Raw genomic sequence first — 57,671 nt, 5'->3', positions numbered from 1 at the left:
TGCTGGCGAATTGTGAGACTGGCAGAAAGTTGGTCTTTTTTCTGGTAAAGTCCTTCAATATCCCGTTCTAATGCTTGAATTTGGGGGGTAGAATTGCCTTGGTGAATGCTAGTAAGTTCTTGTTGAACTCGATTCGCCGCTTGACGGGCATTGTCTTCTAGAACTAGCATTTCAGCATGGTTAGCCCGTAAATCTTCAACTAATCGCAAGGCGTCTTGTAAGGCGGATTGGGCTTTTCCCAGTTCAGTTTGGGCATTTGCGATCGCGCTTTCTATTTCCTGGCTTTCTAATTGTACGAGTTTATCGCCTTTGCGGACAGGTTGATTGGGTTTTACATAGATTTGTTTAATCACACCAGCTACTTTTAATGTAACATCTTGGCGGGCGTTGGAGGTAGAGGTGATATCGGCTTCTCCGCGTACTGAGTGAGGAAATTCGGGGATAAAGGTAACGTATCCGACACCTGCCATAATTGCGGTAATTAGGAGCCATTTTTTCAGGTTAACAGAGGTTCGCTTTTCCGGTTTGGGTAAAGCGGAGGAATCTGAGGCTGGTTGTACTGGGGGTTTAGGTTGTGGTGGCACAACTTTGAGTTGATTTTGGCGGGAATTAATGGAAGTGTTCATGATGAGATAATCCTCAATTGAATTTTTTGGTCGGGGCGGGTGTCATTATTATCATTTTTCACCTCACCCAGAATTAACAATAATTTAGAGGTTCTGTAGGGGCGGGTTTCACGATTATCCTTTCGTCTCTTACCCAGATGTGACTAAACCCGCCCTGACTCAACACCGCAGGAATACCAATCATTGATCGCGGGGAAAATAGAAATAAATCGCCCAGAGAACCAACAAACTCATCGCCAGAGTTGGAATATTAGCAAAACTCCAGCCTACTACTCGATAGAGAATAAATCCGAAAATAAATTGCAGATAGAGAAAACTAAACGGGGCATAAGCTGCCAGAATCCAGGCGTCGCGGGGACGTTCTTGAATCGGTTTCCGTCGCAGCAGATTGCCGTAAAACTTAAAGGAACGACTGCGTAAATTATTAATTCCCGTTAGGGCTACGGCGAGATAATAGCCATCAAATTTAGCCAGGGGATTGAGGTTAAGGGCAACGGTGAATAATGCCGCCCCCATTAATAGATAAGTGGTAGTAAATAGCCAACTCCCGGATACAGAACCATTCCATAACCAAAGCGCGATCGCGGCAATAATTAGTTGACAGAGAACCCCGGCGGCGACAACCAGAACTCGTTGATATTGTTTCACCAAACAATAGGCATCACTGGTGTTTGTATACGCCGCAGGCATAAGAAACATGAAAAATACTCCCATTTCTGAGACTTGCAGGTTCAGGTGAGGAACTTGATTGGCATAATGTTTTAGGGTGAAGGCATGACCGAGTTCGTGGAGGGATACCACAAGTAAGGCGAGGAGAATAAAGGGGAGAAGTAAGTTACTACCTTGTGTAGTGATTAGTTTTTGTCCAATCGCTACAATTTCCTGGTGTTGGTGGAGTCCAATAATTAGGGAAACGGTTAAAAATAGACCTAATGTGAGAGCAAAATGCTTTGTCCAAATCCAGGACAGGTTATTAACATGACGGCTTAACCAAGGATCAGGATTAAACAGGGGAATGCGGAAGTATAAGAGTTGTAAGGGGGTGAATTTGCCTCGGCGGGGTTTCGGGGGTTTGGTTCCTTCTAGCATGGCGGTGGCGGCGAGTTGTTGCAGGAGAGTTCGCAGTTGGTTGGGAGGAATGTTATAGGTTTGGCAGATAGCATTGGGGGATAGGTGTTCGAGGGCGTTAATTATAGTTTTTGTCTGATTGTTGAGTTGGAGAAAGGTTCTATCTTCGGGGTTACGAAGTATCCAATAGTTGTCGGTGTGTTGAATCCATTGCAGGCTGGATTTGAGATGGGGGTGATTGGGATTTTGGTGTGAGGATGGGGTATATTTGGGCTGGTTTAGGTGGGAGGGTTCTAGGGCGAGAATGTTGAGGGTGATTAATTTTTGCAGGAGTTGTTTGACGAAATTGGGTGGGAGGGTTTCGCCGAGTTTCTGTTGAATTTGGTTGACGGTATAATGTCCGGTGAAATAACGCAGCGCTTGGGCTTCAGTGGGGGAGAATTGATGGTGATGGTGGTTATCTGGGGTGTGAAGGATGAATTGGCTGGAGTTCCGTTGTTGGCTGAGTTTCCAGTAAGTTGTTATATCGGGACAAATCCAGTTGTTATAGTCTGGTTGATTGGGGGGTGGGTGAATGGTGTTATTCATGGCTAGATCTGTAACTGTTTGTTTTTTATGCCGATTTTGGGTAGGGGCGCACTGACGTGCGCCCTTTTTCCAACGTGCGCTAAGTAGTCAGACAAAAGAAAACGGCACTATCCTAAGGTTTGACTCTATATTTATTAAAAAGGGATTTCTGGTTTTAGAACCCCCCGTTAGGTATCAAGTTCAATCGACTGATTGCTATCAAAAGGTATCAGAAGGTATCACAACCTGACACTGATAGGGTTCATTGGCGGAAATTGACCCTAACTTTCACGGGAAGTCCAGAAACCTGAGTCGGGCGAGTTTAGTTACTTAGGGGTAAGCTGTCATGCATTTGAATTTGGAATGGGTAGCGAGCAAGATGCTCGCACTACAGGGATTTCGCTATTACTAATATTAAGGTTTAAATGTCGAACAGCTTACAATCGAAAAGGTAGTAGTAAAGCAATTCTTCAATTCAGTCTGCGCGTGAAAATGTTTTTTAAGTTACGATAACCACTAATAACCCGCAAAATTTCAATTTTATCTTCATTTTCAACAATTTGATAAAAAATGATGTAGCCCATCAATGGTACACCCCGTAAACCAGAGGCAAGCTGGGAATAGGATCGCCCCAAGTATGGAAACTGTGCCAGATGCTGACATTTTTTACCAAACGCTTCCACAAAGCGATCGCCCGCATCGACACTTTGCTCTAAAAAATAATCAGAAATTGCTGATAAGTCTCTACTAGCTTCAACCGTAATGACCAAGGATTTCATACAGTGCGTTCTCTTGCTTGTTGCACTTTATTTCTAAGTTGAGCGAGTACATCTTCTGCATTTAGCACTTCGCCGCGTTGTGCCTGTTCTCGTGCTCGGTTAATTTTCTGCCGAGTTGCGTCAACCCATGCTAAATAGTCTGGGCTATCATTCCCATTGGAAAGGGCAACATCATCGATTAATAACAGCAAGGCTGTGTTGAGAGCTTCCTCTAAGGAGGGATATTGTCCATGCTTGACCAAAGCTTCAAGGACTTGGGTTTGTTCTTGACTCAAAGTAATTTGCATTTTTACCTTTGATCGGGGCAAGAGTTGAAGTATACCTCTACTGTATCGTAGTCACCCAGTTAGCGATCGCACTTCCACACCCTCAAGCTTCCATTCCTGATGACATGGGGGATCTGGGGAATGGGAAAACGCGATCGCACCCTGGGGATAGAGAAAGTGCGATCGCGTGGGAGTCCAGGTATTTGTAGGGGCGGGTTTAGCCGCTTAATTTTGATGTTTGTGATAACGTTTCAACAAAACCCGCCCTGACTCAAAATGGAGGTGTGTTTTAGGCGATCGCGCTTTTGATCAGGGATTGGCGTTAACCGGGAGGGAGAGGGCGATCGCGTGGGAGTCCAGGTATTTGTAGGGGCGGGTTTAGCCGCTTAATTTTGATGTTATTGATAACTTTTCAACAAAACCCGCCCTGACTCAAAATGGAGGTGTGTTTTAGGCGATCGCTCTTTTGATAAGGGATTGGCGCTAACCGGGAGGGAGAGGGCGATCGCTTAACTAGCTGGCTTGCAAGACTCTGATTACACAATCAGAATTGGATGTAATCACGAGGGTTCTTACTGTTATCTTTATATCCGTAGGGAGCAACACGTACCTCAAAGTGAAGATGCTCTCCAAATGATAATCCTGTCTTGCCAACATTACCGATGTGATCACCTCCCTTAACGTATTGATTAGGAGACACAGAAATACGAGAGAGGTGAGCATAGTAGGTTTTAAATCCATCTTCATGATCAATAATGACTAAATTGCCATATCCTTGATCATTCCAGCCAGCAAAAGAGACTTTTCCGCTTTTTGCCGCTTTAACAGGAGGAGTGGTTCCAGAAGTACCCAAATCAATGCCTTTATGGTAATTTGTTATCTGTTGACCATTGTGGTAATAGGTTCGCCAACCAAATTCACTTGTTACTGGATAACCTGGCAGAGGATGTTGCCAAGATGTAGGTTGTGGTTCGGGGTTAGGAGGAGGTGTAACAGGTGTTCCAGGACCCGTTGTATAACCAACAGGTAAATAGACTGACATCCCAACTTGCAGTCGCGTCGCTTCCGCCTCAGTAAATGTACTACCATCGGCTTTGGTAATTTCCCGCCAGCGACTACCATCGTTTAAGTATCGCTGGGCAATCCCCCAAAGGGTATCTCCAGACTTAATAATATACTGTTGCTGTTCACCCGGACTGGCGGGAGGTTCATTGAGCGAATTGTCGGGGCTACCATTAACAATCGCGGCTGAAATCCACTCATTGCTTCCCTGTATTTTGTACCATTTGTCTGTTGCAGTTCCTAAGCTAGGAAATGAAATAAACTCACCCGTCGCGACTTGATCAAAGGTAACTCTTTCACCATAGTTTCGGGTTCCCACAAGAGAATTACCCGTACTCGGTCCAGAGCGAACATTTGCGCCAATGGTGGCAATGATTCGACCTGTAAAGGAAGTGGGAGTATTATTATCTCCAGGGTTCTCGCTAGGTGGTGGAGCAGGTGCAGAAACTTCCTGGGGAATCTGAATGGTACTACCTGTAGAGATAAAATTGGGGTTAGCAATACCATTGTGTTGTGCAATGAAATTGTAATAAGTGGCAGAACCATTCCCCATTGTCCGGAGAGCAATTTCCGAGAGCGTATCACCGGATTGAATGGTATAAGGAACCCAGTCATAGTATTTACCCATAAAGGGAGTCGATGCTGCCCGTTCCCCTGGTGTAAATTGTCCTTCTCCACTCCAACTTTCAGGAATGAGACTGGAGGGAGCATAATGAGTTTCTGGCTGCGTAGCCTTCGCCAGATTGACAGCCGCCGCCATGTTCAACAACCCTGTACCCGTTTCTGAGTTCCAGTTGGGTGTGCCTAAATCTGTTGCTGTATCCTTGAGAATATCAATCACTTGACGATAACTCAGTTCAGGATTCGCCGCCCAAATTTGCGATGCGGCTCCCGTCACATTGGCAGTTGCTACCGAGGTTCCCGCCATTGTTCCTACACCTTCATCCGTCAATGATAGGGTGGGATTGTCAATTGTCCCCCCGTTAGCCATAATGTCTAAACCATTACCGTAGCTCGAATAATTACTCCGCTCAAATCCTTGCCAAACTGATGTATTCGGGTCAAACTGTTCGGCTGCACCAACCGTAATAATATTGTCAAACTCCTGAGAAGCCTGTCCTAATACCGACATCACGCCGCCATCATTCCCCGCCGCCACCACCAGCATGACATTATTTTGACGGGCATACTCAATCGCCGCCCGTTCCATTGGGGTAAACTCATAACGAGTGGTAACATTTCCATCCGCATCAATTTGGGTTAAATCCATACTCAAGTTAACCACAGCATTGGGTTGTCCCGATTCTTGAGCCGCATCAACAAATTCCACTAATGATTCTGCCCACTTGCCAGAACCAACAGCACGTCCAACCCAAATTGGCGCATCATCATTAATCCCTTCAACGCCAATATCATTATCTTGAGTCGCCCCAATAGTACCTAATACATGGGTGCCATGTTCATTCCCCTCATCTGTGGTTAATAGAGGGTTATCATCGCCATCAATCCGGTCTTGCCCTAAACTGATTCGGCTATAGTCAATATCAGGATTATTGTCACTGAAACCTGTATCAATAATGCCGACTAACGGCTGATTTTCCTGGGGAAACTCATACTCAATCGGTTCAGAATCTGTTGTCGGTTCGGTGATAATTTCACTGGTGTTAACGGGTTCATCGATAACAACATCCGTTGATTCATCCGTCGTGGGTTCGGTAACGATTTCACCCTCATCGATTGAACTATCATCAGTTAATAGTCCACCATCATCAGGGGTATCTGGAGTAATATAAGGTCTGGCATATTCAATCAACGCCTCACCCATATCTGTACCGCGCCAATCGTGATTGGGGTCAACCACATCATCCATCAATGCCGCGTTACCTGTCGCCCCCCGCACTTGGAAAACAACATCGTTATAATCCTGGTCATTCCAATCAGCATCTACCCGCAAGTCTTCCATAACAAACGTGCTACCATCGCCCGTGACATCGGCTATTTGTCCCGTATGAAACGCATCTTCTGGATTCGCCGTTGCCATGGAAAATAGAGGACGGATTGTACCCCCCGCATCCGGGTTATCAAATACTTGCTGCACTGTACCATTGGGTACTAGCATTACGCCAAATTCATCTCCTGGACGCATTTGGACTGTTTTTACACCCAAATAGTCGCCAGCATTGTTATCCGCTTCTCCAAGTTCACCGGAAAAGCGTGCGCCTTCTGTTTGATCCGCAATGGCAATATGACCTAATTCTGAATCACTCAATGCACGAGAGGCGGCTTCTTGGATGAATTCCTCTGAACCGGGTTCAAATTCATTCATGCCATCTAAACTAAAGATAGCTAATTCTCCCTGATAGCTACCCCCATCAAAGAGGAAATCAATACTCACCTCCCCAGTTTCGCCGACGGTGAATGTGCCAGACTCAAAGGTAGGATTGATAAAGGGAATGTTTTCGAGTTGATCCGTTAACAGTGGTGTCTCTGGCGTCGTTTCGGCACTGCTATCAGCGGTATCTTCCGGGGTTACATCGACATCCCCATCCGCATTGCTAGAAGTTTGACTTTCCCCGTCTGAGATATCCCACTCCTCACCCAATTCTGGGAGTTCGGGGGTATCAATATCCATTGTCGCTAAGTCGGGTGTCTCATCAATGCCATCCACCAAACCACTGGGGGTGTACATGGGTTCGAGGATAAACGCCTGTAGCAATACTGGGGACTTGTCATCGAGGGATTGGTGATGGGGTGGTGATTTTGAGCCGAATAAACCATTCCAAAAACTCGTCAGCCATCGGAAAACACCATTGTGCGATCGCGCCTTGGTGCTGGATGCTGGAGACGGTACCGTGGCTGTCTGTTTGCTTGTCGCTACATCTAAACGCTTCATAGAATTATTGTCCTTTGCGGTGAAATCCTTCTGTTTACCTGTCATTTACTGGGTCTATCTTTTTTGTCTATAGGCAGTTTTTTTTACAAAACTTCACACTAAGACCCAAAAAATTTGAGGATTCGACAAAAAATTTCCAATTCTCAGGGATAACTAAGAGTAGGGACAGGTTTGCATCGAAAAAGAGTTCAGTTTATTTCTAGTTCCCAACTTCGGGGACGGAGTGTAACCTATTATGGCTAACCTACAAATGCTCAATGAAACAGTCTTACCTATGCCAATTACCCGCAAAGCCATTCAGACGGCTGAACAATTTGCGGCGGCAATTCCCAATCCGCAAAAATCTGAACAGGTTTATTTGAATACCCTGGCAGTACAGGCGGTGCATGACTATTTACAATTAATGGGAATTGACACCAATTTGCAGCAAAGCGATAGCTGGAATCCCGTGGTGCGGATGTGTGAGGATGTGGCTGATTTGATGGTGACGGGATTGGGAAAATTGGAATGTCGCCCGGTTCTCTCAGAAATAATTAAAGACTTGGAGACACCGATTCAATCCTCCACTGTGCCACTCTGCCCGATTCCCCTAGAAGTGCAGGATGAACGCATTGGTTATGTTGTCGTAGACATTAATCAACAGACCAAAAAAGCCACGCTGCTGGGATTTACTAAAACGGCGGGAACGGGTGAATTATTCTGGCATCAACTGGAATCCGTGGATGCTTTATTAGACCATCTGGACAGTCTGACACAACCCCAAGTTCGCCTGAGTCAGTGGTTAGAAAATGTCTTTGAAACCAATTGGCAAGATGCAACATCCCTACTCGAAACAACCACCAATCCTGCATCCCCCCAGCGCCAGGATTCTCGGTTGAATTTGGGTCAATGGTTTGGGCAGATTTTTGATCAGGGATGGCAGGCGATTGAACAGGTATTTGGGGCTAAACCTAATCTCCAACCTCAATTTCGCGGCGGGTTAGCCTCGACAACTCCTAGAGGAGAACGGGGACTGCAATTGCTGCCAGAAGCCGATGTGATGCGGGCAAAGTTGCTGGATTTGGGGCTACAGTTGGGAACTAAAATGATTGCCCTGCTGGTGGCATTAACCCAAGAAACGGATGGCAGAATTAGTTTGGTTGTGCAAGTTTATCCGGCAATGGGGGAGGCGTATTTATCTCCTCACCTGAAACTCATTTTACAGTCTGATCCGGGAGAGGTTCTCCAGGAAGTGGAATCGAGAGGTCAAGATATCTGTATTCAATTGCGACCGTTTAAAGTTGAACCTGGAACCCATTTTAGTTTACAACTAATTCTGGGTGACGTGAGTATTACTGAATCCTTTGTTGTCTGATTGTTGCCCCCATTACCGCTATGAGTGAGTTAGTCGTCTTAAATTTAGGACAAGGGGATTTTAATCAGGGATTTCCTTCAGTTACGGCACGGTTGGGACAACCGGGAAATCTGGGGATGCAAATGAGTGGTTCGTTGCCGCCAGCACCGGAAATTCCGCAACTGTACACCAATTGGCGGCTCCTTTATCAGTTACTTTATCGCCAGAATAAACGTTCCCCTATCGAAGTTGCTCCCTCTGGGATTACCAATATTTCTGATGGGGCGTTTGGTGAGATTACTCAGCGGTTAGAAACCAGTATTAATGGGTGGTTGGCGGCGGCGGGATTTCAGGGGATTGAGTCGCAACTGAGAACTCAATTAAGTCCGAGTCAACAGATTCAGATTATTGTTGAAAGTGATAATGATCAGGTATGGCGACTCCCTTGGCATCTCTGGAGTTTGGCAAAACAGGATTTCCCTTATGCTGAAGTTTGTTTGAGTAGTTCTAACTATCCAGCCCCAATTCGGCAACGGTTTAAGCCTGCGGGTGCGGCGGTAAAATTGCTAGTGATTCTGGGGAATAGTCGCGGAATTAATGTTAAGAAAGATTGGCGTCTGCTGCGACAGTTACCGGGGGTAGAGGCGAAGTTGTTGGTGGAACCGGAACGAGAAGAATTGAATGATCAACTGTGGCAAGCAGGGTGGGATATTTTAGTCTTTGCTGGACATAGTGTGAGTGATGAGAATGCTCAAAATGGACGGATTTTTATTAATCAAAATACACAGCATAATAGTTTAACCATTTATGAGTTACAAGAAGCCCTGAGTCGGGCAATTGAGCGGGGATTACAGTTGGTTATTTTTAACTCCTGTGATGGGTTGGGATTGGTGCGAGATTTAGCCGCCGCCCGAATTCCTTTACCGCCAACCATTGCCATGCGGGAACCTGTTGTTGATGCTGTGGCTCAAGCGTTTTTACAGTATTTTTTGCGCGAATTTGCTTGGGGAGAACCCTTGCATTTAGCAGTAAGACAGGCGCGGCAACGATTGAAAGGGTTAGAGGATCGATTTCCGGGGGCGAGTTGGTTGCCTGTGATTTGCCAGCATCCGGCGGTAATACCCCTAACGTTGCCGGAATTGCGGGGTTCTGGGCAGTTGCCGAGTCAGGTTTCTGGTGCTGCTATTACTCCTAGATTCCGATTATTCCGTCCGGCTTTAAACGGGTTAATTAAGTTTAGCCCAATCCTGGTATTTGGCTGTATCAGTAGCTATGTTTTAGCCGGGGATTGGATAGCAAAGTCTCTAGATCAATTCGGCGTGGAAAAGCACAAAAACGGGCAGCTTTGGCAAGCTCAAATTTACTACCGCACCGCTACTTGGTTTAATCCTAGTTATGCCATTCCTCACTATAATTTAGCCTATCTCTGTGATAAAGACCTAAATGATGTGAATTGTGCCTTTCAAGGATACCAACAGGCAGCGCTACGGGGACTGCCGGAAGGCTATGCTCAAGTGGCTCGTTTGCAGATTATTGATGATAACCATAGAGAAGCGTTATCGGCGATTCATCAATGTTTACAATTGACGGACTATGATGCCGTCAAAGCCGCCTGCTTAAAAAATTTAGGTTGGATATTATTAAAGGAAGAGAATTTAATCGCGGCGGAAAAAAATCTGCGCCAAGCGATTGAATTAGAAGTCGATAGCCCGCATTCCCACTGTCTCTTGGCTCAAGTTTTAGACGCTAAGGGGAGAGAACAAGAGGCGCTGACAGCCTGGAAGAATACGCTGAAGTATTCACAACATCGGGTTCCGGAACAACATGACTGTATTAGTTGGGCAAACCAACGTGTAGAAACCGGGGGAAATTGATGAAATCTCAACAGTTTATGGCAATGAGTCTGAGTTTACTGGCGATGATTGGGTTAACAGCGCCACGTTGGAAAATGGGCATCGCTTTAGCCACATCCCGGAGACTTGCCAATGGACAAATTATTCAAATTCAAGGTGAGGTACAGATAGAGCGATCGCATGGTAGTATCTTATCCCCAAGTCCGGGAACCTATCTGTATCCTGGAGATCAACTGTTGACAACCAACGGGGCGCAAGTTTTGGTGTACTGTGCGGATTCAACTCCATGGTTGGTATCGGCGGGGGAACAGCAGTTGAATCGCTGCGCCAGGGAAACTGAAGAGGATAAATGTAACAGTAATTTGGTGGATTGTCCCGATCGCGGTGATAAAATTGCTTGGAGTAATGCGCCTATCCCTTACCTGATCAGTCCCCGTCGCACGGCGTTACTGACTCAGCAACCGACGCTACGCTGGAATCCGGTACCGGGGGCGACGAGTTACACCGTCACGGTAGAAGGGGTGACGCCGAAGGGTGAGGTGGTGGCAAATTGGACAACTGAGGTAAGTGAGACGCAAGTGGCTTATCCGGGGGAGTCACCGCTGAATCCTGGTGTTGAATATTTAGCCATCATCCAAGCTAACCCAGGGGCGTCATCCTTAGACGAACCGTCTCGACCGGGAGGACTTCATTTTACTGTACTCGATCCCGCTCAAGCTGAGATTGTTCGCGACAAAGCCGCCGAAATTAGCCAACAAGACTGGGAAGACTCAGCCAAAGCCCTAGCACAGGTTCAGCTATATGCAGAGAACCACCTGATTGCCGCTGCGATCGCGCTTTTGGAAGAGTTAGTGGCTAGTGGGGTGGAATCAGCCCCGATTTATCGCCGTTTAGGGGAACTCTATTTAGATGAGTTGGCGCTAGTTCCCCAAGCTAATACTTACTATACCAAAGCGGTGGCGTTAGTCAATCCAAATGATTTAGAAGAACAAGCCGCCGGATTAGAGGGGTTGGCACAAACCCAGTTGGCATTAGATCAAAACGATGCCGCGATTCGTTCGTTTAATTTGGCTTTGGATGTCTATCAACGGTTAGGAGATGGGGAACGGGTGAAACAGTTAGAAACCATGTTGGAGGACTTAATCAATGAATGATAATTTTCACATCATAAACTTGTAGAGACGTTGCATGCAACGTCTCTACATAAAGAGGAGAAAACTATGTTTATAAATCAGGTATCGCATTTACTCAGAAACAACCACTCAGCCATCAAAACAATTAGCCGATGGATAGCAGCAATTGCTCTGTTCACACCATTTAGCAGTGAATGGGTGCAAGCCCAATCGATTAAAGCAGAAACCGATGGAACTGCGACAACGATTACTATTGATGGCAATCAGTTTAATATTGAAGGCAACACCCTTTCGGAAGATGGGGCGAATTTATTCCATAGTTTCCAGGAATTTGGATTAGAGTCGGGTCAAATTGCTAACTTTTTATCGAATCCTGACATTCGCAATATTTTCGGGCGGGTGGTTGGCGGTGATGCTTCAATTATTAACGGATTGATTCAGGTAACTGGCGGCAATTCTAATTTATTTCTCATGAATCCGGCGGGGATTGTGTTTGGCGCAAATGCTCAATTGAATGTCCCGGCAGATTTTACTGCGACAACAGCCACAGGAATTGGTTTTGGTGAGGGGAATTGGTTTAATGCCTTTGGTGGAAATGAGTATCAGACTTTAGTCGGAAATCCCAGTGGTTTTGCCTTTGATTTGGCGCAACCGGGAAGTGTGATTAATGCGGGGAATTTAGCGGTAACAGAGGGGCATAATTTAACCTTACTGGGGGGTACTGTTATCAGCACTGGGGAATTAGCTGCACCAGGAGGAAATATTACAGTTGCGGCGGTTCCGGGGGAAAGTTTGGTGAGGATTAGTCAACCGGGACAATTATTGAGTTTAGAAATAGCACCGCCCAGAAATCAGGATGGGGTGGTGTTGCCGATTGCGCCGTTAGATTTAGCGACGTTGTTAACAGGGAGTGCTGAGACGGTGGAAACTCAGCTAAAAGAATCGGAAATAACTATTCCAAATGAAGCGGGGACAGTGATTCTCCTAGCAGACATTCAAACAGAAGACGGTTCGGTTGATTTTTATGCTCATCAGAACCTTACAGTATCAGGAATCAATACAGGCAGTGGTGATATTACATTGACGGGAAATGAAATTGACTTGATAGGAGATTCTTACTCGGTCAGAGGTACTGGCAACATTGTATTTCAGCCCTCAGATCCTAGTCAAAATATTACCCTCGGAGGTTTAACCGATAGCGGCGCAGATACGCTAGCTATTATAACCAAGGAGTTCTATACCTTCTTCTTAAGTGACTTTAACTCTATCACGATTGGACGTCCTGATGGAAGTGGTATTGTTAATATCAAAGAACGGCAATTTGTTGAATTCGGAGGCTTCACTGTGCCCATACGATTCCCTTACCCAGTGACGATTTATGGAGGTTCGATTACGGGAACTGGTAAGATTGAATCAGTTTACAATGCCTCAATTACCTTAATAGCAAATCAAAATATCTCCACTCCAGATATTCAGTTAGACGATAGCCAGGGAAAAGGCGACATGGGAGATATTGACATTACTGCTGGAGGTAATATTACTGTAGGCAATCTCAGCACAAGTTCAAATTACAACAGTGGTGGGGATATTAATATTACTGCTGGAGATAATATGACTGTAGGCAGTCTCAGCACAAGGTCAGAGAAAAACAGTGGTGGGGATATTAGCCTTACTAGCGGAGGAAGCATCATCGCTGATTCCTTAGATACTTCTGGTGGCAATGACTACCATAGTGGAAATGCTAATGGCGGCCATATTAATCTTGAAGCTCAGGGCGACATAACCATCAATCAGGGTGTTAGCTCATTTTCTGGAGGAACCGTTGAATTAGAAGGTTTCACTTTCATCGATGATAATTTTCCTCCCCCTTTACCTTTAGCTGCTGATGGCAACTCGAATAGTGGAAATGTTAGGATTATTAGTTACAACGGCTCTATATCTATTCCCAACGAAGGAATTCGCAGCTACGCTTATCCTCAAGGTGAAGAAGGCACTACAGCTCTTGATGCACAAGGCGGTACAGTTTACCTTGAAGCTGCTAGAGATATTACCCTCGATTCTGTCGCGTCATTTGTCGGTCAAGGTACGGGTACGGCTTTTGAATTTAGCCGGAGTCTAAACCCTATTTCTGTTACTGGCGCATCCAGTGCAGGTGAAGTAGAAATCATCAGTCATAATGGTTCAATTACTGTCAATTCAGGCATTGATAGCTCCTCTATTGATACTGAAAGTGGTGGCAACATTACCCTGAGCGCTGGCGGTGATATTATCACCAGTGACATCAGTTCAAATGCCAAATTGGATGGGGGTTCGATTCAACTCATTAGCGGCGCTACCATCAATACCACGGCTGGAATTATCAACGCGGCTGGCGGTGATAATGGCGGTGATATCACTCTGTTTGCACCGAGTAATATTTCTACTGGTGAAATTACTACCTTTATCAGTGGCTTTAGTGGCAATAGTGGAAACATCACCATTACTAGCGAAAACGCTAACATCGACACCAGCCAAGGCGCACTCATTACCGCATCCGCATTTGGCACAGGTGGCAATATCAGCCTTGATGCAGCGAATAACATTACCGCCGCTCAAGTTGATGCCTTTTCATTTTCCAGCACAGGTGGAGAAATTCAGCTCACTGCCGAGAATACCATTACTACCAAAGGCGATATCGAAACCAATGAAAATTTTATTACCTTTGATGGTGCAGTCAACCTAGCCGATGATATTGCTGTCACTATCTCCGGTACAGGTGATATTAGCTTTCAAGATACCGTTAACGGGACTCAAAATCTTACCCTAAAAACCGAAAACGGCATTATTCAATTTAGTGATATCGTTGGCAACTCAACCCCCCTCAACAGTTTAACTGTCCAAGGCAACATCACTGATAATCCTCAAGGTATAGACATCACAACCGTCAATAACATCATCACGGATAACCTCACCTCTCCAGAAAGCATTGCTCTCACTAGCACCAACGGACACATCAAAACCGAAACGATTACTTCACCCGCAGGTATTTCCCTTACCAGCAATAGCGGACAAATCGAAACAGATATTCTTGATTCCTCTAACCTTAATGATGGCGGTGATATTACTCTCAACGCCCGTGGCAATATTCAAGTCAGCCAGATTAACGCCCAAAGTCTGGGGAATGGCAATGGCGGAGATGTCGATATTACCACTCCCAGTTATTTCCAAGCCACCGACTCTTTCACCGATCAAAATAACATCAACGCCAGTATTTCTACGGCTGGTGGTGGGGATGGTGGTACTATTATTATCCGTCACGGTGGAAATGGTGAGATACCCTTTATTGTCGGTAATCCTGATATCAACGGCACAGAATCAGCAATTACCAGAGGCGATGACGCTTCCATCCAGACAATTGCCCCTACCGAAGAGTATTTCTTTACCCACAAACAGGATAAAGACCGCATTCAAATTATATCGATTCTGGGCGCTGTACCTCTACCGCCAACGCCCATCCCTGTACCAGAACCAACACCCAAGCTAAACTTAGATCAAAATCCCATCGAGTCGTTAGCCCTTCGGGTTGGGGATACGTTAGACGCAGCCACCAGCATTATCCCAGACCCGGAAACTGGCAATTACAATATTAGCTGGAGATTTCCTGGCGAACAATCTATCAATCTAAACGTTAACAACCCTCTCCCGCCACTACCAGTCAACCAACCCGATGATATTGTCGCTGAAATCGACCAACTCTTTGAAGACCAATATGAAGAATACTTTGGTGAAAACCTCACCGATAAAAACATCACCGCCGCCAACTTACGCGAAACCCTAAAAACCATCGAAAGTCAAACCGGACAACGAGCCGTGGTTATCTATGTTCGCGCCTTTCCCGACCAACTGCAACTCGTCTTAGTCACCCCCGACACCCCACCCATCCCCAAAACCATCCCCAATATCAACCGCAAAAAACTAGAGCAAGAATTAAAGAAATTCAACCACGCGATTAACAATAACACCAGCCATGCCTACTTACCCACTGCTCAAACCCTCTACAAATGGCTACTTGCTCCCCTAGAAAATGAAATCGAACACCTAGAAATCGATACCCTCATCTTCTCCATGGATGCCGGATTACGCCTAATTCCCCTCGCCGCCCTCCACGACGGACAACAATTTCTAGTTGAAAACTACAGTATCGGGTTTGTTCCCAACTTCAGCCTCACCGATACCAGTTATCAAACCCTAAAAGACGCTCAAGTTTTAGCCATGGGAAGGGACGACTTTTCCAATTCCACCCAAGACAATTTACCCTCTGTTCCCCTAGAATTATCCACCATTGTCGGCAACTTATGGACAGGGGAATCCTTCCAAAACCAAGACTTTACCCTGGATAACCTCCGCACTCAGCGCCGCCAAAAACCCTACAGTATCGTTCACCTCGCCACCCACGCCGACTTTCCCTCAGACGGCGGTAAAGGCGCTTACATCCAACTGTGGGACGAGAAACTAGGATTAGAGGAACTCAGACTCGTCGAATGGTACGCCCCTCCCACCGTGGAACTCCTAACCCTCAGCGCCTGTAAAACCGCTGTCGGCGATGAAAATGCCGAGATGGGATTTGCGGGTTTAGCCGTACAAGCCGGGGTCAAATCCGCCCTCGCCAGTCTTTGGAAAGTCAACGATGCTGGCACATTAGCCCTGATGACGGGATTTTATTCCCAACTACGCAAAGACGAAATTACCATCAAAGCCAAAGCCCTGCAACAAGCCCAAATTGCCATGCTGCGGGGAGAAGTGCGGATTGAATCGGGTCAACTGGTGGGAACAGATATAACCGTAAGCCTACCGCAACAGTTGAAAAACGTGAATGATTCCGAACTATCCCATCCCTATTATTGGGCAGGATTCACCATGGTTGGTATTCCTTGGTAATTTCCACGATTTTTTAGCTTCTTCGCCGGAAGCCCCGCGTTCCGTAGGGTCAGCGTCGGGATGGATAGGCGGACGGACGGAGGTAAGGAGTCCGTCAATCAGGTGTATCCTGTTGTTCGACATATTTTCTTAAAGCAGAAATAGTAACACCGCCACAAGAAGCAATGAAATAAGATTTATTCCAAAACAAGTCTTTCCAGTAAACAGCATTTACCTCATCTGGAAATTCTTGACGAATTCTGCGACTAGAAACAGATTTAAGGCTGTTTACGAATTTGGGCAAAGACATCTGTGGATAGTACTGAAACAGTAAATGGATGTGGTCAGCCTCTCCATTGAACTCAATCATTTTGCAATTCCATTTCTGGCATAAATCCCCAAATATCTCATGAAGTCTGGAAATCATTGCTCCTGTCATAACATGTAAGCCTGTACTTGGTTGTCAGAACCAGGTGAGCTTTCATGTCAGAGATAGCTCTGCCACTAGAAATGTAATCGTCATCCATAAACAGTTTTATTTTGATCTGCTATAATCAGTGTATATTAAAGTAAATACCCTAATGAAGACGACGTATCAGTACCGCATGTATCCGCAAACCGCTCAGGCTGCCAACCTGACGACGGGTTTGCGGATATGTCGTTATTGGTACAACAGAATGTTGGGTGAGCGAATAGATTGGTGGGAAAGATATCGTTGTCCGATTAACTCTTGTCCTTTAATCTGTCACTTACCAGAATTAAAAGATCGTCCCAACTACTACAACCAAAAGCTTCAACTGCCAGACATCAAGCAAGACTTGGTGTTGGTTAAGTGGTCGGGAGAGTTGTTGGACTTCAACAGCGTCTACTCTACTGTTCTGCAAGATGTTTGCAAGCGAGTAGAGAAGGCATTTGAAAGATACATTCAAGGAGACAAAAACGGGAAACGTTCAGGTAAGCCCAGGATTAAGAATGAAGCTCGCTACCGAACAATGGTGTTCGATGGAGCGAAAAATGAGTGGTTAAAGTTCTGTACCGTTAATGGCAAGTGGCTTTACCTCAAACTTCCCAAGATTTGGCTTGTTAAGGTAAGAACTCATCGCCCTCTACCAGCCGGATTTAACCTCAAGCAGGTCAGCATCACGAAGAAATCGGATGGATGGTACGTCAACTTTGTACTCGACGACCCCTTTGTCCCCGAATTTAAACCTGAAGAGATTATCCCTACCTGGGATAACTCAATGGGGATTGATGCTGTCCTCAACAAAGATGTTTACCTGGCAACATCAGAAGGGGAAACTCTTCCTTCTCTCAAACCGTTAAGAAAAAGTCTGGACAAGCTCGGGTTACTTCAAACCAAGAAGAATGCCTTAAAGAAAGGCTCTCGCCGTCGTCGAAAGCTAGCTAAAAGAGAAGGCAGACTTCATCAGCAAATTGCTCGCAGTCGCCAAGATTTCCACTACAAAACGGCTCACAAGCTGGTGAGTAGTGGAAAGAAAGTATTCTTTCACGAAAACCTTAATCTTGCCGGGTTAACCAAGCGCAACAAAGCCAAGCAGGACGAGGAGGGGAAATATCTCCCCAATGGGCAAAGCGCCAAGTCGGGACTCAATAAATCCTGGCTTGACGCTGCTTTTGGACAATTCTTTTCAATTCTCGGTTACATAGCTGAAAAAGCTGGGGCGGTAGTAATTGAAAAGAATCCGGCATATACATCCCAACTACTGAGCTACAGGGATGAGTTTGTCTTCACCGACTGCTCAATCCGCGAGTATTGGGATGAAGAGTTGAAAATCTGGGTTGATAGAGACATTAATGCCGCTATCAACCTTAAACGTGTGGGGCTGGACGTGTTCCCCACCATAAAACGCCGTAAGGGGAATCCAGTAGTGGTCTCTTCCACTACTAATAGTACCTTGAAGGAAGTTCTGACCGCCTTATTCAAGGCATCAGAAGCCCACGCTGTCCCGTAAGGGCAGCGCTGGGTACGTCACGCATAGTTGCACTTTTGGGTCAATGCCTAAGTCCTAATCTGTCTGCCCATTAACCTGAAGATTTAGGCACGATTGTTAACCTGAAGCCCCCCGTGCGGATGTACTACACCCAGGCTAAAGCCTTATTCCGTAGTCGTTTGAGGACTAAACCCCCTCAAAACCTGTACCCATGTAGGGCGGCTAAAAAAGCGCGGAAAGCCGCACGGTGAGGCAGTTTTGATTTTTTGGCTGGGGGAACTTCCGTTAGCAGGGGGGTGTATTCGTTGCACGATTCGAGTGAAGAGAAATAGTATTACAGCACAAAAGTGAAATTTACCGATTATTGACCCTGAGTGTTGATATAATCGCTACTCGAACCACTACCAGGTTGAGGTAAAAAAATCATGTCAGACTGGCAGGAAATTACAGGTGGCGTCACAGCACCTAGAGGATATCGTGCATCTGGAATAGTAGCTGGACTTAAGCCTTCAGGACTGCCAGATTTAGCATTGATTGTATCGGATATTGAGGCGATCGCAGCCGGAGTCTTTACCCAGAATCAGGTTTGTGCTGCACCTGTTACCTATTGTCGTCAGCGTTTGCAAAAAAAAGCCAGTGCCCGTGCTATTTTAGTGAACGCTGGTCAAGCGAATGCGGCAACCGGGGAAGCCGGGTGGCAAGATGCTTTGGACTCGGCGAAGGCATTGGCACAAGCCTTGAATATTGCTCCAGAGTCTATCTTATTAGGCTCCACAGGTGTGATTGGACAGCGTATTCGCATGGATGCCCTCCTCGCCGGAATTCCTCAATTGGTGGAAGGCTTATCAGAACTGGGTTCCAATGCTGCTTCCCAAGCGATTATTACTACAGATTTGGTGACAAAATCCATTGCCTTGGAAACCACGATTGACGATCGCCCGGTACGAATTGGCGGGATTGCCAAGGGTTCAGGGATGATTCACCCGAATATGGCAACCCTGTTGGCGTTTGTTACCTGTGATGCAGTGGTTTCTACACCGTTATGGCAAAAAATGTTAAGTCGGGCGGCAGATAAAAGCTTTAATCAAATTACCGTCGATGGCGATACCAGTACCAACGATACCCTGATTGCCTTGGCGAATGGTCAATCTCGCACCTCAGCGATTACAGAAATGGGACCCCATGCCGAAAAGCTAGAGGCGATGCTGACGGCGGTATGCCAACATTTAGCCAAGGCGATCGCACGAGATGGCGAAGGGGCGACGTGTTTGATGGAAGTACAGGTTACAGGCGCACCCAATGATCAAGCCGCCCGTCAAATTGCCCGAACGATTGCGGGTTCATCCCTGGTGAAATCTGCCATATTTGGTCGTGATCCCAACTGGGGAAGAATTGCAGGCGCGGCGGGGCGTGCAGATGTCCCCTTTTCCCAAGAAGCCTTGCGGATTCAGATGGGGGATTTTGTGCTAATGGATAAGGGTCAACCTTTACCCTTTGACCGAGATGCGGCGAGTGCTTATTTGAAAAATGCTGCGACTGGGGCGTATTTGAAAGAGGATACCGTTTTAATTTCGGTGAGTATTGGCAATGAGCCGGGTACGGGTAAGGCGTGGGGCTGTGATTTGAGTTATGACTATGTGAAAATTAATGCCGAATATACGACGTGAGCAGAACATAAGTCCAGATTATCCAGTTTGGGGCGATTAAAATCGCGGAACCACACAAACAAAGGGGCGATTGAAATCGCGGAACCACACAAACGAAGTCCGCCTTCGCGGACTGGGTTATAATATCAGGGGTTCAAGAAATATGAGGTCTAATTTTACGCAGTTGTATCTGCATTGTGTTTGGGCAACTTGGGATAGATTGCCTTTGATTACGAGCGATATCCAGGAGGCAGTTCATGCGGCAATTATTGGGGAATGCCAACAGCTAAAATGTACAGTTATTACCTTGGGCGGTATTGAAGATCATGTACATCTATTAATAAGTTTTCCCCCTACTCTAGCGGTTTCCGACTTAATCAAACAAATTAAAGGAAGTTCTTCTCATTTAGTTACACATGAAATTAAGCCAGGGGAATTCTTCAAATGGCAAGGCAGCTACGGCGCTTTCAGTGTTAGCCATGATAATCTTGACCAGATAGCTAACTACATCAGAAATCAGCCGATTCACCATCGACAGAAATCAATAATTCCTACTTGGGAATTAATGGCTAACTGATTAATTAAATCATTCCTCGTAGTGATAAAGCGCGTTGATATAGCAACCGCCACAACGGTTAGGACACTAAACGTGCATCGACGCAATAAGCGGCATTCATCTGATGTCCTAATGACCCTGGCGACTGCTATATGTAAAAAACTGCTTCTATTCGTTTCCGATAAAGTGCAAGTTGTAAGTCCGCGAAGGCGGACTTTGTTTGTGTAGCTGCGAATTCCATTCGCCCAGCTTATTTACTACCCCTAAATCATCATGCTCAAGAAAATCGGCATCATCTGCCTAGCATTCCTGATCGGAATTCTCATCTTTCCCCCTTTAACCTCCGCCCAATCCACCGCCGCTTTAGCCTCACGCCTCTCGCGCCTAGAAACCGAGAATTTCCAGTTGCGATCGCAAATAAACCGCATTGAGTCTCAGCTTGCTACCTTAACTCGGCAAGTTCCCAGCCCAAATCGCCCTCTCAACCCCCCAACGCCAGCACCATCAGTCCCCCCCGGAACCCCACCGCGAGTCTTATCCTCTGATCCTATGTTTGACCGACTCGCTACCCTAGTTATCGAACTCAAAGAACGGATTCAAGACTTAGAAGACCAAGTCGCTGAACTCCAGGAACCGATATAATCGGTCGGGGCAGGTTTAGTTATATTGGGGTCAGGTCAGGGCGGGTTTTGCACAAACGTTATTATCTATAGCCAAACGAAAGTCCCTAAACCCGCCCCTACAAACCCTGCTTTTCCTACTCACTTTTTTGCCTGAATCACCTGTAAACTCCCCCCCGCATGGAGACGCTGTTCACAGGATGAAAACCCCGTCTGCTTCAGCAATCTCACCAAATCTGTCTCCAATAACTGCCACGCCGTTTCCGTTTCAAATAACCAGAGAAACAGAGCGACTCCCGGCATAAATAAAACATTCGTCGGTTTGTGGAAATCCACCAGCGCGAACACACCACCCGGTTTCAACACCCGATACACTTCCTTAAGAATTTGCTGCAACACTGACGGCGGCATCTCATGGAGTGCTACACTGGTATGCACCAAATCAAACTGATTCTCCGAAAACGGCATATCCTCGGCAAAGGCTTCTACATACTTCGCTTGAGGCACGTTCTTTTCGGCGCGTTGCAGCGATAAAGGTGAAACATCCAGTCCTGTGACATTCTGGGAATACTCCACCAGAAAGCGGGTAGCCTGACCCCCGCCACAACAAAGGTCTAACACTTGCGTTTCTGAGTCAATTGTTAAACCCTGCAAAGGCAGATGGTGGAATCGCCGTTCTCCACCCACACTGGTGGCAGCTAATCGAGAAATCGTGTCATATAGCCACTGATACTTATAACTCAACGGTCTTAATACGGTTGCCATAGTTCTGCTAGGATCAAGAATCTAGATTTTTTCCGGAAAACTCAGACCATTACCAGCATATATTGTTAAAATCAGTAACAAATATGAAATATTTGGAATGCCGTGGTTGCTATGGGTCGTGTTGGGGTATTATTACTTAATTTAGGTGGACCGGATAATTTAGAAGATGTCCGCCCCTTTCTTTTTAATCTATTTGCCGATCCCGAAATTATTCGCCTGCCATTTTCGTGGATGCAAAAGCCCCTGGCTTGGTTAATCTCGACAATGCGGGCAAAGAAGTCGCAAGAGAATTACCGCCAAATTGGTGGAGGTTCACCGCTGCGGCACATTACTGAAGCCCAAGCCCAAGCTTTACAGGAGACGTTAAAGCAGCAGGGGCAAGAGGCGAATATCTATGTGGGTATGCGTTACTGGCATCCCTTCACCGAGGAAGCGATCGCCCATGTTAAACGCGATCGCATTGAACACCTGGTTATTTTACCCCTATACCCGCAATTTTCCATCAGTACCAGTGGTTCCAGTTTCCGGCTGCTGGAACAACTTTGGCAGGAGGATGCTAAACTCAACCAACTGGAATACACGGTCATTCCCTCTTGGTATCAAGCACCGGGCTACCTGCAAGCCATGGCGGACTTGATTGATCAGGAACTGCAACGGTTTGATGATCCTGACGCTGTTCATATTTTCTTCAGCGCTCATGGTGTTCCCAGCAGCTATGTCACAGAAGCTGGAGATCCCTACCAACAAGAGATTGAACATTGCACAGATCTAATTATGCAGACGCTCAATCGCCCCAACCCTCATACCCTGGCGTATCAAAGTCGGGTGGGTCCTGTGGAGTGGCTGCAACCCTACACTGAAGATGCACTGAAAGAATTAGGGAATCAAGGAGTCAAAGACTTGCTGGTTGTCCCGATTAGCTTTGTATCTGAACATATTGAAACATTACAAGAAGTTGATATTGAATATCGGGAAATCGCAGAAGAAGCTGGAATTCACAACTTCCAGCGAGTTCCAGCACTCAATACCCATCCCGTTTTTATTGAATCCCTCGCCACCTTAGTCGTAGATGCCTTAAACACGCCGCCACGAACATTTGCCGAAGTTGTGCGTCCCAGCAAAAAAGTTAAGATGTATCCCCAAGAACGTTGGGAATGGGGTATGACAACGGCAGCTGAAGTCTGGAATGGTCGTTTGGCGATGATTGGCTTTCTAGCTTTAGTTTTGGAGTTAATTAGTGGTCAAGGACCACTTCATTTTGTGGGATTGTTATAAAACAGAGGCAAACCTTTTTACCTTCTAAGCAAGATCCCCGACTTCTTGAAGAAGTCGGGGATCTGTCTGTGTACCTCACTTACTTGAAAAGCGCTGTAAGTTTTGGTGGAAAAAAGGTATTGAGAAATTGCTTAGCGGACTCGCCGCTTACGTCGTCTAGCTACTGCTTTGCGCTTTTTCTTTTCAATCGGCGTCTCAAAGTGACGCAAGCGCTTCATATCTGCAAAAATTCCGGCTTTGGACACTTGCCGCTTAAATCGGCGCAGCGCTGACTCAATTCCTTCATTTTCGCCTACAACCACTTGGGTCATACTATATCCTCCTTCTAGCGTACAACAAGTTACAACAAGTAATGGATGATAATCATCATCCAACTCGATCTCTAACAAAATTAGCGTATTTAGACCAGCAGCGATACTGATCAATCGTGACTGCGTTTAGACTACACTCCCTGGATCAAACCGTAATTTACAAGTAACTGAGACGGCTTCACTCATGAAAGTAGAGCAAACACCTAAACCGTTTTGACCATTACTAGCGTTGATTGAGTGACGCTCTAACGCTTCTCGCTTCGGGTAAGCCTAAGCGTCTGAATCCCTTAATTAAATGGGCGCTCAGAGATGCTTTGAAGGTACTCGTAGTCTTTCCCTTTACGGCTTTTATAGTGAGGTTTGCGCTCACTCTTCCCCACTTGTACGGGAAACAGCTAGTGTGGCTTAACCGCTAAAAAATATCTATGCAAAACTAGGCAAGATACGCCGTCATGCGGTACTAACGACTTCCCGTCGGATTCTCACCGACCTCTCTAAGCTCCCCGAAGGGATTGACAACAGCCGATGACGGTTCATCCGGTGATTCCCCATCCGCACAAGAGCGTAACCTAGAGTAGACTGTTAGTCTGGGCTGATAAAAGGAGTGGCGAGACGAACCTTTGAGGAGTTTCGCCACTGACCGCCAGTGTGACCAGACGTGCTTCCGTGGTTCCGTTCCTTGGTAGGCGGTTCTGGCTGGTAGTCTTTCCGATAAAAACATACATCGTCGCGCTAAGACAAAAGCAGCAGCGGTGGCAGAGTTCATCCCATAAGTAGACATGAACTTAATCAATCCAATCCAGCTACTGTAAGCCGGATTGACCTCAATCACTTGGATGCCCAGTTTGAAGCATCTAGCTAATAGAAGTTGAAGAAATTTTGAGTAAGCAAAGTTACTCAACATACGGCGTGCCCTTGCATTTAGTTCGCGCAACCGTTTTTTCTTATCGCTAAAGTCGAGTTCTTCGACAACGATGGGGCGCTTATGTTCTAGGGCGAGGTTTGTCAGTTGGGTTACGATATCAACCAAGACAGCCTCAGTACGTCCTTTAGGTTGAGACTGGATATTAACCTTGAATTGACCAAAGCCATCCAGATTTCCGTCCTTGTCAGTCATCGCCCAGCCGATACAGTTGGGATTGAGATCTACACCAATAGCTCCCCAAGAAACGGGGGCAGTTATCCTGGGTGCCGGTTCGACATCAAAGGTAATATGGATTTCCCACTCCGTTAAACTTTTCTGAATGAATCGATAGGTTAAAGCTTGCTTGTTGTACCAGGCTGTTGCTAGGTTATCAGTTCCGTGCTTGGGCAAGCGAATCGGAAACTGAATATATTTCCCATATCGCTTTTCCAAGGCATAGGGAACTCGAATATGAAGTTCCTTGCCAATTAAGTCCAACTGGCAAATCTGATTCCCATAGGATTCATCTTTGGAACCAATCATCTCCACGGTATATTTGTTGCCCAAGTTTACGTGCAAGGGAGACGCTTTGATATTGGATATCTTCTGCCTTAACTTGTGGGCGTACCGCTTCTTCTGATGAAGTTTAACTTGGGCTTGCCTGTATAGGGTTAAATGATGAGCGCACTGCATCGGGCAAGCGTCTGGGTACTTAGGCTTGAGGGACTTGGGAACTTTCTTCTTTTCCCCTCGGTTCACCTGTTCTACGGCTTGTAGGTAATAGGAGTGTGCTTTGATTTTCTTTTCTAAATTCTCAATGACTTCGGTTGTGTGTTTGAGTTTACCCTGAAGTTGTTCTAAGTGATTGCTACGGCATTCAATGGCCGACATAAGAGCACCCTTAACATAAGCGATAATGCTGTTCGCTTGTCGCTTATTAATGTCGTGGTTTTGCTGTAGCTTAGTATTCAGCTTTGACTTACTCGGAGGGGTTTGCTCCAAGAGCAACTTCAAGCAATCAATCTTGGCATCATAGCCGAGTGTCGCCGCGTCATTGAAAAACGCAACCGCCCAACGGTTGGTTGTTGTAGTGACATAAGTGCGAGATTCGGCTTGAATCATTGAGATGGTAAATCTCTGCTTTCTGAATTCTATAGAGATTTTTCCGAGGTGTCAACAGTTTCAATCAGCCTCTCCAGAATCTTCTGGTTGCGCCTTGAACGTGAGCCATACAGCCTAGCTGAGAATACCGTAATAATTTCTAACACGTCAGCCGCCAAGTCTTCCTCATAGCTAGAATCCTCTTTTCGATTCAGGACGACTATTTCTACTGAGCGAGTATTCGCACAGGCTGAATATGAGTTCCGAGCCAAACCTCAATAGTCTGTCCTTGTTGGTGATTATCAATCTTTCCTTCTTTTTCCCATCGCCTCAAGGTGTCTATCGACACTCCCTTGACGGCGGCGGCTTCCCCTATAGACAATAATCGACCCATAGATTTTTAAGTGAAAACCTCTGAGTCTATTATAGGTAAATCTAGGTATTTAGGTTACTGCTGCAAGCCCTACCGATACATCTCTATTTTACGTTTGGTTTTGCATTACTTTATCTGCCCATCAATGGCATCGTTGGACACATTTATCTGAAATATTTTAACGACTGTTGCCATAGTAGCGATTAATTTCTAAGGGAACAAGCCTGTCCCCTTATCCGGTGAGACAGGACTGAACTTGGCTTGCCATCATGCCCAGATTACAACTTCGCGATCGCAGTGTCAATCAACGTCACCCCCTGTTCCACCGTTTCAATGCGACTCAGCTGATCTCGCAAGTCGCTGGCTCCAACAAAACCCTTAGTATACCACGCCAAATGTTTTCTGGCTTGCTGAACGCCGCGATCGCCTTTATACTCCCATAAAGCTTGTAAGTGTTCCTTGGCACAGGTTAACCGTTCTACTGGAGTCGGTGGTGCTAACTGTTTCCCCGTTTTCAGGAAATGGTCAATTTCTCCCACCAAAAACGGATACCCCAACGTTCCTCGCGAACACATCACCCCATCCGCCCCCGTCTGTTCCAAGCATTTGAGCGCTGACTCTACCGAGAAAATATCTCCATTAGCAATAACGGGAATAGACAGAATCTGCTTAACCTTACCAATCCACTCCCACTTTGCCTCACCTTTATACCCTTGGACGCGGGTACGGGCGTGCAACGTTAGCATTTGCGCCCCCGCATCCTCCATCCGCTTGGCAAAATCGAGGATATTAATCTCGTCATCACTCCAACCAATCCGCGTCTTCACCGTAACCGGAACAGACACCGCCTCCACCACCGCCCGTACAATCGCGGCGGCTGTTTCAGGTTCTCGCAGTAACGATGAACCCCCTCCCTTTTTGGTAATTTTATTCACCGGACATCCCATATTAATATCCACGGTATCCGCACCTTCCGCTACAGCTTTCTGGGCGGCTTCCCCCAGGAAATCAGGGCGACAGTCAAATAACTGGATACTAATCGGCTTTTCATTCGGATCAACATCCATGATTTTGGATAAACCCTGGACATGATGCAATCCGGCTGCATGAACCATCTCCGTATACATCATCGACTCTGGCGCATAGCGGCGCACCAGGCGACGGAATACCAAATCCGTGACGCCAGACAGAGGAGACTGGAGAACGCGACTCTTAACTTCAAACGAACCAATTTTCAGAGGAGTTGCTAATCGCTGCTGTAACTGAGAGCAAAAAACAGTCATACTTGTGATTGCGCTTGTGATTGCGCTTGTAGTTGCGCTTGTAGTTGCGCTTTAGCGCCGATCAACGCTTATATATCTCCCCCCAACTCCAGGTTAACCTGTTGGGTTACGCGATCGCTCCGGCTTGTAGTAAGAGAACCTTATCCCTAGATTCTGTTGGGTTGAGCGAAGTCGAAACCCAACCTACAACCTATCCCACCATTTTAGCTGTGCCATGCCAGTAGGGGTGAGTCGCGGAACGATCCTTAAGGGCAAAGGCAATCATTGTCTCGACTCGCCCCACTCATCTGAGCTAACTTGTTCCGTTAAGCGATCGCAATCATTCAATCCTACCTGTAAACACTCGCTGCGCCGGTCCAGTCATGTAAATTCGTTGATCAACCTCTGACCATTCAATCTCCAAACATCCCCCAGGAAGTTCCACGGTGCAGGTGCGATCGCATTTTCCCGTCAATACCCCAGCAACCACCGAAGCACAAGCCCCCGTACCACAAGCTAAAGTAGCTCCAGCCCCCCGTTCCCATACCCGCATTTTGATATAATCGGGGCGCACCACTTGAATAAATTCGGTATTGGTTCGTTTGGGGAAGACGGAATGATGCTCAAACTGAGGACCAATGAGTTCTAGGGGAATAGCACTCACGTCTTCTACATAGGTGATACAGTGAGGATTGCCCATGCTCACACAAGTAACCTGCCAACTCTTCCCGCCCACCTCTAAGGGAACATCAATCACCTTTTGATCCCCTTGAACTAAAGTTGTCGGGATTTGAGAGGCTAAAAGCTGAGGCATACCCATATTCACCCTAACTTTGCCATTGCCTTCCAGTTTCGGTGTAATCACCCCAGCTAAGGTATGAATCCGATACTCCCTTGAATCGGTGATTCCCTGTAAATCCGCTAAAAACTGCGCCAAACAGCGAATCCCATTGCCACACATTTCCGGTTCCGAGCCATCGGCGTTAAAAATCCGCATACTATAGTCAGTACCCTCAAGTCCTGGTAGGGCAAAAATCACCCCATCAGCGCCGATGCCAAAGTGGCGATCGCACCATTGCACGGCTTGCTCTGAAGTGATTAGCGGGTCTGGCTTTGACCGATTATCAATCAGAATGAAGTCATTCCCCAAACCGTGGTACTTTGTAAATTCAAATTCCATTATTGTCTCCCGCTTAACCATCTAATTATGAGTGAATTGGCCACCAATCTACCCAGTGTTCGTCAACTACAAAGCTTGATTCGAGAAGCCCAAGAGGTTGAACTGAAACTCATCACCAATGAAATCTTTACAGGCAGAGTGCGCTGGCAAGACACATCCTGCTTATGTATTCTAGATGAACAGGAGCAGCCGATTATTATTTGGTATCATGCGATCGCCTATATCAAGCCCAAGGGAGGCGGTGGCATGAATCGATCCCTCCAAGTACGCCAAGAGTCTGCCGTGGCGAATTCTGAAACAGCCGAGAGTTATGAAACGGTAGAAAGTTCAGAAACAGAGGAGAGTGCAGATAATCCCTTTGAATTTGCGTGACATTCTCCTACACCGACCCTAGGGGTACAGTGTAGGCTTCCTTTGTCGCCGTTTTAGCCCTTCGACTTCGCTCAGGGCTAAAACGACGCTTCCGGCGTTTTATAGTGGGGAATATGCCCAGCCCCACTTTCTTGATGATTAAAGTCAGTGAAGGAGTCACCTCCTCCACTGCTCTCCAAAACGGTACGTGACACTTTCGCGTCATACCGCTCCTCAGTAAAACGACTGTTGTCATCAGTACGCCCCCAGTTGGATATTACAGTTCCTATCTTTTCTGGTCTTTTCATCATGGCAATGCCGATGAAGTAATTGCCAGTTTTGGTAGCTATCCTTTCCACCTTGCAATTTGGGGATGATGTGGTCAATTTCTAGCAAATCTCCATCTTTGAAGAACAGTTCACATTGAGTGCATTTCCCTTTCTGCTTTTTCAGCAACGATGCTGTTCGCTTAGGCATCTCAGGATGCTTACCCATTCTTGAACTCCAGTAAATTAGGTTTCCATCATAAGGACTTTTATCGCCTTGAACTTTGACATAGCGAATAATTGGGGTTTCGCTGTGTTGCAGTAACCGCATAGGTTTCCCACCTTCTTGTCGGGTGGCGAATGTCCAGTTATCTCCACCTACTTTTTGGAAATACTTGGTAACCACCCAAATTTTCCCTTTATTTCGGTGTCTTTTAATCCCCCATTTGATTAGTTTATGAACGGTCAAATGCCAGAGTTTTTCAAATGCCTTCTGGCTCACTACAGTCGAAAAGTAATTGCACCATCCTCGAATAATCGGATTTAACCTTTTAATGAGAGAGGCTTGGGACAATCCCTTATACTTTTCTATGACTTCCGCCAGTTGTCTGTAGTGTCTTTTCTGACTTTCCTTACTGGGGGTTATGATGGTTTTGTACCCTAATGGTTTCCCTGCTGTATCTTTTCCCGTAGTGTATTTTCCAGTTTTATACTGTTGGATATGGAAACCCAAGAAATCAAATCCGGGTTTTTCTTCATTCACTTCCTCTAGGGTGTGGGTTAGTCGGGTTTTACTGGGTTTTAATTCCAGTCCCATGTCTTCCAGCCAGTTTGATATAACCTCTTGACACCTTTGAACAACGGTTAAGTCTTCGTGTAGAATTACGAAGTCATCGGCGTAACGAATTATATTGACTGACTTTCGTTTGTCCCTCTTGCTGAGTTGTGTGCCATCAGGACGTTTCATATCGAAAGTGTCCGCCAATTTCTTGATTTCGTTCTCCATTCCGTGTAGGGCAATGTTTGCCAGTAGGGGGGATATAACTCCTCCTTGTGGCGTGCCTTCTGATGTCGCGAATAACTCTCTCCCATCCCTTACACCAGCTTTTAACCAAGCTCGGATTTGTCTCCGTAGGGTAGGATAGGTATTTAATTTTTCTAAGAGTCGTTCATGGTTAATTTTATCGAAACATTTGGCAATATCGGCATCTAGCACGTATTTGGCTTTTTGCTTAATCACACCATATATAGCTCCGATGGCATCGTGGCATGAGCGTCCCGGTCTAAACCCATAGGAATTGGGTTCAAATTTAGCTTCCCATTCTGGCTCTAAAGCCATTTTGACCAGTCCTTGTAAGGCACGGTCATACATAGTAGGTATTCCTAAAGGTCGTTTTTCCTCCCTTCCCGGTTTGGGAATCCAAACCCGGCGGATTGGTTTGACCTTTGTCCCAAGTTTTAATTCTTTGACGAGCTTCTGACGTGCTTCTGGGGACAAGGATTTTACCCCATCCACTCCTGCCGTCTTTTTGCCTTGATTATCTTGGGTTACTCTACGCACCGCTAACATTTTGGCTGACCAAGATTGGGTTAGCAGCTTCTGGAGTCTGCGAACTGTTCTGACATCTCCACGACGGGACGCTTTGTAAATCCGCTTTTGCAGCTTAAAGATATTCCTTTCTAGCTTGCGCCAAGGAATATCTTGCCATTTATACATCGGGGTTGATTCCGTGTTCATAACTTTTGCTCTGCTACTTGTAGCTTTACATTTCGTCTTACCGTGAGTCCGTCAGCATATCCTTACCATTACAGTAAGGCATTGGCTTCTGACTCAATCTTCCTCTCCTGTTACCTACTGTGTAGTAGAAATTGCGTCTTAGCTGACTACTCAATCTATCGACCCATTGATTGAGAGTGAACAGGGGAGTTACTTCGTTCCTCATAACCTTTGTTTCGTTCCTTTAGGATGATGCTCTCCACCGAGTTTTCGAGTAGTACAGATAGACCGATTCAAACCCTTCTATCACTCTAACTTTGCCCTTTTTGGGACTCCCAGTGTATCAGCCTGATTTCACGGGTTTGCGGTAACGATGGTTCAGACGCATCTTTACTTTCGTTATCCATAGGAACTTGCTCACGGGATACTGATTTAGGCTCTCAGTATCTTTCCGCTTTTATCCCCGCTTCAAGGATTGAGGGCTAGTCGCTACCTTGGGGGATAGGCTTTCACCGATGTACCTTCGGGATAGGACTTGTGCTTGCACTTTCACACTCACCTATAAGGTTATGAAGTTGTCATCTGCTAAGGATTTAAGTGCGAACTCAACCAAGGGTGGTTACTTAACAGATGCCAGCCATCCCCCTATTCCTAGGTTTAGGCTGAACGAATCGCACTTAATCGCAGCATTCCAATCTCTATCAAGCACAAACCCACATAAACAGTGGTGAATTCGTACTGATAAATCTTTTTGTTCAACGCGATTACAACAAGAGCATACCTGGCTTGTGTTATAAGGCTTTACTTTCACCACCAATTTACCAGCTTTCGCAGCTTTGTAATTGAGAATTGAAAGGAATTGACCCCAGCCAGCGTCATTGATTGATTTGTTTAAACCTGACTTAGCGCTTTGTCCATTTGGTAAATATTTCCCATCTTTGTCCTGTTTTAGCTTGTTTTTTCGGGACAAGTTCCCTGGCTTGATGTCTTCGACAAAGAACACCTTCTCATCCCGGCTCACCAGTCGAGTCGCCGATTCATAATGAAATTGCTTTCGCTTCCGCTGTAACTTTTGGTGATGCTTCGATATTTTTTTCGCCAGCTTTCGTCGTGATGCCGACTTATGCGGCTTCCCATCTTTGCGGTTAGCCAACCTTGCCAACTTCGCCTCGGACTGACGGTAATGTTGTTGAATAGGCTCAAATTCCCCATCCGATGCCGTCCAGAATTTCTCCAAACCAACGTCCAATCCAATGGAGTTCTCTTCTGTTGCTTCTATCTCTGATGGCTTAAACAAGGGGATGGATTTATCCTCTAGGGTTAAGCAAATATACCAACCATCTGCTTTGTGGGAAACTAGCGCCGCCTTAAGCGTGAATCCTTCTGGGATTGGGCGATGGTAGATTAGTTTTACCCGACCCACCTTGGGTAGGTTGATATAGGCAATATCCCGTCGTGTACCGCCGTTTTTGCGCCGATGCGGGTTAACCTTAACACTCAGGCAATCAGCTTTTAGTTGAGGGATAGAAACTGTCCGGTATCGCCGCACTGACTTAAAGCGAGGTTTTCCGCTTCGCTTCCCATTTAAATCGCCTTTAATAAACCGATTAAACGTATCTTCTACCCGCTTAATTGCTTCCTGGATTACCTGGGAATGAACCCCTTCGTACAGGTGTTTATTCGATTCCCTTGACCAATGGGTAGCCCGTTTCTGTGAGTAATAGGTTGGCGGGTCTTTGAGGTCTGGTAAATAAGTGACAAAAATTGGACAAGCATTGACAGGTGAGCGATTACGCTCCCACCAGTTAAATCGTTCTTCCAACATCAGATTGTGTATCCGGCACAACTTGTACAGCCATTCATTTAGCTGATAAGTTTGTTGCTTATCCGGCACAATTCTATACTGGTAGTTCAGTTTCAATGTGTCTTGGCTTCGCTTCAATTTTTATCACCTCCTTAAATTCAATTATAAATCACACTCTACACAGGCGATTCATCTCACACCAAATCAAAGATTATGGCGTGAGGCTTCTCGCCGATCAAGCTAATTTGTCATTTGTCATTTGTCATTTGTCATTCGTCAGAGTTTGATGAAGCGGAACCTCGGTGATACTACTATCAGGCAGGGGCGTTAACCACTCCTGTAATTGATTTAGGGGATAACTTCCGCCACACAATAGCAGGTGATCTTGCGCTCGAATTTCGGCATTCCCATCGGGAAAAGGGATAAACTTCCCTTCTCGACGGATTGCCTGCACCTGAATCCCATATTGACGCCGCCAATGGAGTTGGGACAGGTTTTTTCCGTGGGCTGGACTCTCTTGAGGCACCAACACCCATTGACAGGGACTGCTGGTGGCAGGATTTGTCATTTCCCCCTCTGCCAATTTCTTAAAGGCAGACAGTTCATCGGGTTCACCCACCGCTAAAAGGTGATCACCTTCCTCCAAACTCACTCCAGCATCGGGATAATCGATTTCCTCACCCTCAGCCCTACGAATAGCCACCAAGCTAACCCCGGTTAAGCGGCGAATATCGGCTTGTTCTAACGTCATACCTGTCAGTGGAGAATTCTCTGGCAAATCATACCACTTACTATTCATCATCTCAGCCGCCGTCCGTAAATCGCGGGCAATTTGAGACTGAGGTTGTTCGGGGCGCAAATCCAGATAATGGGAACTGCGAATTTTTTCCATTTCCTGCTGAATCACCCAATTGGGTACACCAATTCCTGACATCAAATGCGTCGCTAACTCCAAAGATGCCTCAAACTCCGGTTGCACCACCTCTCGCGCCCCCAGTTGGTACAGCAGTTCGATCTCCCGATCCTTATTCGCCCGCACGACGATATCTAAATTGGGGTTTAATTCTAGCGATCGCTTCACGCATAATCGGCTACTCATAGCGTCAGCCAAGACAATCACCATGGATTTTGCCCGTTCTACCCCAGCTTTATCCAAAACGTGTAAACTAGCCGCATTGCCGTAAACATAAGGAATTCCCGCATCTCGTAATTGCCCAATTACCTGCTCTGACTGCTCAACCACTACGATAGGATAATCATGCTCTCGCATCAGTCGCACTAAATTGCTACCGCTGCTTCCATACCCACAAATCACCACATGGTCTTTTAGCTGTTGGCTATTAAGTGATACGGCTTTCGGAGTTTCCATCGGTTCAAAATACCGTTTTAAGGGCGGAAAATTCTCTAACCAGTTCAATGCCAAGGGTGTTAATCGTAAGAGAAACGGTGTAACAATTAATGTCACCGCTGTTGTTCCTAAAATCAACAAATAAACCGGGCGAGAAACCAATCCCAAAGTTTGTCCTTCACTGGCTAACACAAATGAGAATTCCCCAATTTGAGCTAACCCCAAACCTGCCAGAATTGCTGTTTTTAAGGGATAGCCAAAAATTTTGACAATTGGTGTTATAATAAAAGCTTTACCCACCGAAACCAGCAAAACCAATCCCAAAATTAATTCCAGGTTAGTCCACAGAAAAATCGGGTCGATTAGCATCCCAATCGCGGCAAAAAAGAGGGCAGCAAAGACATCGCGCAAGGGTTCCACATAAGTCAGAGTTTGATCGGCATATTCTACCTCGGAAATCATTAACCCCGCCACAAACGCCCCCATTTCAATCGAGAGTCCTAACTGTGCTGTCAACAGGGCAATTCCCATACATAAACCCACAACCCCGAGTAAAAATAACTCTCGGCTTTCAGTACGGGCAAGAAATCGTAATAACGAAGGAATTAACCATATTCCTACAGCAATGGCACCCGCCGCAAATAGACCAATTTTCAATAGGGCAAGTCCTACGGCTATACCAATCACTTCAGTGGGTTGGTCTAAAGCCGGGAGTACTGCTAACATTAATCCCAATGCCAAATCTTGCACCACCAAAATCCCCAGCATGACTTGCCCGTGGGAGGTTTCGGTTTCATTGCGTTCCATCAGGCATTTGAGAACCACCGCCGTGGATGACAACGACAAAGTTGCCCCAAGAAACACCCCTTGGACGGGAGACATGACCCAACCCATGCCCAAAGAGACTAATGTGGTAACTAAAATAGTCAGTACCACTTGGAGTCCACCACCGCCTAGAGCAATCTTTTGCACTTTTCTCAGTTCCGCCAGGGAAAATTCCACCCCTAGGGCAAAGAGCAAAAATGCCACACCAAACTGAGCCAGGGTTTCAATTTGGATCACCTCTTTAATTAGACCCAAACCCGCCGGACCCACAATCATACCCCCGACGATATAGCCCAAGAGCGGGGGTTGACGGCATAAGGATGCCAAGAGCCCGCCAGCCGCTGCTGACGCCAGAACAGATACGAAGTCGATAATCAGTCGGAAGTCTTCTTGCACCGGTGCGTTATCAAAATGAAAGTGCTATATCCTTCTAGGATACAAATTTTCTTAAGATTTCCAACAATTTGTTAACCCCGGCAACATTCTGTGCTAATTCGTCTTGCGTAGAGGCAGCGTAGAGACGCGCCATGTTTTATGGCTGATACAGTTTTTTTATAGTAATTGTGACAATATCAATTTACCCCACCGCCAAAGGATTTAACCAGCGAATCATCTCTAACTTCAGTCGATTTAAATCCCGATAAACCCCTTGCTTCATCCACTGACCGATCGCATCGAATGGCGTGAAGGAATCTCCCGTTTTCCAATTGACATCTTGTCCCAACGGTGTTAAATGATTTCCCGGTAGCATTTGTAGCACAACCATATTCGGAAATCGTTGTTGCAGCACAGGGGATAAAATTGCCGTTTGGTCTATCTCGTCCTTGATAAATTTAATCAATAAATTGCGGCGGATGGCATAGTGCTGGGCAATCAGGTCGTTAGTTTCTTGAGGTGAAGGAGTAAATTCAACATCAAAGGCTGGCTTGATATTCAACTGCTTGAGGAACGTCAACTGATCCAGCATATTGAACTGTTCCAGAAACGGAATCGCTTGTTTTGCTGGATAGTTGTTGAAGGAAATCAAAATATTACCCGCCCGTTCCACAGAAAACAGACTGCCAATCAGCAGATGCAGTTTGCACCCCATGCTATGTCCGACACCGTAGATCGGTAAATACTGTTTCCTGAGTAGCCTTGTGGCTTTGAGGCGATCGAGGGTCGTCTCAAAACGGTTGAGGACTTCGCGGGCGATCGCAACGTGATCTAAGGTATTGATAAACGGCGTCGCCACGACCAAATAACCCTGACGCCCTAATTGCTCAAGTAGCCAACGGTAGGTGACTTGGGGCGCAGCCGCAATAAATGCCCCACCCAAAAAATGCACGATGCCAACGGGACGAGACGGAATTAAAACCCAGCTACCAGATAGTTCTTGCCAGTCCATAGGAAGAGAGGGAAGTTCTTATATTTTTATATTGTGACGTACTCACGGCTAGGTGGCGCTGTCTACATCATGTCCAGTTGAATACCTATACCCAGTTGCGTTCTAACGTGTCATTGGACAGCGTTGCCAAGAATCTCAGCGATATCATCGAGTTTAATTTATATATTTAATGAGAAATTGCTATCGGATAATAATTCCATAATTGGCTCAGGTCTGTACACTGTTAGATAAGCTTTTTGTCTCTGATTAGGCATATCCCTTAGCAATCATCATGATTAAATCCAAACTGCTTTTAACAAGTCTCCTGTCTACCGTAACCGTTACAGGTAGCCTATTTCTGGCAACGATTAGCCCCACTCAAGCCCTCCCTTGTGGGTTTGGCAAAAAGGGTATTTCCCAAAATGCTTCTGGAGAATCTCCTAGTCTCGTTGGCGATAAAATCAACTTCTACAAAAAATTTGGCATTGCTGGTGTTGGTATCGCCGCCGTAGCCGGAGGGTTGGTCGCTGTGAAAAAATTCAAAGCCGATCATAACCAACCCACTGAAGCGATTATCACAGAGACACCCTCATCAGAAGTCTTTGAACCCTATAACTTGGCTATCCCTGTTCCTCCAGAAGCGTTAGCCGCTTCAACTCCTGAAGCCGAGGAGTCTGAGCAGGATCTGACCTCCGTAAGCTAATTCAACTGGCTTAATGTTCGTAAGGTGGGCAAGAGCGATAGACTGATTAACTCGGTTCCTCAGTCTTGCTCACCCTACAGTTTCCTTAGAGTTATGATCGGTTAATCGCACTAGAGAAATAATGCAAAATTTGCGCGAGTTGATACCCTAGAGGTGTTGACCAACTCCAAGGAAAATAAATATGGCACAAGCGAAAGTGGGTGATACCGTCAAAATTCACTACACCGGTAAATTAAAGGACGGTACGGTTTTTGATTCTTCCCTGAGTCGCGAACCGATAGAATTCACCATTGATGCTGGACAGGTCATTCCAGGTTTCGAGCAAGCCGTTGTGGGTATGACACCTGGGGATTCCAAAACCGAAATGATTCCCATGGATAAAGCTTACGGTCCCCATCGCTCAGAAATGGTACTGGAGGTGACACGAGACAAAATGCCCCCAGACTTGAATCCCGAAATCGGTCAGCAATTACAAATTCAACAACCCAACGGGCGAGTTATTCCAGTGGTGATTACCGATGTCACCGACTCGAATGTGAGATTAGATGCCAATCACCCTCTAGCAGGACAAGACTTAACCTTTGATATTGAGTTAGTGGACATTTCTTGATCCAGGATTGTCTCAAACAAGAGAGGGAGGAGAGAGTGCCTTGGAAATTGATCAGCACAACTGATGCGGCACTCTCTCTTTCTGCTAATAGGTAAGTAAGTCGCTATTTCCATCAACATCCGCTAAGAACCCGACATTCCCCCCACACTAAAACTCGTCATTTCCCAGATTGCCCCACGTCGCTGCAAATCAAGCTGGTTGGTTTCAGAGAGTCCCTCATTCTCTCCAAATCGAGCGTTCTCTACGTCGGTAATCTTCAGATCAACTTCCGTGAGATTGGTATTACTCAGATTGCTATAGCTTAAGTTCGCCCGATTCAAAGTAGCCTGAGTCAGATTAGCACCACTCAGATTCACACCAAACAGATCAGCACCACTGAGGTTAACCCGACTGAGATTGCTTCCTCTCAAATCAGCACCGCTGAGATTAGCGCCACTTAAGTTGGTATCGCTTAAGTCAGCACCAATTAAAAAAGCACCACTCAGATCAGCACCCACCATAATGGCTTCCTTTAGGATGGCTCCAAATAAGTTCGCACTACTTAAGTTAGCTCGGCTGAGATTAACTTGAGTGAGATTAACCCGGCTGAGATTCACATCTGCTAAGTCAGCATCCATGAGATTCGCCTCAATCAAAGTCGCGCCTCTGAGATCGGCATGCATCAAGAAAGTGCGGCTCAGGTTAGCTGCATTTAAATTGACACCGCTTAAGTTAGCCTGTTTCAGGTTAGCGCCACTGAGGTTGACTCGGCTGAGATCCGTGTTGCTTAAATCGGCGTCAATCAGTTGAGTACCCCTGAGATCAGCACCACTCAAATCAGCACCAATCAAGTCAGCACCGTTAAGATCAGCACCCATGAGATTGATCTTCCTGAGATTAGCACCCTGAAAATTCCGTTCCCTGCCGAGATAACGCCGCAGGAGTTCGTTAGTATCCATAATGTTCGGGGAAAACTGGAGTTGTACTATCAATTTCCCAAGGATTTCCCTAAGCATCGTGATGGGTGTCACCCCTCAGCCCGACTAGAGCAAAATATGCTATGAGTTACTCAATCGGGCAAAAATTCATCAAATCTTTACACGCTTTTCATCATAGCTAAACATAAAAAGCCGTTCGGGGGTGCAAACTAGGTAAGTAAGGGAGCTTAAACGCATTCCAACGTGGTCGTTATTCTCCTGTTTAGTGTTTAGGTTGTTTGGGAATCCCCTAGCGGTGTCTTCGAGGCTCACCTAGGGGTTTTTTTTTTGGGATTTTATAGCTGTTGCCATGGTGGCAAGGTGTTCACCAGGCAATCACAGTCCTTGATTTCGGACTATGCCACGGTAGGGGAAACTAAAAAGCCTTACCATTCGACTGAGAATACCGCAAGTAGAGCCTTATGCATTGAGTTCCGTTAATATTTATTAAGGATGCAAGTCATCCTGTTTCTCGAAGAAAGTCACTCAGGTTGTGCCTCTTATACTCCGAGCAGGAGAGAGGTTTGGAGAGATGTTTTCCAGATCCCGTGAAAAGTAAGCTTATACTCTTCTGCTTTTGGTCAGAATCCGCCCAACCCAACATTTTGTTTCGTTCATGAATGGTAACTCAATCCCAAACGACCAACCCGGCTGGTCACTCGATGAACGTGATCCCCAAACCATCCAATCTTTCATGCCCTTATGGGGATGGTTTTACCACTACTACTTTCGGGTGAAAACCGATGGCTGGCATCACATTCCCGATCAGGATAACGCCTTATTTGTGGGGTCTCACAATGGCGGACTCGTCGCACCGGATATGATCATGGTCATGTATGACTGGTTTCGGCGTTTTGGTACCGAACGTCCGGTTTATGGTCTGATGCACCCCAATGGCTGGAAAATTGACCCAAACACAGCACGACTAGCAGCTAAGACGGGGGCAATCAGGACTCATCCCAAAATGGCGATCGCGGCTTTGCGTCGAGGTGCTAGTGTCCTCGTCTACCCTGGGGGGGCGCAGGATGTCTTTCGTCCCCATACCATGCGGAATAAAATCCATTTAGCGGGGCGTCAAGGGTTTATTAAGCTGGCACTACGAGAAGGTGTGCCGATTATACCCGTTATTTCCCATGGCGCTCATGATACATTGATTGTTTTGGCTGATTTTTACGACCAGATTCGACAATTGCACGATTGGGGACTTTTCCCGTGGTTATTTGGTCTTGATCCGGAAGTGTTTCCCATCTACTTAGGTTTACCCTGGGGATTAGCGATTGGACCTTTACCCAATATTCCCTTACCTGTCCAAATTTACACTCGTATTTGTGCGCCGATTGTTTTTGAATGGTATGGTCGGGATGCAGCTAGCGATCGCGAATATGTCAATGCTTGCTATGAAAAAGTCTGTACTCAGATGCAATGGGAACTTGATGGTTTAGTCAAGGTGGCGAGTAGAAGTTGATCTGGCTGATGAGAATAGCAGGGATTTGTGAAAAAGGAGATATTGTAAGAATTGACTTGTATTGAGTTGAGGATAGTACCTTGAGTAATTCTACCGATCCGTCTCCATCCGTCTCTCGTCAGGATTTAGATTACTGGTTAGAGCGTCAGACCGAATACCAACGGACTCTTAATGTCATCGAATCAAGAGGAGAAAACAGTGAAAGTGTGTGGAAACTGAGAGGTAAGCTTGAAGCCGTCGGAGAAACGATCGCTTACCTACAACGGAAGCTCAATAAAGTCTAGAGCATTGGTTTATTAATCGCAGTTGGTGGGCAAAACAGTCGGGGAAGTCTCCTGGGCAAAAAACCCAGTGATACTATCACTGGGTTAACAAGGGCTGCTGTAATAACTGAAGAAGATGTCGTCAGCTAGTATATTATTGACTCAACGTTAAGTCTTGTTTATTCACAGATTAAAATTCAAAAGTCGCTATTATAGGAAAAACCCTCGCTATCTATCATAAAGATGTCAGCGAGGGAAGATGTCACTAAATTTAGCGGAGACAAATTTGAGGTCGTTCCAGACGCGCTATCATACCATGCCGTCTGGAACGGAGTTATTTAACGAACGACGCCCTGTTGAGAAGCAACTTCCATGGGCTTCATCAGGTAGAGTCTCAGGAACTGCCAGCCATTAGAGACATAGTAGGGCAGCTTCTTGAAAAATTGCACGAACTTTGGACTGTTGGAGTTAGCAATTTCCGTCAACTTTTCGTTATTGCCAATACAGAGTTCTAGACGTTCGTAGAACTTAGGATGTTCCACATCTAAAATCACTGGAAATACCCGCGCCGCCGTTTCGTTGGTCTTCTGAATCACATGCTTATCATACTCGCGGGCATCTAAACCAATCGACTGATAGAAACCAGACCGTTGGATGTCATTTAGATACATTGTCACAAATACTGAGAGCAAGAAGAAGCGAGACCATAACTTCGCCTGCCAATCATTTAACATTTGCGGCTGGGCTTTCATGATCGCATCAAAGAAATCCCCATGACGATTTTCGTCCTGACACCAGTTTTCAAAGAACCGGAAGATGGGGTAAATGCGGTCTTCAGGATGAGCTTCAAGATGGCGATAAATGGTGATATACCGCCAGTAGCCAATCTTCTCCGACAAATAGGTGGCGTAGAAGATAAACTTCGGCTGGAAGAAGGTGTACTTCTTATTTTTGGTCAAAAATCCCAAATCAAGCGCCAGATTGAAATCTGACATCGCCTTGTTCAGAAAACCAGCATGACGTGCTTCATCACGAGACATCAGGGTGAAACACTCTGCCAGCACCGGACTTTTATCTTTGATCCGACGACCCAATTCCTTATAAAGTAAAAATCCAGAGAATTCTGCTGTACAGGAACGCTCCAGAAATTCCACAAACAAGCGGCGGGTTTCACCGTCGATATGCTCCCAAGACTGCTCAAACTCAGCGTCCCGGACGAAGTGGTGGCGATTGTAGTCCGCACGGAACTCTTCTAGAATCGCCAATAGCTCATCCTCATTCGGCGAGATGTCCATCTGCGCCATCGCTTCAAAGTCTGTCGTGTAGAACCGAGGCGTCAGAATGGTCTCCTTCGCCGGGGATTTAACGCCAGGTCTGATTTCTTCAAAGCTAGGTTTTTTAAGGGTATCTACCATAGTTGGTTGTACTCGTTATCTCTTACTTACGATTTTGGACTTGAGAATATGGCAATTGGGGGGTGACTCGACCCGCGCCGATTTTTTAGAGCTGCATATTGAGTCTACCAAGGTCTTGGGTGAGTGCAAAATCCAGTTAAGGTTAAAATTTGTAAATTTGCTTAACCTTTCTTCATATTTATCAGGGAACAGGTAAGGTAGAGCATCATTTGGTAGAGAGGTTGCATGCAACCTCTCTACAACAGTTCGGCTTTTGTGAAAAGGGACATGACTATCGCCATGCCCCTAATTAATTAAATCAAAGACGGTTTAGTACCGAAGTCCTAAGCCGTTAAGCTTCTTCAGCTTCAACGCGACCGTAAAAGATTCCCCGAATCAAGACTTCTTCAGGTTCTTCTTCGGCACCTAAGTCAGTATCAGCCGTCTGTTCGCTCTCAAAGGTACCAGCAATTTCACCGGTGAAGCTATCCACCTTAGAAACCTGTAGAGACATCTCACCGGATCGGGTCTCTACGCGCTTAACGTTAGCGCGAACGAATTCCTCTTCATCCGCTTTGGAAGGCAGCGCGATCGCATTATCATAACCAGATGCTACACCACGACCTTTGGGATCGAGGAACACAGCACCCCGATAAGACGGAACCTTAAATTCCCCTTCAAAGTCAGTAGACGTATTCACGCTCGTCATGTTTGGCTGACTTGTGGCAACCAAACTTTTAATTGTGAACATGAAGGGAACTTGTTCGCCTCCAGGTAGCTGTACTGTAATCGCTTGAAAGTCAATGCCATCCTCTTCAGTAAAGATAAGGCTGCCATTTTCTCCAGGATTCAAGGAACCTTCAACTTGATCTAGGCTAGAGGTAGCCCGGGTCAATAACTTACCTGGGATATATTCTGCCTCTCTACGCTTATTTGTCGGTTCTTCCTTGACAAAGAAGCTGGTTGGCTGTAAACACAGCTCGACAATTCGATAGGACTTATCAGACTCAATGGGAATAGAACCACGAGTTGTTTCTGAGAGCTGGGGACATAAATTCGCTAATCCTGTATTTCTAATCTGGTCGTAGGTCAATTGATCAGGACTAGTCGCTGTTGCTTCTGAACAAGCTGTTAACACCCCCAGACACAATGCCAAAAAGGCAACAATCAATGCGCGATACCTCATGGTCAACCTCAATCGTCAATCTCTAAAACAAGAAAATTTTTTTTATGGTGATTAGCTAGTGAATCAGGCTGTGGTTTATACAAATAAAACCGCAACTATCCTTACCATATCAACGAAAGTTACCCTAAATTCACTCCACCTTAAATGCGGCAAAGGGGCGGACGAGGAGAACCCGGAGGGTCAGCGTCCGATAGCGAAGCAGGTGGGCAACGCTTGGCGAAATTGCCGCACTGGGATTTCTCCCCAAAAGATGCCATCTGGTCAACAGGCTTTGATCAGCCTACACCTGACCTAGCGGTTAGGTGTGCGGTCGTTGACACCATGGTATAGTTTTGGTCACACGCTAGTTATCGGCGATCGCATAACCAATGGAACGATCGCTCACTTAAGCTTTGTTCCCTATATGATGCCGAAAGCGTGAACCTTAGCTTTTCTCGCTTCATTGTACACGGGAAGCGACACTTTTACGCTTTCAATCAAGCAGGTGACAGGAAACAACTAAAAGTGACAGGAGTAGGATGAATTTGAGTAATGAATTAGAGACTCAGGAGCTACAGGTCAAATTGCAAGCACTCAGAGCAGATATTTGGGCGTTAGCCAATGACCATAAAGGGGATACGTTAACCCTGTTGGCTCTGCTGCGGACGCTGGAAGAGGCGCACCGCGAGATCCGAGATGGTCTATTTCAAGACTCGTTACCCGACAATCGACAAACCCTGTATGCACTGCTCAAAGATATTGAAGAATTAGGGGGTTGGCCTTATGTGGCGCGGATGAAGCTGCGATCGCTGCTGACAAATTTCCCGGAAGCGGCAATCTCTGAGATTCAACAACCCTAACGCGAGCTAGCGCTTGCCAACCCAAGCTAGCCGCGCCAGACGTTGGCTCAAGCAGGGTAAAGTTAGGATCGTCTATAACGACTTAGAATGCTTGGCTAATGAGATGAAAACAAGTTTTCTCCCTCTGCCAATTCATCTCACCGCTTGCGGAGCGAGATTATGGCGGGAAACTTTTTGGAGATTAGGTTAAACGATGTTGCGCCAACAAGACAGTTGGGGCAACAGGTGCTAAGATCCAGCCGTCAGTCTTAGCACTTTATTATCTTATTCTTATTTTTGAGCAGGGACTATGAATGAAATTAAGTTTGGCACAGACGGCTGGCGAGGTGTGATCGCCGCCGATTTTACGTTTGAGCGTGTGGCGTTAGTCGCGACAGCCGCTACTCAAGTTCTGGCTGAGTGTTATGGCAAAACCAGCGGTAGCCGGACTGTGGTGGTGGGTTATGATCGGCGCTTTATGGCGGAAACCTTTGCCAAAAAGACGGCGGAGGTTGTCCAATCCTTGGGATTTGATGTGTTGCTTTCTGAAAGTTACGCGCCCACCCCGGCATTTAGCTGGGCAGCAAATAACCAGAATGCACTAGGTGCTTTGGTTCTAACGGCTAGCCATAACCCAGCCAGTTATCTGGGATTAAAAGTGAAGGGGGCATTTGGGGGATCAGTTCCGCCAGAAATTACCCAAAAAATTGAAGCCACACTCGCTCAACCCCCAACCTCAGCGCCAACGCCAGGTAAAATCCAATCCTTTGATCCTTGGTCAAGTTATTGTGATGCGCTGCGCTCAAAAATAAATTTGGCGAGTATTCAGAACCTGATTAGCCAAGGTAAATTGACTGTCTTTGCCGATGTCATGCATGGCGCAGCCGCAGGGGGCTTGAGCAAAATTTTAAATGTACCGATTCAGGAACTCAATAGCTCCCGTGATCCCTTATTTGGTGGCGGTGCGCCGGAACCATTACCCCGTTATTTGTCTCAACTTTTCCGCCAAATCCGTACCCACCGACGGCAAAAGGAGGGTACATTACGGGTAGGATTAGTCTTTGATGGAGATAGCGATCGCATTGCGGCAGTGGATGGACAAGGTAATTTCCTCAGTTCTCAAATTCTAATCCCGATTCTGATTGAACATTTAGCATCCCGACGGCAAGAGACAGGGGAAGTGGTAAAAACGATTAGTGGTTCGGATTTAATTCCCCAAATTGCTCAACTTTATCAATTGCCCCTCCACGAAACCCCCATTGGGTACAAATATATTGCCGATCGCATGGTTTCTACCCAAGTCTTGCTGGGAGGTGAAGAATCCGGTGGAATTGGGTATGGAACACATATCCCAGAACGCGATGCCTTACTCTCTGCCCTATATCTGTTGGAAGCGATCGCGGAATCGGGTATGGATTTAAGCCAACTTTACCAAGGCTTACAAGAGCAAACAGGTTATACCTCAGTCTATGACCGCATTGATTTACATCTAGCGGGAATGGATGAGCGATCGCGTCTACTCAACCAACTGCAAACCCAACCCCCCACTGAAATTAATGGTCAAGCCGTTGTTGATTGTCAGACAATCGATGGGTATAAATTCCGCTTAGCTGATGGTAGCTGGTTACTGATTCGATTTAGTGGTACTGAACCTGTTTTACGCCTTTACTGTGAAGCCTCCACTCCAGAACAAGTGCGTCAAACCCTCAGTTGGGCAAACGATTGGGCAAATAGAAATCAGGGATAAGAGAGCAGGGGGAGCAGAGGGAGCAGAGGGAGCAGAGGGAGCGGGGGGAGCAGAGGGAGCAGAGGGAGCAGGGGGAGCAGAGGGAGCGGGGGGAGCAGAGGGAGCAGAGGGAGCAGAGGGAGCGGGGGGAGCAGAGGGAGCGGGGGGAGATGGGAGACAAAATTTCTATAGCCCATTACCCTATTCCATAAGACACACCGAGCGTGTTACCGAGCGCAGTTCGACCAAGCTCACTGACCATCGTAAGCGTTCGACTGAACTTCGACAGGCTCAGGGGTCCGCGCTCACGCCGAAGTCCGAGGTGTTGCCTATTGCCTATTGCCTATTGCCTGTTCCCTGTTCCCTAACAAATGACAAATGACGAATGACAAATGACAAATGACCAACCTAATTGTTGCCACTGGAAATCCAGGTAAATTACGCGAGATGCAGGCATATCTCGGTGATTTGCCCTGGGAATTGCAGCTTAAGCCACCGGAAATCGAGATTGAGGAAACAGGCGATACCTTTGCAGCAAATGCTCGTCTCAAAGCTTTAGGTGTCGCCCAAGCCACGGGTGAATGGTCAATCGCCGATGATTCTGGCTTGCAAGTAGATGCTTTGAACGGAGCGCCTGGTATTTATTCAGCACGCTACGGGAAAACCGATGCTGAACGGATTCAGCGGTTGCTGTCCGAACTGGGGGATACATCCAATCGGGGGGCGCAGTTTGTTTGTGCGATCGCGATCGCTCGTCCTCATGGCACAATCGCCTTAGAAGTGGAAGGCGTGTGCCGAGGTGAAATTCTCAAGGCTCCCTTGGGTACAGGTGGCTTTGGCTACGATCCAATTTTTTACGTGCCAGAACAGGGATTAACCTTTGCCCAAATGACTCCGGAACTGAAGCGACGCTACAGTCACCGGGGCAAAGCCTTTGAATTACTCCTCCCCCAGTTCAACCAACTCTTATGAATTATGAATTAGAAAAATTAATTTTTAATCCATAATTCATAAGGTAATTTAAACAGCTTCCAGGTTCCGTTCACCCGTCCTGATCCGGACAATTTCCTCAACGGGACTGATGAAGATTTTTCCGTCGCCAATTTCCCCCGTGCGAGCCGCAGCAATCACTTTTTCGACTACCATATCGACTTGGGCATCTTCGACGACAATCTCCACCTTAAGCTTTTGTAGGAACTCAACGGTGTATTCAGAACCTCGATAACGTTCGGTTTGACCTTTTTGGCGTCCAAATCCCCGAACTTCCGAAACCGTCATCCCGACAATTCCAGCGTTGACCAAGGCGATTTTAACTTCATCGAGCTTAAAGGGTCGAATAATCGCTTCTACCTTTTTCAAGATTCTAGCTCCTCACTTACGTTTCTCTATATGTACCAGATTTACCAGACCAGCATGACACGATGAACTACGGCGACTTACTTCGTTGAAGTCGCTGTTTCTGACGTTTCTTCGCCCCTAGTTGCTTCATACTTCCGTATGTAGTAGAGCTAGGCAACTCGGCGTCTAAAGAGGACAGTTCCTGCCCCCTTGCCCAAATCTCGTTGACTTGAGCAGCATTTACGTCTCTATCCTCAACATGATTACAGTCGGGATTAGAGCAAACATGAACTCTATCTGCTAAGGTCTTGGGAGTCAGTTCCCAGCACTTAGCACATCGCTGAGTAGGTTTGAGTTTCTGTGTTGGTGACTCGACATAAAAGCCATTAGCTTCAGCCGCTTTATAGGTTAACAAGTCTCCAATCATACCAAAACCAACGTCAAGGATAGACCGATTTAATCGAGCTTTCTGTCGTTTTCGTTTACCCTTCTTGGCTTTGCCTGTCATTTTTTTGACATTTAGCTGTTCACCAGCGATTAGGCTATTACTGCTGACTAGATCGCTGGTTGTCTTGTGCAGCCAATCTTCCCGCTGTCGGGTGACTTTCCGTTGGAGTTTAGAAACTCTCTTCCATTCCTTTTTCCAGCGTCTTGAGGCTTTAATTTTCTTGTTCCTGTTAGGGGTTCTCTTGCGTCTCAAACGCTTTGAAGCCACCTTAACCTTTTTATGTCCCTCCTTAATAAAGTCTGGTTTAGGAATTTTATCACCAGTCGAAAGAGTTATCGCGTCTTTACAACCCAAATCTATTCCAATAGAACCTGTACCCGTTTGACGAGTTGGTTTACATTGTACAGTTATTGATCCATACCATTTACCATTCCTAAAGAAAATTGTACAGGTTGTTGGAATTCCCCATGTCCTGGCTGTACCTCGGATATGAATTTTCTCTCCCAAGTCTCTCAGCTCTAGATGACCATTTTTGCCATTAGAGGAGACCCGCCAACTTTGTTTATTAGGATATGTCCAACCTGCATATCGTCGTTTGGCTTTAAATTTGGGATATTTACCCAAACCCTTAAAAAAACGTTGATAGGCTATATCGACACGTTTTAATGTAGCTTGTAACGTCTGAGAACCTAATTCTGCATACTCAACCCAAACTTTTTTAAACTCAGGCAAACAGTTCTGTTGTTCAAAATAATCAACAGAATGACCAAAGTGTTTGTACTGTGTCCTACGGTTTGCAATAGCCGCATTGTATAGGTCACAGTGCATTTTTCTTGCCCAATGGAGTTTGTCGCATTGGGAGTTATTTGGATAAAGTCTGAAAGTCACTCGGCGTGTTAGCATCTTCTATCCGGCTCCGGCTTACTTCATTGAGGTTCCGGAGATAATCGCGATTTAGTTTTACACTCCCATCAATAAATTTTTTGTAACATTGAATACAGTTATTTTGGGTATCGGATGCATTGCCCGTCGCCAATCGCCAATTCCCAGACGGTCAACACTCGATCAGGACAGGTTGAGTTGTAGTGAAACTCGCCCCGACAAACTATGCCTTCAGTCGTCAAGGGTCAAAACTCTCGCACTTCCCCAATCCTCAGGTTACGGTGGTCGATCGCCAAACTTTTGATTAAAATGAGAATATATCACAGGGGGCCTTAATGGTTTCGACGTGTTGGTGAAAGCCAACCCGTGATACAGGTCGAGAGTGAGTCTTCTCTCGTAAATCCCGGACTCAAAAAAAAGTAACTGCGAACAACATCGTTCCTTTTGCTCGTAAGGCAGCTCCTGTAGCCGCTTAAACACCTCTCATAGGTTCGAGCGTTCTTAGTCTGACTCCGTTAAGGGCTAAGGACACAACCCCAACGGATGCGCTAGTTAGCTGTCTTTGGTCGGCTGGCTAGCAAAGACCTAACCAAAGCATCCCACCATCCGGGATAATGGATGGTTCCCGCCCTGAGGATGAGAAGGGCTAAACCTGTGAATGATCGGTAGGTAAATACCCAATGCGGACACGGGTTCAATTCCCGTAGGCTCCATTTCTAAATTCAATTTTCAGATGTAATAAGACCCCTTCATCTAGCATGAAGGGGTTTTTATCATTGATCATACGTTGGATCATACGTTGATTAGTTTGCCATAACTCATACCAAATCTGCTTCATTAACCTCTTGTATCACCGGGGTGCTGTTTCCTGGAAGCCATCTGCTATCTGCCCTCTAACATCTGCCTTGTCCTTACCAAAAAGGAAATAGTTAACCCGGATTTAGTATCAGATTATCCGGATGAATGCCTTGATGACAGAAAAAGGTAATCAAACGCCTTCGGTACCCTTATCAATTTATTAACAATTGTTGCGGGTCAGATGAATGAACTCCAAACTCCGGCTTTGGTGTTCATTCAATAATGTTGGAGGTAAGGATGCTAGGATTTGACCGCCCAAAAGGAGTAGGGAATTCATCCTATCCAACCGAATCCCTTACTCTGGAGTACCTCATCCTTAAATATGTAAACAACAACGAGCAAGAGCAAGTTATGGTAATGCAACCTACGTATGGTAATGGTTTTATCGATAGCTCAACCATTGAACTTTCTCAGGAAGGATTGCGGTCTATTCTGAATCAGATTGAGGCGGAACTCATCGATAGTGAAGTTTACCGCCGCACCATGGCTGGGTTACAAACGATGTTAGGAGAAGCCTCAAGCAACGCTCATATTCTGGTCAAGGCGGTGGGGCGAGAAGCCGTAAGGTTGACATTTCAGGAATTTGCCAGACAGTATAAGGTTGTTCCTGTGACTCCTGTGACTTCTGACGGAATGAATCAACCGACAGAAACCGAAGAGGAGGAGTTGGAGATTCCCCAAACTGAAGAGAGGCAATGTCCCATTGGCTCGAAAGAAACGATGTCCCATAGGGTTGAGACCAACTTATCGCCCAGTTTAGCGGATCGAGAGATTGGAGAAACGCAGTCGCGTAAAAAACGCTCCAAAGCAGAATTAGCCGCGCAAAAGCTTTCCCTAGAACGGGAAGAGATGTTGCAGCAAATTGGTCAACAACTACGACGAGCGCGTAAATCCCGCTCTTTGAGCCTTCAGCAACTACATCGCCAAACCTTAGTCCCCATTCATCAAATTGAAGCATTAGAAACGGGTAGTTTGGCTCAGCTACCCGAGGATATTTATATTCGTGGTTTTATTCGCCGACTTGGTTATGCTCTAGGGTTAGATGGTGTAGCATTAGCCTTATCTTTGCCGGAAATTGATCCGGTCAAGTCTGTGATTCCTTCCTGGTATAAAGATCCTGTAGCGACAGGGTTTCACCTTAAATCTGTTCATTTATATCTAGGTTATGCCACGCTGATTGCAGGAGCAGTGGGAGGACTTAACTGGATGTCGAATCAACAATCAGCACCACAAAATACAGCGGAACCTGAACCTGTTCCTTCGGGTCAAAACTCTATTTCTCCAAGAGCTGAAACTAGCAAATCTACCCATAAGCCGGGGATTAAATCGAGTCAAACTGGTGTACAAGCAGGAGATGATATTGCTCCCCCTGAGGCATTTCCGTTTTAAGGAGATGGGGAAGATGAAGGAGATGGGGAAGATGAGGGAGAGAATAAATTTTCCGGCGGAACCATGAACAATTAACAAAGGACGAATGACGTACTTTGCTTCTCGATGAAAGCGAGTATGACGAATGACGAATGACAAATGACAAATGACAAATGACAAATGACCACTTTATAGACTCTTTACCAATTCCTCACCAACTCCTAACACATATCTATCTGAAAGAATCCCTGTAGTCAGAATAGTGAAATAGAACCATTAAATAAGACTATTTTTTGACAGTCTTATCTCTTTAAAAAAGTGACTTACTTAATCTGTACTTGTGAAATCTTGCACAAGCAAATCTATCCATTAACTTGGGGCGCGAATACGATTGGGCGGGAAGAGGATAACACTATTGTAGTTGACCATACCTATCTTTCCCGTTACCACGCTCAGATTTTGCTCTCCCCTGACGCTGTGATACTTCGGGATCTCAATAGCCTCAATGGTACGTTTGTGAATGAGTTTAAAGTTGAACAATGTCAACTTAAGGATGGAGATTTTATTCGTTTAGGGGATGTATCGTTTAAATTTGTACAGCAAATCCCTAAGGTTGAGAAAACCGTATCATCGGACGCTGATACGGAAATTTCAATTGTCAAGCAAGTCTCTCCGGAAAAAACTCGAATTACAATCACTGATTTATTGCAACCAGATAAGTCAGAAAACTCTATTATTAAACTGAAGCAGCAAGATGCTCATCAACGAACGGTTGATAAATTGCAAATTTTACTGGAAGTCAGTAAACAATTATCCTCTCCCGAAGATCCTGATCAATTGCTGCAAAAAATCGTCGATTTGCTATTTGAAATTATGCATATCGATCGCGTCACTATTTTGATGGTTAATCAAATCAGTGGTGTTCTGGAACAAAAAGCCGTAAACTGGCGATCTGGCATCCCGACTGACGAAAATTTTTACAGTAGTAAAATTACTGATTTTGTCCGTGAACAGGGCGATGCAATTCTCACAGGTGATGCTCGCAAAGATGGCTTATTTAACGATTCAATCTCTATTGTTGAACAAGGGATTCATGCCGCAATGTGTGTTCCTCTGAAGCCCGCAGATGAGGTAATTGGCGTATTGTATGTGGATAATTTATCTATGACTGATATCTATTCTGATGAGGATTTAGAGTTTTTAACCTGTCTAGCCAACCAAGCCGCGATCGCGATTGAAAATTCCCGCCTGTATAAAAAGATGCAGGAACAGGAAGTAATGAGAGCAAAGTTGGAACGATTCTTTCCTCAATCGGTGAGTCGCAAGTTACGGGAAGAAGGTAATTTAGCCACGGTGGAGACAGAAGTGACGGCTTTGTTTGCCGATATTAGCAACTATACGCAAATGTCGGCGGAAATGGAACCGCGTCAGATTGTTGAAATGCTGAATGAGTATTTCCAAGTCATTGTAGAAGAGATTGTTTTTCCTTACGAAGGAACGTTAGAAAAGTACATTGGTGATGGAATTCTAGCAATTTGGGGCGCACCGTATCGCCAACCCGATGATGTGGATTTAGCGGTACAAGCAGCGATTGAAATGCAATGGGCAGTTTCTCGCTTAAATCAAAAATGGATTCGCGAAAACCGACAACCGATTCAAATTCACATTGGTTTGAATACAGGCACAGTCGCGGCTGGAAATATTGGTTCTAAAAATATGATTCAATATGCCACAATTGGGGATACAACAAATGTGAGCAGTCGAATTTGTGACGTGGCTCAAGCTGGGCAAATTTTAATCGCTCAAAGTACGTTTGATAAGCTGGGTGATCCGAGTATTCCCCTCGAAAAAATACCACCTGTTTGGGTGAAGGGTAAGACTTCGCCTTTACATCTCTATCGGGTTTTGTGGCAGCACTATAACGCGACGGACGTATTGTGCGAGAATGGTGGTCTAGTAACTACACTTAGCCCATCTTAACTACTGGACGTTGGACAGGATTTTACCAAGAACTTTTACCATGGCAAACGTTCTTTGTAAGTCGAGATGTTGAAACTATTGCCTATTGCCTATTGCCTATTGCCACCACAAGACTTATTCAGCAGACCCTACTTAGCTTCTCACTGAAGCTTTGCCCACAGTCTCTCGACCATGAGGTTCCATAAGGCTAGACACATCGGGACCGCTGGGGATAATTCCGCCAGGATTCAGCGGAAACAAATTCCCATAATAATCTCGCTTAACACTCTCCAAATCACAGGTATCCGCAACCCCCGGAAGCTGATACAAATCGCGCAGGTAAACCCCTAAGTTTTGATAGTCTTTAATCCGACGACGGTTGCACTTAAAGAGTCCATAGTAAACAATATCAAAACGGAATAGGGTGGTAAATAGACGCACATCTGCCAACGTCACTCTATCCCCACATAAATAGCGATTCGTCTCTAGCACCGCATCAATTTCATTGAGTGTAGTAAACAATTCATCACAGGCTTGATCATAAGCCTCTTGAGATTGGGCAAAACCGCAGCGATAAACCCCATTATTCACCGTATGGTAAATCTTATCATTCCACTCATCGATCGCGGACTTCAGATCCTCTGGATACAAGTCCAGTGCAGAATTCTTTGCGAACTGATTAAACTGAGAGTTGAGCATAACAATAATCTCGGCACTCTCATTATTAACTATCGTTTTCGTCTGGTTATCCCACAAGACTGGAACCGTCGAACGCCCACTGTAACCGGATTGGGCTAACTGGTATAATTCCGGCAACGTGTGACAGCCCTCTTCGGGTTTCTCAAACACCCAAATTCCCTGATCTGAAGATGGCGAGACAATCGATACTCCAATCACCTCATCCAATCCCTTCAGTGCCCTAACAACCAGCGTTCGATGCGCCCAAGGACATCCGAGTCCCACAAACAGAGTATAGCGCCCTGGGGCGGGTGGATAGGGATTTCCGGCGTCTGTACCAATCGCCTGTCTAAACTGACTCTCTGGGCGAATGTATTCTCCCTTTTTGCTGGGCGGTGCTAGTTTGGACATCATAATCTGCCACATTGTCGTCCAGACAAACTTGCCCAACCGGATAATTATGGTTGAGGGGAGAGATGTACCTTTAGGTTTCCAAGAAGATGTTGCCATGAGTGAAGAATTGAATTTTATCCTACTGGCGTGACACATCTAATTTAATAGATGACGCTTACATTCAGAAATTGTAGGGGCGCACCCTCCGTGCGCCCTTTTACGTACCGACGTGCGCCCGATTTAACCGTAAAATCTATTCCACGATTTAAGCTGTGTCACACCACTAGCGCGAGTTCGGCTGATACTCTGGTGGTAAGCCAGGATTAAACATCACCACAAATTGGGCATTCGGCATCAGACGACGGAGTATGCACAAATGACCGTCAGCATCGGAACGGCTACGATACTGTGCTACAGTGACTCCTTTCATTTTGGGTAGCAGGCGAACCAGCACCCAAGGATAAAGGCGTTCTTTATAAGGCATAATTGACTTGTCTCCATCTGAAATTGGAGTCAGAGCCAGTGCTAAGAGGTTGGTAGCCGGGATGCACTGGCTTTCTGACTGTTTGAAACTATGCCTTCATCTTAAATGGAAAACTTAACCAAGTCAACTGAGTTAAGTTGTTTATGTATCAGGTAGCAATGGCTAATTTGGGAGAAAAGCTGAAACAACGACGAGAATCGTTAAATTTGACGCAACGGCAACTGGCTCATGAATTAGATGTAACGATAACAACGGTGCAAAACTGGGAAGCTGGCAGGCATATTCCCAAGCTATATCCTGCACAAATGAAAATATTGTGTGATTTACTAAACCTCACCTTGGAAGAGTTAGCCGAGTGGCATATTTAGTTGGGACTAACTTATTATGCGGTGCGTTACGCTCCGCTAACACACGATGGCGGCGTGATACACCTTATTTGGTGGATTAGAATTGTAGGGGCGCAAGGACTTGCGCCCGGTTTAAACGTCAAATCTATTCCACGATTTTAGCTGTGTCAGTCCACTACAGATAGATCGCATCCAGGGATGATAGTCTAGCTACTGTTGGGTTGTCCTGCCGATCATCCAACACCAAAGCACACCAGACAAACGGTAGATATGGCTAACATCACCATCCAATCCGCAACTGAACGTGACAACGGCTGGTCTTATCAGGTGAAACTAGAAAATGATCGCGAGTATAACTACGATGTCACCCTCAGTCAATCCGACTATAACCAATGGTCGCAAGGTAAAGTTTCACCCGAACAATTAGTCGAGGCGGCGTTTGAATTCCTACTAGAACGTGAACCCGCCTCCTCTATCATGTCAAAATTTGATTGTTCCGTAATCCGCCGCTATTTTCCCGAAGTGGATAGCGAGTTACCGAAGAAACTTTAACGGTTAAAACTCAGGCTATTCATCATCTGGTCTAACACTTGTTTATTGCGTTGATAGCGTTGACCTTGCATATCATAGGTCGTCCCAATCAGAGTTTGCCCATCGAGATCGACGAAATATAAATAAGACCGAACTCCCTCAGGGATTAATCCTATCCCTGTAGCTTTATTTTCAACAACCACCGCTTGATACCCATCAATAGTCGTTTGACGGCGAGAAAGTTCTTGACTCGACTGGTTATCCGTACTAGCTACCCGTTCAAAGGGAACCCGATCAACTCGGATATGCACAGCTTCATCGAAACTTTCAGATTGTTCAGGTAATGAAATTGATTCTGGATCAAAAACCTTACATTGTTCTACCACTGATCCCGAATTTGTCACCCAACCTTGGGGATAATTGACCGTATAACCCGCCGCCTCATTGGTGCAGGTTTGGCTGAGGGCGATAGGAGAATTTTCTTCAGGTTGCTGGGCATTCACGACGTAACTATCGGGTACACCGGACACATTTTTAACTTGACATAATGCGGCAGCAACTTGCGCCCGCGTTGCCGGATCAGTAGGTCCCATCAGTCGCACATCTGGCTTAGGAGGACTGATTAGAATGCCTTTTTTAGTGGCGGCGGCAATTTTTCCTTCGGCGTATTCAGGAATCTCTTGGGCATCCGTGTAAGTGGCGTTAAGTAGGGATTCTGGGGAAGCCGGACTATCATAATCTAACCCACTGGCGAGGGCGACAAAAGCTTCTACCCGTTGAATCAAATCATTGGGTTTAAAGACTTGACCCGGATATCCAGAGAGAAATCCTTTGCGATAGGTATTTTGAATCGCATTTTGACCCCAATACGAGGCTGAGACATCTTGAAAATTAATCGCATTTCGTTCTAAGGAGGTATTCGGAAATGCTTGGTCAATCATCGCCGCATATTCAGCGCGAGTAATCACATTATCCGGTCGAAAGGTTTGATCCGGATAACCACTGACTACTCCTTGTTGAGTCAGTCCTTGAATACACTGTTGCGCCCAATGACCTTGGATATCTGAGTAGTTCTGTGCTTTTGCAGGTGGGGCAATACTTCCACCAACAGCACTGGCAAATATGCCGACAGATAGCCAGGAAAATATTGGTTTAAGGTGTTGGACAGAATAAAGTATAGTGTTTTTCATGACACCCAATTCTCTAAGGTTTTGATGTATTGGGTATCTTTTAGCAAAAATACGATCCTATATGCCTCTAACTTAAGAGGATGATTGGATTGGGTGTTTTTATAACTTTAGGTAGAGGCGCGATCGCTCTTTTCAGTAAGCTGTTCAGTATTGAGGTTGGCATCATTAAATTCTACAAAGGGAACAGGGAACACCTCGGCTTCACTCGGTGTGTAACAGGGAATAGGGAATACCCAATTTAAATCCACATCAGCTTAATGGGCTTCAACCCAAATACTCTAGTGTTTCCAGGTCTGCTTCTAATTCTTTTAGATCATAGCTTCGTTCAATCCCTTCTTGACCTAACAACTCGTGAAATTGCCATTTAGTCATTTCTGCAAGTTATCGGGCTTTAGCGAAGGATAGTATTCCCTTTTGGTATAAGCGGATGGCAAGTTCCTGACGCAGACGGGGAAGGCGTTCTGTAGGTGGTACTCGCAACACTTCGGCAAGGTTATCGGGAATTTCTAGAGTTAATTTGGTCATGTTATTTACTCAGATAGGGAATTTCGCTTTGATTCTATCTGCGACGAATTGACTTGAAGTATAGTATTAATGTTCTGCTTGGGTGCAATACAGGCGTTGTAAAAATGTGATAATAGTCCATCAGGCGATCGCACGTAAAGATGATAGCCTATCTACAGTTGAGCCAAAGGAGATAATCGTCCTGTTGATCATCAAATCTTAATAGTTTTGGCACCCCTGTTATAGTACAATTGAACTAATTCAGTAAAGCCATAGCCTATCTCAACTCCAGTTAAATCCTAAATACAGTTGAGGATAGTGCAAACTATGTTTTTCCTATTAGGTTAACGACGCTTAGGTAGCGTATAAAGAGAACAATGGCAAGAGCAGATCTGTTAAAAAAACTCCTACAGAGCTACCAAAAGCGTGATGACCGAGCTTTCCGTGAGGCAGCGGCAGAAATTATTGAACAGGAGAGAAAGAAGCATCATATCGTTTTGGCAAACGAGCTAGAGCGAATTCTGAAGAATGGGAACGGGTATATAGAACAAGGACAACAGTTTAATCTGACACCGTTTGAACCTATTCCGCGAGATGCCGACAAGGGAGTCGGGTTACTGGAGCCAAAGTGGACGAGCCGTTATCTGGATGATCTGATTTTGAGCCAAGAGATCCGGCATTCTATTGAAAGGCTTATGCGTGAATTTCGGGAATGGGAAGTGCTAGAGGCGAATGGCTTGCTCCCAGTGCGACGGGTTTTGTTTTGTGGTCCATCTGGATGTGGTAAAACAGCAGCAGCCGAAGCCATTGCCGCAGAATTAGGATTGCCTCTGCTATATGTTCGCTTTGATGCGGTTGTTTCATCACTGCTAGGAGAAACGGCTGCTAATCTCCGCAGAGTCTTTGACTATGCTCAAAGAGGACAGTGGGTGATGTTTTTTGATGAGTTTGACGCTATAGGTCGTTCGCGGGACGATCCGACAGAGCATAGTGAGATTAAGCGAGTTGTCAATTCATATCTCCAAATTGTGGATAACTTCAGTGGCAGATCACTGGTTATTGCGGCAACAAACTTTGAGCAGGCTTTAGATCCAGCCGTTTGGAGAAGGTTTGATGATATAATTCGTTTCGAGAAACCGACGAATGAGCAGCTTAAGCAGTTGGTCAAAAAAAGACTAGTCCCTCTAAAATTTCAAGCGTCACAAGTCAATGAAATTGTGAGTCATCTCTCCAACTCAACTTATGCAGACGCCGAGCGAGTTTGTCTCGATATCCGTAAGTCATGTGCTATTCAGGGTACTCGGCAAATCACCCAGGAAGATGTGGCGGAAGCTGTCTCTCGATATTCTTATCGTCAGGCTATCCTGGAAAAAGCATATAAGAGTCCTATAGCAACAATTGATAAAGATTAAAAAATTATGCCAACACTTAAACCGGGTTCGGGTCAGTATTTGCACATTGAGTTTGTTCGG

Annotated in this window: 49 protein-coding genes, 1 other RNA gene and 4 pseudogenes (2 of these 54 cut by a window edge); 27 read left to right on the top strand and 27 right to left on the bottom strand. The window is 45.8% G+C overall.

Going from position 1 to position 57,671, the window contains the following annotated elements; genetic code table 11:
• From RIC07_RS07850 to RIC07_RS07835, 4 genes are all read right to left on the bottom strand, one after another.
• Positions 1-626, bottom strand: the start of a protein-coding gene (locus tag RIC07_RS07850) for an HlyD family secretion protein (protein ID WP_446394026.1). Its footprint begins 760 nt before the window's first position; 626 of the gene's 1,386 nt are visible here — the first part of the coding sequence; its start codon is at positions 624-626; its stop codon lies beyond the left edge, outside the window.
• Positions 627-806: 180 nt separating this feature from the next.
• Positions 807-2,282: a hypothetical protein gene (locus tag RIC07_RS07845; RefSeq protein WP_446394025.1), complete on the bottom strand. Its 1,476-nt coding sequence runs from the start codon at positions 2,280-2,282 to the stop codon at positions 807-809.
• Positions 2,283-2,731: 449 nt separating this feature from the next.
• The gene (locus RIC07_RS07840; protein WP_446338947.1) at positions 2,732-3,040 is read right to left on the bottom strand and encodes a type II toxin-antitoxin system RelE/ParE family toxin; all 309 of its coding nucleotides are present in this window, start codon (positions 3,038-3,040) and stop codon (positions 2,732-2,734) included.
• Positions 3,037-3,327, bottom strand: coding sequence for a hypothetical protein (locus tag RIC07_RS07835; protein ID WP_446338948.1), 291 nt, complete (start codon positions 3,325-3,327; stop codon positions 3,037-3,039). Before RIC07_RS07835 ends, RIC07_RS07840 begins: the two co-directional genes overlap by 4 nt.
• Positions 3,328-3,335: 8 nt before the next feature.
• Here RIC07_RS07835 and RIC07_RS07830 point away from each other — a divergent pair, with 8 nt between their 5' ends.
• The gene (locus RIC07_RS07830) at positions 3,336-3,515 is read left to right on the top strand and encodes a hypothetical protein (protein ID WP_446394024.1); all 180 of its coding nucleotides are present in this window, start codon (positions 3,336-3,338) and stop codon (positions 3,513-3,515) included.
• A 335-nt stretch (positions 3,516-3,850) separates the two neighbouring features.
• Here RIC07_RS07830 and RIC07_RS07825 read toward each other — a convergent pair whose 3' ends face one another.
• Positions 3,851-7,261, bottom strand: coding sequence for a S8 family serine peptidase (locus RIC07_RS07825; protein WP_446394023.1), 3,411 nt, complete (start codon positions 7,259-7,261; stop codon positions 3,851-3,853).
• A gap of 235 nt (positions 7,262-7,496) precedes the next feature.
• Here RIC07_RS07825 and RIC07_RS07820 point away from each other — a divergent pair, with 235 nt between their 5' ends.
• From RIC07_RS07820 to RIC07_RS07805, 4 genes are all read left to right on the top strand, one after another.
• A complete protein-coding gene (locus RIC07_RS07820) occupies positions 7,497-8,615 on the top strand; it encodes a DUF1822 family protein (protein ID WP_446394022.1) in 1,119 nt (372 codons plus the stop codon).
• A 20-nt stretch (positions 8,616-8,635) separates the two neighbouring features.
• On the top strand, positions 8,636-10,468 hold the full coding sequence (locus tag RIC07_RS07815; RefSeq protein ID WP_446394021.1) for a CHAT domain-containing tetratricopeptide repeat protein: 1,833 nt from the start codon (positions 8,636-8,638) through the stop codon (positions 10,466-10,468).
• On the top strand, positions 10,468-11,601 hold the full coding sequence (locus tag RIC07_RS07810; RefSeq protein ID WP_446394020.1) for a hypothetical protein: 1,134 nt from the start codon (positions 10,468-10,470) through the stop codon (positions 11,599-11,601). The genes RIC07_RS07815 and RIC07_RS07810 overlap by 1 nt, the downstream gene beginning before the upstream one ends.
• Positions 11,602-11,667: 66 nt before the next feature.
• The gene (locus RIC07_RS07805) at positions 11,668-16,497 is read left to right on the top strand and encodes a CHAT domain-containing protein (protein ID WP_446394019.1); all 4,830 of its coding nucleotides are present in this window, start codon (positions 11,668-11,670) and stop codon (positions 16,495-16,497) included.
• Positions 16,498-16,591: 94 nt separating this feature from the next.
• On the opposite strand, the pseudogene tnpA (RIC07_RS07800) reads toward RIC07_RS07805, so the two are convergent.
• Positions 16,592-17,003: pseudogene (gene tnpA, locus RIC07_RS07800) on the bottom strand (IS200/IS605 family transposase).
• Between the two features lie 54 nt (positions 17,004-17,057).
• Here tnpA (RIC07_RS07800) and RIC07_RS07795 point away from each other — a divergent pair.
• The 4 genes from RIC07_RS07795 to RIC07_RS07780 all read left to right on the top strand — a co-directional run bounded on the left by RIC07_RS07795 (position 17,058) and on the right by RIC07_RS07780 (position 21,272).
• Positions 17,058-18,449 (top strand): RNA-guided endonuclease InsQ/TnpB family protein, encoded by a 1,392-nt coding sequence (locus tag RIC07_RS07795; RefSeq protein WP_446394051.1) that lies wholly within the window; start codon positions 17,058-17,060, stop codon positions 18,447-18,449.
• 404 nt (positions 18,450-18,853) lie between these two features.
• On the top strand, positions 18,854-20,095 hold the full coding sequence (gene argJ / locus RIC07_RS07790; RefSeq protein ID WP_446394018.1) for a bifunctional ornithine acetyltransferase/N-acetylglutamate synthase: 1,242 nt from the start codon (positions 18,854-18,856) through the stop codon (positions 20,093-20,095).
• 142 nt (positions 20,096-20,237) lie between these two features.
• Positions 20,238-20,651 (top strand): IS200/IS605 family transposase, encoded by a 414-nt coding sequence (tnpA, locus tag RIC07_RS07785; protein WP_446394017.1) that lies wholly within the window; start codon positions 20,238-20,240, stop codon positions 20,649-20,651.
• A gap of 252 nt (positions 20,652-20,903) precedes the next feature.
• Positions 20,904-21,272 carry a hypothetical protein gene (locus RIC07_RS07780; RefSeq protein WP_446394016.1) on the top strand — a complete coding sequence of 123 codons (369 nt, stop codon included), beginning with the start codon at positions 20,904-20,906 and terminating at the stop codon, positions 21,270-21,272.
• Between the two features lie 119 nt (positions 21,273-21,391).
• On the opposite strand, the gene RIC07_RS07775 is transcribed toward RIC07_RS07780, so the two are convergent.
• Positions 21,392-22,015 carry a class I SAM-dependent methyltransferase gene (locus RIC07_RS07775; protein WP_446394015.1) on the bottom strand — a complete coding sequence of 208 codons (624 nt, stop codon included), beginning with the start codon at positions 22,013-22,015 and terminating at the stop codon, positions 21,392-21,394.
• Positions 22,016-22,126: 111 nt separating this feature from the next.
• Between RIC07_RS07775 and hemH the strand changes: the two genes are divergently transcribed.
• Entirely contained in the window at positions 22,127-23,290 is a 1,164-nt protein-coding gene (hemH, locus tag RIC07_RS07770; protein WP_446375974.1) for a ferrochelatase, read from the top strand.
• 131 nt (positions 23,291-23,421) lie between these two features.
• Here hemH and rpsU read toward each other — a convergent pair whose 3' ends face one another.
• From rpsU to dusB, 5 genes and pseudogenes are all read right to left on the bottom strand, one after another.
• Positions 23,422-23,601, bottom strand: coding sequence for a 30S ribosomal protein S21 (rpsU, locus tag RIC07_RS07765; RefSeq protein WP_006098158.1), 180 nt, complete (start codon positions 23,599-23,601; stop codon positions 23,422-23,424).
• 460 nt (positions 23,602-24,061) lie between these two features.
• The gene (locus RIC07_RS07760; RefSeq protein ID WP_446394014.1) at positions 24,062-25,627 is read right to left on the bottom strand and encodes an IS200/IS605 family accessory protein TnpB-related protein; all 1,566 of its coding nucleotides are present in this window, start codon (positions 25,625-25,627) and stop codon (positions 24,062-24,064) included.
• Positions 25,628-25,656: 29 nt separating this feature from the next.
• A pseudogene (locus RIC07_RS07755) lies at positions 25,657-25,924 on the bottom strand (IS607 family transposase); the annotation flags it as partial.
• 13 nt (positions 25,925-25,937) lie between these two features.
• A pseudogene (locus RIC07_RS07750) lies at positions 25,938-26,000 on the bottom strand (hypothetical protein); the annotation flags it as partial.
• Between the two features lie 257 nt (positions 26,001-26,257).
• Positions 26,258-27,262 carry a tRNA dihydrouridine synthase DusB gene (gene dusB, locus RIC07_RS07745; protein ID WP_446394013.1) on the bottom strand — a complete coding sequence of 335 codons (1,005 nt, stop codon included), beginning with the start codon at positions 27,260-27,262 and terminating at the stop codon, positions 26,258-26,260.
• Positions 27,263-27,306: 44 nt separating this feature from the next.
• Here dusB and RIC07_RS07740 point away from each other — a divergent pair, with 44 nt between their 5' ends.
• On the top strand, positions 27,307-27,486 hold the full coding sequence (locus RIC07_RS07740; protein WP_446394012.1) for a hypothetical protein: 180 nt from the start codon (positions 27,307-27,309) through the stop codon (positions 27,484-27,486).
• Between the two features lie 95 nt (positions 27,487-27,581).
• Here RIC07_RS07740 and dapF read toward each other — a convergent pair whose 3' ends face one another.
• Positions 27,582-28,421, bottom strand: a complete 840-nt coding sequence (dapF, locus tag RIC07_RS07735; RefSeq protein ID WP_446394011.1) for a diaminopimelate epimerase — start codon at positions 28,419-28,421, stop codon at positions 27,582-27,584.
• A gap of 27 nt (positions 28,422-28,448) precedes the next feature.
• Between dapF and RIC07_RS07730 the strand changes: the two genes are divergently transcribed.
• Complete coding sequence (locus tag RIC07_RS07730) at positions 28,449-28,793, top strand: Hfq-related RNA-binding protein (RefSeq protein ID WP_446375576.1); 345 nt, start codon at positions 28,449-28,451, stop codon at positions 28,791-28,793.
• 234 nt (positions 28,794-29,027) lie between these two features.
• Here RIC07_RS07730 and ltrA read toward each other — a convergent pair whose 3' ends face one another.
• The 4 genes from ltrA to RIC07_RS07710 all read right to left on the bottom strand — a co-directional run bounded on the left by ltrA (position 29,028) and on the right by RIC07_RS07710 (position 36,119).
• Positions 29,028-30,776, bottom strand: a complete 1,749-nt coding sequence (ltrA, locus tag RIC07_RS07725) for a group II intron reverse transcriptase/maturase (RefSeq protein ID WP_446394010.1) — start codon at positions 30,774-30,776, stop codon at positions 29,028-29,030.
• 598 nt (positions 30,777-31,374) lie between these two features.
• Positions 31,375-32,697, bottom strand: coding sequence for an RNA-guided endonuclease InsQ/TnpB family protein (locus tag RIC07_RS07720; protein WP_446394009.1), 1,323 nt, complete (start codon positions 32,695-32,697; stop codon positions 31,375-31,377).
• Between the two features lie 124 nt (positions 32,698-32,821).
• Entirely contained in the window at positions 32,822-35,128 is a 2,307-nt protein-coding gene (locus RIC07_RS07715; protein WP_446394008.1) for a cation:proton antiporter domain-containing protein, read from the bottom strand.
• Between the two features lie 181 nt (positions 35,129-35,309).
• The gene (locus tag RIC07_RS07710; RefSeq protein WP_446375582.1) at positions 35,310-36,119 is read right to left on the bottom strand and encodes a DUF1350 family protein; all 810 of its coding nucleotides are present in this window, start codon (positions 36,117-36,119) and stop codon (positions 35,310-35,312) included.
• A gap of 271 nt (positions 36,120-36,390) precedes the next feature.
• On the opposite strand from RIC07_RS07710, the gene RIC07_RS07705 reads away from it, so the two are divergent.
• Together RIC07_RS07705 and RIC07_RS07700 are read left to right on the top strand one after the other, a co-directional pair.
• Positions 36,391-36,801 carry a hypothetical protein gene (locus tag RIC07_RS07705; protein WP_446394007.1) on the top strand — a complete coding sequence of 137 codons (411 nt, stop codon included), beginning with the start codon at positions 36,391-36,393 and terminating at the stop codon, positions 36,799-36,801.
• A 181-nt stretch (positions 36,802-36,982) separates the two neighbouring features.
• Positions 36,983-37,411: an FKBP-type peptidyl-prolyl cis-trans isomerase gene (locus tag RIC07_RS07700; RefSeq protein WP_006098302.1), complete on the top strand. Its 429-nt coding sequence runs from the start codon at positions 36,983-36,985 to the stop codon at positions 37,409-37,411.
• Between the two features lie 122 nt (positions 37,412-37,533).
• Here RIC07_RS07700 and RIC07_RS07695 read toward each other — a convergent pair whose 3' ends face one another.
• Positions 37,534-38,349, bottom strand: coding sequence for a pentapeptide repeat-containing protein (locus RIC07_RS07695; RefSeq protein WP_446394006.1), 816 nt, complete (start codon positions 38,347-38,349; stop codon positions 37,534-37,536).
• A 634-nt stretch (positions 38,350-38,983) separates the two neighbouring features.
• Between RIC07_RS07695 and RIC07_RS07690 the strand changes: the two genes are divergently transcribed.
• Both RIC07_RS07690 and RIC07_RS07685 read left to right on the top strand, forming a co-directional pair.
• Entirely contained in the window at positions 38,984-39,832 is an 849-nt protein-coding gene (locus RIC07_RS07690; protein WP_446375588.1) for a lysophospholipid acyltransferase family protein, read from the top strand.
• Positions 39,833-39,912: 80 nt separating this feature from the next.
• A complete protein-coding gene (locus RIC07_RS07685) occupies positions 39,913-40,116 on the top strand; it encodes a hypothetical protein (RefSeq protein ID WP_446394005.1) in 204 nt (67 codons plus the stop codon).
• A 317-nt stretch (positions 40,117-40,433) separates the two neighbouring features.
• Here the strand turns inward: RIC07_RS07685 and acsF are convergent, their stop codons facing one another.
• A complete protein-coding gene (gene acsF / locus RIC07_RS07680) occupies positions 40,434-41,510 on the bottom strand; it encodes a magnesium-protoporphyrin IX monomethyl ester (oxidative) cyclase (protein WP_446394004.1) in 1,077 nt (358 codons plus the stop codon).
• Between the two features lie 331 nt (positions 41,511-41,841).
• Complete coding sequence (gene psbO, locus RIC07_RS07675) at positions 41,842-42,675, bottom strand: photosystem II manganese-stabilizing polypeptide (RefSeq protein ID WP_446347209.1); 834 nt, start codon at positions 42,673-42,675, stop codon at positions 41,842-41,844.
• Positions 42,676-43,193: 518 nt separating this feature from the next.
• On the opposite strand from psbO, the gene RIC07_RS07670 reads away from it, so the two are divergent.
• The 4 genes from RIC07_RS07670 to rdgB all read left to right on the top strand — a co-directional run bounded on the left by RIC07_RS07670 (position 43,194) and on the right by rdgB (position 46,191).
• Positions 43,194-43,514 carry a hypothetical protein gene (locus tag RIC07_RS07670; RefSeq protein WP_446394003.1) on the top strand — a complete coding sequence of 107 codons (321 nt, stop codon included), beginning with the start codon at positions 43,194-43,196 and terminating at the stop codon, positions 43,512-43,514.
• Positions 43,515-43,803: 289 nt separating this feature from the next.
• Complete coding sequence (locus RIC07_RS07665) at positions 43,804-45,240, top strand: phosphoglucomutase/phosphomannomutase family protein (RefSeq protein ID WP_446394002.1); 1,437 nt, start codon at positions 43,804-43,806, stop codon at positions 45,238-45,240.
• Positions 45,164-45,601, top strand: a complete 438-nt coding sequence (locus RIC07_RS07660) for a hypothetical protein (protein ID WP_446394001.1) — start codon at positions 45,164-45,166, stop codon at positions 45,599-45,601. Before RIC07_RS07665 ends, RIC07_RS07660 begins: the two co-directional genes overlap by 77 nt.
• Positions 45,602-45,618: 17 nt before the next feature.
• Entirely contained in the window at positions 45,619-46,191 is a 573-nt protein-coding gene (gene rdgB / locus RIC07_RS07655) for an RdgB/HAM1 family non-canonical purine NTP pyrophosphatase (protein WP_446394000.1), read from the top strand.
• Positions 46,192-46,239: 48 nt separating this feature from the next.
• On the opposite strand, the gene RIC07_RS07650 is transcribed toward rdgB, so the two are convergent.
• Both RIC07_RS07650 and RIC07_RS07645 read right to left on the bottom strand, forming a co-directional pair.
• A complete protein-coding gene (locus RIC07_RS07650; RefSeq protein WP_006098071.1) occupies positions 46,240-46,578 on the bottom strand; it encodes a P-II family nitrogen regulator in 339 nt (112 codons plus the stop codon).
• A 67-nt stretch (positions 46,579-46,645) separates the two neighbouring features.
• On the bottom strand, positions 46,646-47,908 hold the full coding sequence (locus RIC07_RS07645) for an RNA-guided endonuclease InsQ/TnpB family protein (protein ID WP_446393999.1): 1,263 nt from the start codon (positions 47,906-47,908) through the stop codon (positions 46,646-46,648).
• Between the two features lie 305 nt (positions 47,909-48,213).
• On the opposite strand from RIC07_RS07645, the gene ssrA reads away from it, so the two are divergent.
• The 3 genes from ssrA to RIC07_RS07630 all read left to right on the top strand — a co-directional run bounded on the left by ssrA (position 48,214) and on the right by RIC07_RS07630 (position 52,093).
• Positions 48,214-48,603: a transfer-messenger RNA gene (gene ssrA / locus RIC07_RS07640) on the top strand.
• Between the two features lie 493 nt (positions 48,604-49,096).
• The gene (locus RIC07_RS07635; RefSeq protein ID WP_446393998.1) at positions 49,097-50,134 is read left to right on the top strand and encodes a helix-turn-helix domain-containing protein; all 1,038 of its coding nucleotides are present in this window, start codon (positions 49,097-49,099) and stop codon (positions 50,132-50,134) included.
• 297 nt (positions 50,135-50,431) lie between these two features.
• Entirely contained in the window at positions 50,432-52,093 is a 1,662-nt protein-coding gene (locus tag RIC07_RS07630; protein WP_446393997.1) for an adenylate/guanylate cyclase domain-containing protein, read from the top strand.
• Positions 52,094-52,225: 132 nt separating this feature from the next.
• Here the strand turns inward: RIC07_RS07630 and RIC07_RS07625 are convergent, their stop codons facing one another.
• The gene (locus RIC07_RS07625; protein WP_446393996.1) at positions 52,226-53,260 is read right to left on the bottom strand and encodes a glutathione S-transferase family protein; all 1,035 of its coding nucleotides are present in this window, start codon (positions 53,258-53,260) and stop codon (positions 52,226-52,228) included.
• Between the two features lie 166 nt (positions 53,261-53,426).
• On the bottom strand, positions 53,427-53,627 hold the full coding sequence (locus RIC07_RS07620; RefSeq protein ID WP_446393995.1) for a hypothetical protein: 201 nt from the start codon (positions 53,625-53,627) through the stop codon (positions 53,427-53,429).
• Positions 53,628-53,785: 158 nt separating this feature from the next.
• Between RIC07_RS07620 and RIC07_RS07615 the strand changes: the two genes are divergently transcribed.
• Both RIC07_RS07615 and RIC07_RS07610 read left to right on the top strand, forming a co-directional pair.
• Positions 53,786-53,995, top strand: coding sequence for a helix-turn-helix transcriptional regulator (locus RIC07_RS07615; protein WP_446386805.1), 210 nt, complete (start codon positions 53,786-53,788; stop codon positions 53,993-53,995).
• A 249-nt stretch (positions 53,996-54,244) separates the two neighbouring features.
• Positions 54,245-54,526 (top strand): hypothetical protein, encoded by a 282-nt coding sequence (locus RIC07_RS07610; RefSeq protein WP_446393994.1) that lies wholly within the window; start codon positions 54,245-54,247, stop codon positions 54,524-54,526.
• On the opposite strand, the gene RIC07_RS07605 is transcribed toward RIC07_RS07610, so the two are convergent.
• From RIC07_RS07605 to RIC07_RS07595, 3 genes and pseudogenes are all read right to left on the bottom strand, one after another.
• Complete coding sequence (locus tag RIC07_RS07605; RefSeq protein ID WP_446393993.1) at positions 54,523-55,695, bottom strand: S-layer homology domain-containing protein; 1,173 nt, start codon at positions 55,693-55,695, stop codon at positions 54,523-54,525. The two genes, RIC07_RS07610 and RIC07_RS07605, sit on opposite strands and share 4 nt — an antisense overlap.
• A gap of 107 nt (positions 55,696-55,802) precedes the next feature.
• Positions 55,803-55,943 carry a hypothetical protein gene (locus tag RIC07_RS07600; RefSeq protein ID WP_446393992.1) on the bottom strand — a complete coding sequence of 47 codons (141 nt, stop codon included), beginning with the start codon at positions 55,941-55,943 and terminating at the stop codon, positions 55,803-55,805.
• Positions 55,944-55,959: 16 nt separating this feature from the next.
• Positions 55,960-56,220 (bottom strand): annotated as a pseudogene (locus RIC07_RS07595) (UPF0175 family protein).
• Positions 56,221-56,576: 356 nt separating this feature from the next.
• Here RIC07_RS07595 and RIC07_RS07590 point away from each other — a divergent pair.
• Positions 56,577-57,611, top strand: coding sequence for an AAA family ATPase (locus tag RIC07_RS07590; protein WP_446393991.1), 1,035 nt, complete (start codon positions 56,577-56,579; stop codon positions 57,609-57,611).
• A 6-nt stretch (positions 57,612-57,617) separates the two neighbouring features.
• A protein-coding gene (locus RIC07_RS07585) for a S8 family peptidase (protein ID WP_446393990.1) crosses the window boundary here: on the top strand, positions 57,618-57,671 show its 5' portion. The gene runs 2,454 nt beyond the window's last position; 54 of the gene's 2,508 nt are visible here — the first part of the coding sequence; its start codon is at positions 57,618-57,620; its stop codon lies off the right edge, out of view.

This window comes from Coleofasciculus sp. E1-EBD-02, from assembly GCF_040218245.1.
Classification (GTDB): domain Bacteria; phylum Cyanobacteriota; class Cyanobacteriia; order Cyanobacteriales; family Coleofasciculaceae; genus Coleofasciculus.
This window is presented reverse-complemented; position numbering and strand designations above follow the sequence as displayed.

Bases quoted from the DNA above. Each gene is read 5' to 3' on its own strand.
- RIC07_RS07845 (WP_446394025.1), bottom strand. From the start codon at position 2,282: ATGAATAACACCATTCACCCACCCCCCAATCAACCAGACTATAACAAC.
- RIC07_RS07840 (WP_446338947.1), bottom strand. From the start codon at position 3,040: ATGAAATCCTTGGTCATTACGGTTGAAGCTAGTAGAGACTTATCAGCA.
- RIC07_RS07835 (WP_446338948.1), bottom strand. From the start codon at position 3,327: ATGCAAATTACTTTGAGTCAAGAACAAACCCAAGTCCTTGAAGCTTTG.
- RIC07_RS07825 (WP_446394023.1), bottom strand. From the start codon at position 7,261: ATGAAGCGTTTAGATGTAGCGACAAGCAAACAGACAGCCACGGTACCG.
- RIC07_RS07820 (WP_446394022.1), top strand. From the start codon at position 7,497: ATGGCTAACCTACAAATGCTCAATGAAACAGTCTTACCTATGCCAATT.
- RIC07_RS07815 (WP_446394021.1), top strand. From the start codon at position 8,636: ATGAGTGAGTTAGTCGTCTTAAATTTAGGACAAGGGGATTTTAATCAG.
- RIC07_RS07810 (WP_446394020.1), top strand. From the start codon at position 10,468: ATGAAATCTCAACAGTTTATGGCAATGAGTCTGAGTTTACTGGCGATG.
- RIC07_RS07805 (WP_446394019.1), top strand. From the start codon at position 11,668: ATGTTTATAAATCAGGTATCGCATTTACTCAGAAACAACCACTCAGCC.
- RIC07_RS07795 (WP_446394051.1), top strand. From the start codon at position 17,058: ATGAAGACGACGTATCAGTACCGCATGTATCCGCAAACCGCTCAGGCT.
- argJ (WP_446394018.1), top strand. From the start codon at position 18,854: ATGTCAGACTGGCAGGAAATTACAGGTGGCGTCACAGCACCTAGAGGA.
- tnpA (WP_446394017.1), top strand. From the start codon at position 20,238: ATGAGGTCTAATTTTACGCAGTTGTATCTGCATTGTGTTTGGGCAACT.
- RIC07_RS07780 (WP_446394016.1), top strand. From the start codon at position 20,904: ATGCTCAAGAAAATCGGCATCATCTGCCTAGCATTCCTGATCGGAATT.
- RIC07_RS07775 (WP_446394015.1), bottom strand. From the start codon at position 22,015: ATGGCAACCGTATTAAGACCGTTGAGTTATAAGTATCAGTGGCTATAT.
- hemH (WP_446375974.1), top strand. From the start codon at position 22,127: ATGGGTCGTGTTGGGGTATTATTACTTAATTTAGGTGGACCGGATAAT.
- rpsU (WP_006098158.1), bottom strand. From the start codon at position 23,601: ATGACCCAAGTGGTTGTAGGCGAAAATGAAGGAATTGAGTCAGCGCTG.
- RIC07_RS07760 (WP_446394014.1), bottom strand. From the start codon at position 25,627: ATGATTCAAGCCGAATCTCGCACTTATGTCACTACAACAACCAACCGT.
- dusB (WP_446394013.1), bottom strand. From the start codon at position 27,262: ATGACTGTTTTTTGCTCTCAGTTACAGCAGCGATTAGCAACTCCTCTG.
- dapF (WP_446394011.1), bottom strand. From the start codon at position 28,421: ATGGAATTTGAATTTACAAAGTACCACGGTTTGGGGAATGACTTCATT.
- RIC07_RS07730 (WP_446375576.1), top strand. From the start codon at position 28,449: ATGAGTGAATTGGCCACCAATCTACCCAGTGTTCGTCAACTACAAAGC.
- ltrA (WP_446394010.1), bottom strand. From the start codon at position 30,776: ATGAACACGGAATCAACCCCGATGTATAAATGGCAAGATATTCCTTGG.
- RIC07_RS07710 (WP_446375582.1), bottom strand. From the start codon at position 36,119: ATGGACTGGCAAGAACTATCTGGTAGCTGGGTTTTAATTCCGTCTCGT.
- RIC07_RS07705 (WP_446394007.1), top strand. From the start codon at position 36,391: ATGATTAAATCCAAACTGCTTTTAACAAGTCTCCTGTCTACCGTAACC.
- RIC07_RS07700 (WP_006098302.1), top strand. From the start codon at position 36,983: ATGGCACAAGCGAAAGTGGGTGATACCGTCAAAATTCACTACACCGGT.
- RIC07_RS07695 (WP_446394006.1), bottom strand. From the start codon at position 38,349: ATGGATACTAACGAACTCCTGCGGCGTTATCTCGGCAGGGAACGGAAT.
- RIC07_RS07690 (WP_446375588.1), top strand. From the start codon at position 38,984: ATGAATGGTAACTCAATCCCAAACGACCAACCCGGCTGGTCACTCGAT.
- acsF (WP_446394004.1), bottom strand. From the start codon at position 41,510: ATGGTAGATACCCTTAAAAAACCTAGCTTTGAAGAAATCAGACCTGGC.
- psbO (WP_446347209.1), bottom strand. From the start codon at position 42,675: ATGAGGTATCGCGCATTGATTGTTGCCTTTTTGGCATTGTGTCTGGGG.
- RIC07_RS07670 (WP_446394003.1), top strand. From the start codon at position 43,194: ATGAATTTGAGTAATGAATTAGAGACTCAGGAGCTACAGGTCAAATTG.
- RIC07_RS07665 (WP_446394002.1), top strand. From the start codon at position 43,804: ATGAATGAAATTAAGTTTGGCACAGACGGCTGGCGAGGTGTGATCGCC.
- rdgB (WP_446394000.1), top strand. From the start codon at position 45,619: ATGACCAACCTAATTGTTGCCACTGGAAATCCAGGTAAATTACGCGAG.
- RIC07_RS07645 (WP_446393999.1), bottom strand. From the start codon at position 47,908: ATGCTAACACGCCGAGTGACTTTCAGACTTTATCCAAATAACTCCCAA.
- RIC07_RS07635 (WP_446393998.1), top strand. From the start codon at position 49,097: ATGGTAATGCAACCTACGTATGGTAATGGTTTTATCGATAGCTCAACC.
- RIC07_RS07625 (WP_446393996.1), bottom strand. From the start codon at position 53,260: ATGGCAACATCTTCTTGGAAACCTAAAGGTACATCTCTCCCCTCAACC.
- RIC07_RS07620 (WP_446393995.1), bottom strand. From the start codon at position 53,627: ATGCCTTATAAAGAACGCCTTTATCCTTGGGTGCTGGTTCGCCTGCTA.
- RIC07_RS07615 (WP_446386805.1), top strand. From the start codon at position 53,786: ATGGCTAATTTGGGAGAAAAGCTGAAACAACGACGAGAATCGTTAAAT.
- RIC07_RS07610 (WP_446393994.1), top strand. From the start codon at position 54,245: ATGGCTAACATCACCATCCAATCCGCAACTGAACGTGACAACGGCTGG.
- RIC07_RS07605 (WP_446393993.1), bottom strand. From the start codon at position 55,695: ATGAAAAACACTATACTTTATTCTGTCCAACACCTTAAACCAATATTT.
- RIC07_RS07590 (WP_446393991.1), top strand. From the start codon at position 56,577: ATGGCAAGAGCAGATCTGTTAAAAAAACTCCTACAGAGCTACCAAAAG.